This window comes from Brucella tritici (genome assembly GCF_902825325.1).
GTDB lineage: Bacteria > Pseudomonadota > Alphaproteobacteria > Rhizobiales > Rhizobiaceae > Brucella.
Map to the genome: position 1 here is coordinate 1 of NZ_CADEAR010000009.1, position 57,671 is coordinate 57,671.

The window sequence follows — 57,671 nt, forward strand, 5'->3', positions numbered from 1 at the left end:
CATCGAATGCACCTTCTGCCGCCTCAAGGATTGGAGGCGCGTCGCGACACGATATGACAAGCTCATGATTAACTTCGTGGCGACCTGCTACATCGCCGCCATCGTCACATGGTGGATCAATTGAGTCTGGAGCCTAGGGCGCGCGCAAATCCACTCAGGTTGGGGGAATGTTTCCGAAAGCCGAATGGGCACTGTTGCGTGCTGTTTCAGGTGTTTTTTATCCTTGGTTGGATAATCCTGACTTACAGTATAATCATACTATTTTTCTGTAATTATGGTCATTTTTATTCCGAATTATACTAATTCGGATGATGTCGCAGCTGATTGCATATTTGTCGCAGCCCGTTCCTGTAATTGACTGGAACGGGACTACTATTGTCTTCAGGCTGGTCGATTGTCTCCTTCTTCAAGCAGTGTCGGACAGCTTTCCGAGTTTGTCGTGCAGCCCTTCAAAAAAATCATTCAGGGGGACGGTTGCTGGACGGACGATTGAGATGAATTCACGGCTGTGGGTGGACATGTCGGGAAATGACCTATATAGAATCAAGAAATCTATCGATAATCATTCCATGCGGACCGTTTGCGGAACGCAGATCGCGTGCGAGCACTTTGCGCTGGAATGAAGTTCTGTCAATGTTAAAAAGGAGATTAAGTCCGCCAGCACAGCGGGGTTAAACTTAATGCATGGTATTTTATACAAGGAAGAAAGTATGAAGTCGCCGGCTGAGACGAAAATAAGCTTGAAGAGCGTTTTTAAAGTCTTCGGCGATGATCCGGAGCGTGCAATGCAGGAATTGCGCGCAGGTAAATCAAAAACCCAGATTCACAGCGAACTCGGCGCAACAATCGGCGTCGATGATGCGACCTTCGACATCTATGAAGGCGAAGTATTCGTTATTATGGGCCTCTCCGGCTCAGGAAAATCTACGCTTCTGCGTCTGCTCAATCGCTTGATCGAACCAACTGCGGGTTCCATCGAAGTGGATGGCCGCGATATCGTCAAAATGACGAAGCGTGAGCTGATCGATCTTCGCCGTCGCGACATGAGCATGGTATTCCAATCTTTCGCGCTCCTGCCCAATCGTTCGGTCCTGAATAATGCATCCTTCGGTCTTGAAGTGGCCGGAATGGGTGAGGCGGAACGTCACCAGAAGGCGCTAAAAGCACTCGCTGCCGTCGGGCTCGAGCCTTATGCCAACAGCATGCCGGATCAGCTTTCGGGCGGCATGAAACAGCGTGTCGGACTGGCGCGTGCTCTAGCGAGCGAGCCGACCATTCTCTTGATGGACGAGGCTTTTTCCGCCCTTGATCCGCTGATCCGCACCGAAATGCAGGACGAATTGAAGCGGCTTCAGGCAGAACACAGCCGGACGATTATTTTCGTCAGCCATGATCTGGACGAAGCGATGCGGATCGGTGACCGTATCTGCATCATGCAGCACGGCAAGGTTGTGCAGGTGGGGACACCGAACGAAATCGTGTCCGCACCGGCCAATGATTATGTCCGTTCCTTCTTCCGCAATGTCGATGTGTCCCGCGTTTTCAAGGCCGCCGATGTGGCGCGCGAGGACGAGCTGATCGTCTTCGAACCCGAACAGCTGGCAACAGCGCTCGAACGTTTTGATGCGAGCGGGAAGACATTCGGTGTGTTGATCGATGCAGATCGCACATATCGCGGCATGGTCAGTCGTGACGCCCTGGCAAAGGGTATCGCAGTGCAGGGCGGCGAGAGACTGGATAATGTCTCTGCTATCGAAGCCGGAGCGCCGCTTTCCGGATTGCTGACGCAGGTGGCGGAAAGCCCCTGGCCGGTTCCGGTCACTGATCGCCAGAACCGTTATGTCGGTGCTATCAGCAAATCGGCCTTGCTTGAAACGCTTGGTCGCGCGGGTTGAGACCTGCGCGCCAACGGCCTTTTGCCTGATGAAGGCAGAATTGGTCCAATCCAGAAGAAATACGGAAATGGACGGTAAAACATGGATTTGAATTTCAGTGTCGGCGGATGGGCGGATGTTGTGGTCAACTACATTCTCGACCACTTTACGCCCGCGCTTGATATGATCGCGGCCGCTATCGGTTTTGTGACCGACGGTATTCAGAATGCTCTTCTCGCTGTCCCGCCGTTAGGCGGGGTTGCAATTCTCACGCTGCTCGCGCTTTGGCGTGTGGGGTGGAAGTTCGCGATATTCACGGCTCTCGCATTGGGACTCATCATCCACATGGAATTGTGGACGGGCACGATGGAAAGCCTCTCTCTGGTGCTTGCATCAACGGTTATTGCTGTTGTGATCGGTATTCCGCTCGGCATCGCCATGGCCCGTAGCGATACGGTGGCTTCGATCGTGCGTCCTGTGCTCGATCTCATGCAAACGATGCCTGCGTTCGTCTATCTTATTCCGGCAGCAATGTTTTTTGGCCTCGGTGCCGTGCCCGGAACGATTGCGACGGTGATTTTTGCGATGCCCCCAGTCGTGCGTCTGACCAATCTCGGTATCCGGCAGGTGCATGCGGAGTTCGTTGAAGCGGGGCTCGCCTTCGGCTGCACATCCCGGCAGCTTCTGTTCAAGGTGCAGCTTCCAAACGCCATGCCATCGATCATGGCCGGCATCAACCAGACGATCATGCTGTCGCTTTCTATGGTGGTGATCGCGTCGATGATCGGTGCAGGTGGCCTCGGCAATACTGTGTTGACCGGCATCCAGCGCCTCAATGTGGGCCTCGGCTTTGAGGGTGGTCTCGCAGTAGTCATTCTGGCGGTCATTCTCGACCGCATTACCCAGAGCTTCGGCAAAAGCGGGGCCGGATTTTTCAAGCGGCTCGCATCTCTAAGGAAGGCGGCGGACGCTCAGTCCGCCTCATCCTTTCGCAAGCAGGAAGCATGAAGAAAGCAGAAACAATAACCAAGAATAACAATGGGAACTGATACCAATCGAAAAGGAGAAGCTATGTTAGGCAAACTAACCAAATTCGGTCTGGCGGCAGTTGTGGCGGGAACGATGACCATGGGCGCAGCATTTGCGCAGGACGGCAAGCCGGTGAAAATCGGCTGGGCACCCTGGTCGGATGCCGAATTCGTCACCAAACTCGCCAAGAAGCTGATCGAAGACAATCTCGGCCAGAAGGTTGAGCTGGTTCAGACGGACGTGGCCCCACTTTATCAGGGCGTGAGCCGTGGCGATATCGACGCCATGATGATGGCCTGGCTGCCGGAAACGCATGCCGACTATTACAAGCGCATTGAAGGCAAAGTCGAGAACCTTGGCCCGCTCTATGAAGGGGCCAAGCTTGGCTGGATCGTTCCGGCTTACATTCCGGAGAGCGAAATCAGCTCTATCGAAGATCTGAAGAAGCCGGAAGTCCGCGAGAAGCTGAAGGGCGAAATTCAGGGGATCGATCCGGGCGCAGGCCTCACTCGTCTATCACAGGAAGCGATCAAGAAATATGGGCTGGACTACAAGCTCAACATTTCGAGTGAAGCGGCCATGTTGACGACGGTTGATCGTGCCACGCGTTCTGATGGCTGGTTCGTGGCAACGTCGTGGAGCCCACATTGGATGTTCGGCAAGTACAAGCTGCGTTACATTGCCGATCCTGAAGGCGCACTCGGCGGTGCCGAACATATCGACGCCATCGCGCGCAAGGGCTTCAAGGAAGACAATCCGAAGGTTGCTTCGCTGCTGACCAAGATGAGCATTCCGATCAGCGAGCTCGAAGCTGCGATGTTCGATGCGCAGGAAACGTCCTATGAGAAGGCCGTCGATAAATATATCGCGGACCACCCGGACCGCATAAAGGAATGGCTGGCTGAGTAATCAGCTCGGTAAGAAAGCCCCGGTTTTCCGGGGCTTTTTCATATCCTATCCTCTTCGAGCAATCAGAATCCCCGATATCACGATGATACCGCCCAGAGCCTGCAACATGCCGATGGGTTCCGACAGGATAGTCCAGGCAAGAAACGCCGCGACGACCGGTTGTAGAAGCAGGGTGAGTGACGAAAATGATGCCGGAAGATAGGCGAGGGCATAAGCGATCATGCTCTGGCCTGCGGCATGGGTTACCCATGCGAGGCCTGCGAGAATAAGCCAGCCATAGAGCGTAGCAGGCAGTATCTGACCTTCCGTGAAATACGCAACCGGCAGCGAAAAGACGGCGGCAATTGCGCTGCTCCACAGCATGATGCGCATGGTGGAAAAGCGGCTGCGCAAGCGGCCAACCGAAAGGATGTAACCGGCATAGAAGACTGCGGCCAGAAGCGCCATCGCATCGCCGGATGATTGGGACTGGAGAAGCTCGCCCGGTCCACCCTTTAGCACGACGACGCCAATGACAGCGACGGCAAGGCCGATCATGAAGGACGTGTTCACGCGCGATTTGAAAAGCAGCCATGCGCCGAGTGTCACGAAAATTGGTGCCATATTGGCAAGCAGCGTGGCATTGGCAACGGATGTCATGTGCAGCGACAAGTGCCAGGCACCCAGATCGAAAGCGATGAACAGACCGGGCAGGGCGAGGCGTAGGCAGTCTGACAAAGTGAGTGGCGCTGCATCCTTCTCGTCGCGCCGCTCGCGGCCATCCATGAGCACCAGCGGTAAAACTGCCAGTGCAAGACGCCAGAAGCCTGTTGCGAGCGGACCCACCTCGGAAAGCCGGACAAAGATCGGCGAACTGCCGATAGCGATTCCGCCAACGATCAGAGCGGTCATCGCCAGACGTTGCGCATTGGTAGGAGCGGGGCTTGTGGCAGTGGTATGCGACATTTTCAAACTCAAGGTTACGCCGAAAATGTTCCGCTGCCCGCGCAATGCACGCAGCTAAAAAACGACTGTCGGCTTTGGACTGAACTGGCCATGGAGAATGTCGAGCACACTTCTTCCACTATCCGCGTTCCGAATATTGTTCTTCATGTCGCAAAAGAATGGGAATAGAGAAAATTTTACCCGCGACATTGATATGACGCGGGCTTGCTTATTCCTCTTTGAGGGAGGCGTCCAGCATTGGGTTATGGCAGAAACCGGAAATTTCATCACGTTCTGTTCAATAGATCGCAAGTTCTATGAAAAAGCGCCCTGGAGGGGCGCTTTCCAATTATCAGCGAGAATAGGGCGAATAGCACTGTCTGCGCGGCCCATTATAGGGCTGGAATGTATTGTCGGACGAGCGATAGGACCGGTAGCGGTTATAGCACCATTGTACATGCGCATTTGACATCCGCGGTGCGCGATAAACAGGGCGAGGCTGGCTTATTGCGCCGCCAATGATCGCCCCTGCACCGAACGCGGCCAGTGGATACCACCACCCATCGCTATGGCGACGATAGCCGTGGCGATAATGCCGATAGCCACGATGTCCGTTCCAATGTCCCGGCCGGCTGGGCCTGTGGCCATCATAGTGACGCGGCGGGCGGCGATGGTCGCGCACCTGCTCGACATTCTGGTTGATGGCCGGGCGGTCCAGATTCATAGGGGCAGCCATCGTCGGCGCGATGGACGTTGCTCCAAAAATTACGGCGAACGCCCCGACACAGGTTTTTTTGAAGATATTCACGTGCAACCCTCCGTCTTAGATGATGAGGGTAAACGCTTGAAATATCGATTTGTTCCCGCTTTTCTATGAACCCAAAAGCCGGGCTTGCACAGTTCCGGGCGGGGTTAGACAATTCGCAAAATGAAAGGGAGCAGGCTCCTCCCCAAGAACCTGCTCCCCAATGCATCGCCCCCCGCCATAGGTGGTGCGATGCTTACCTCTCGTGGCTTTTGCCATGTCTGAATTCAGCGTGTCAGACCTTATCTTCGAGTGCAGCATTTAGCAACTTCAACGCGCGTTCTTTTGTCAATTCAATCGGATTGCCGCCAGCAGTTGGATCGACGATGGCCATCTCGGCAATCAGGTCCTTCCGGGCGTCGTCCATTTCGAGACCCTTGATGAATTCAGGGAGTGTGTTGGGGACCCCCAGATCGCTCCGTAATTTCATGATGGCGGCCAAAAACCCATCAAAACCGCCCTTGATGCCGAGATAATCGGCAAGCCGTTCTATACGCTTTTCGATGGCAGATCGGTTCTGAAGCAGGACATAGGGCATGAAAACCGCATTCGTCATGCCATGATGGGTATCGTAGAGGGCGCCGATGGGATGCGACAGCGAATGAATCGCGCCGAGCCCTTTTTGGAAGGCTGTTGCACCCATCGCGGCTGCCGCCATCATGTTTGCCCGCGCTTCAATATTCTTGCCATCGGCATAGGCGGTGGGAAGGTTTTCAAAAACCAGACGGATACCTTCCACCGCGATGCCATCAGCCATCGGATGAAATCCCGGAGCGCAATAGGCTTCAAGGCAGTGCGCCAGCGCATCCATGCCTGTACCTGCGGTGATGAAAGGCGGCATTCCGGTGGAAAGCTCGGGATCGGCAATGACTGTGACCGGTAGCATCTTCGGGTGGAAAATGACCTTCTTGGTATGGGTCGCTTCGTTGGTTAAAACGCCTGCGCGGCCAACTTCCGATCCGGTGCCAGCGGTGGTGGGTACGGCAATGATCGGCGCAATTGCTTTGCTGTCGGCGCGGGTCCACCAGTCACCAATGTCTTCGAAATCCCAGACCGGTCGCGTCTGTCCTGCCTGGAAGGCGATCAGCTTGCCAAGATCCAGCGCCGAGCCGCCGCCGAAGGCGATGACGCCGTCATGCTTGCCGCTTTTGAAGACCTCAACGCCCGCATAGAGATTGCTTTCGACCGGGTTCGGCTTCACGTCGGAGAAAACCCCATGTTTCACACCGGCTTCGTTCAGAATAGCAAGCGTGGACGCCACCACAGGAAGTTTCGCCAAGCCGGGGTCAGTCACAAAGAGCGGGTTCTGAATGCCGGCGGCCTTGAGGACAGCAGGCAATTCCTTGATGCGGCCTGGGCCAAAAAGCACGGTGGTGGGGAAATTCCATTTGGCAGTCAAAGTGGTCATGTCGATTGCTTTCCAGAAATTCAATTCAGATCAGATTTTCTCACGCAGGTGGAAGGATTTCGGCCGCGTGAGATTGCCGTAGCCGATGGATGACAGGGCAGCGCCCTTGCCAGTGTCTTTCACCCCGGTCCAAACAAGTGCGGGATCGAGATAATCACAACGGTTCATGAAAACCGTGCCCGTTTCGATACGGTCGCCGAGAGTAGCGGCGTGGTCCGTGTCTGCCGTCCAGAGCGAAGCTGTCAGGCCATAGATACTGTCGTTCATCAGCGCGAGGGCTTCCTCGTCGTTGCGCACTTTCATGATACCGACGATGGGGCCAAAGCTTTCTTCACGCATGACACTCATCTGGTGATCGACATTGGTGAGCACTTCCGGCGCGACATAGGGAGAACCTGCGCGATCATCCTCGACACTCATACTGACGTGAGCTTTCGCACCCTTGCGCAAGGCTTCCGCTTTCTGCTCGCGGATAAGATCGGCAAAGCGCGCCTGTGCCATTGGGCCGAGCGTCGTTGAACTATCCAGCGGATTGCCGACCACATATTGCTTCGTCAGGTCGATGAATCCGTCGACGAAGCGGTCATAGACTGCTTCATGAACATAGATGCGCTCGATCCCGCAGCAGCACTGGCCGGAATTGAAAAAAGCACCATCGACCAGATTGGCGACGGCATGGTCCAGATTGACATCAGGAAGCACATAGGCTGGGTCCTTGCCGCCGAGCTCCAGCCCGAGTGTCATGAAGGTGCCTGCAGCAGCCTTTTCGATGGCGCGGCCCCCGCCGACCGAGCCGGTGAAATTCACGTGGTCGATCGTGCCGGATGCGAGCAGCTTTTCCGTCGATGCGTGATCGAGAACGATGTTCTGGAAAACACCCCTTGGCAGCCCGGCCTTCTCGAACGCGTTTGCAAAGCGTTCACCGGCCAGAAGCGTCTGGGTTGCGTGCTTGAGGATCACGGTGTTCCCGGCCATAAGTGCGGGAATGATCGTGTTCACCGCCGTGAGATAAGGATAATTCCACGGCGCAATCACCAAAACAACGCCGAGCGGCACGTGCTTCACATACCGACGGAAACCATCCTTCTGTGTGGGCACATAAGGTTTCAGCGCCTCTTCGGCGATGTCGATCATATATTGACCGCGTTCCTGCACGCCGCCGTTCTCGCCGCCATAACGCGTTGGTCGTCCCATCTGCCATGCGATTTCGGGGATAATTTCGTCCTGCATTCCGGCGAGCGCATCCAGCGCGGCCCGGCAATAGCTTGCGCGCTCATTGATACTCAGCTGAGCCCAACCGATTTGCGCGTCGCGTGCAGCCGCCACCACTGAGGCGATTGCAGCCTCGCTTAAAAAAGGACGCTCGGCATAAACCGAGCCGTCTATCGGAGAGATGATCTTGGCCGTGCCGCTCATCTGCAATTTCCTTTGAAGTCTGGCATTGCGTTATTCATTTCGGGATCGGTCGCGCGGGTCAATAGCGCTCGAACCCGCGATGCAGCTCCCAGTCGGTTACGCGCCGATCATATTCGATCTGTTCCCAATGGGCGGTATGGACGTAGTGGTTGACGACCGCTTCCCCGAGAGCCTCCTTGAGGAACGCGGAGTTTTTGAGCGCCTGTGCGGCTTCGCGCAGCGTGTACGGAATTTCCTTCAGTTTTACCGCACTATAGGCATCGCCGACGAAGGGCTCGTCGAGTTCCAGTTGTTCATCGATTCCCTGCAGGCCCGATGCGATGAGCGCTGCAAAAGCCAGATATGGATTGAGGTCAGCGCCGCCGATGCGGCATTCGATGCGAATGCCTTTCGTGCCTTCTCCACAAAGGCGAAAGCCCGCTGTGCGATTATCCTGACTCCACATGATTTTCGTCGGTGCAAAGGTGCCTGCCTGAAAGCGCTTGTAGGAATTGATATAGGGCGCCAGGAAATAGGTATAGTCGGTGGCGTATTTGAGCTGTCCGGCCACCCAGGAACGCATAAGCGGCGTCATGGTATAGGGCGCTTTCGGATCGAAAAAGAGCGGCTCCTTGCCGTCGGCGCTCCAGATGGAATTGTGCACATGGCTGGAGCTTCCAGCCTTGCCGTAATCATACTTGGCCATGAAGGTGATGCATTTCCCGTGCGCTTCAGCGATTTCCTTCATTGCGTTCTTCATGATGACATGGCGATCCGCCATTTCGAGAGCTTCGGCATAGCGCACATTCAGCTCTTCCTGTCCCGGACCCCATTCGCCCTTGGAGTTTTCTACCGGAATGCCTGCTGCTGCGAGCTGGTTGCGCATTGCACGCAGGACCGGCTCCTCCTTGGTGGTCAGGTGGATGACATAATCCTGCACATAAGGCGAAGCCGTTTCCATATCCTGCCAGTGCTTGGCGCGGGCCGTCTTGTAAGTCTCGTCGAAGAGGTAGAATTCAAGCTCGGACGCGAAATAAGCGCGATAGCCGCGCTCGTGCAGGCGTGCGAGCTGCTTCTTGAGGATAGCACGCGGGGAATGCGCCAGATCCTGATGATCGTGGTGATCGAGCACGTCGCAAAGCACGATGGCGGTCTTTTCCAGCCATGTGGCGACGCGCAGGGTCGAAAGGTCTGGTTTGATGACAAAATCACCATAACCCTTGTCCCATCCGGCGGCCTCATAGCCCGGCACCGGCTCCATATCGATATCGTCGGCAAGGAGATAGTTGCAGCCATGGGTCTCGTCGTAACCAGATTCCACGAAGAACTGTCCGTAGAAGCGTTTGCCGATCAGGCGTCCCTGCATGTCCACAAAACATGCGAGCACCGTATCGATTTCATCGTTTGCAACGGCTCGTTTCAATGCATCGAAAGTCAACTGTTCGGCCATTTATGCTCGCTCCAGAACGGAAAAAAGTGATGGACGCGGCACAGTGTGCCGCGTCCAAAATTCTCATGCGTAGCGGTAAGGTGCGCCCGCACCTCGCATGGTTTCTTGATATTTTTTCAGGATCGCGACGACTTTGGCGTTGCGTTCGCTCTTCTGCGCGATGTCGTCCCAGAATTCCTGTGCAGCATCTTCGATCTGGTTCCATTCCGATTCCGGAATAGTCGTCAGTTCCAGCTTTCCGCCGGTGGTGCGATAATGAGCCTCGCCCCACCAGTACCAGTGCTGGCGGTAATAGTGCGACGAATCCATCGCCAGCTTGAACAGGGTCTTCAGGTGATCGGGCACGGCTTCCCATTTCTCGGTATTCGCGAAGTAGGAACCAGCCCATGCACCGTTGATGTTGTTGGTCAGATAGTACTTGTTGATGTCTGCCCAGCCGACCGTATAGGCCTCGGTCGCGCCACACCACGCAACGCCGTCGAGCTCGCCGGTCTGGATTGCGACTTCGATATCCTCCCATGGCAGCGTGACTGGCACGACGCCGAATTTGGTCAGGAAGCGCCCGCCGGTCGGGAAGGTGAAGACCCGAAGCCCCTGCAGGTCAGCGACGCTGCGGATCGGTTTGGTGGTCACGAAATTGCAGGGGTCCCAGGAACCGGCGCTGAGCCAGGTAACCCCCGGAATTTCCTTATAGGCTTCTTCCCAGATTTCATTGAGCCCATACCAGTTGAACAAGGCTGGTACATCGAGGCTGTAGCGTGATGCGAAGGGGAAGTAAGCCCCGAACACTGCGACATCGACGGGAGACGCCATGGAGTCGTCGTCGCTTTGCGCAGCGTCGATTGTGCCGGACTGAACGGCACGGAACAGCTCGCCCTGCGGCACGAGCTGGTCGGCAGTATAAAGTTCAATCACCATATCGCCATTGGCAGCCTTGTTGAAGGCGTCGATAGACGGCTTGATGACGTGCTCTGCAAGTGCCGGACCTGCATAGGTCTGGAGCCGCCATTTGATCGGGCTTTGTGCCCTGACATACGGCGTTGCAAGTGTGCTTGCACCCAGCGCGCCGACGGTCGTCAGCCCGGCCTTCTTGAGAAAATCGCGTTTGTTAAGCTTGCTATTCTCACTCATGCCCATTCTCCCACTCTTGTTTGAGTTCACCCTTTATTTGTCCCGGTCTGGCCCTTCGAGCTCTTGTCACCGGCGTATGCGCATTCTCCCGTAATTATCGTCATCGTCCTGTGTACCAGTTGGGCAACCACATCGCGATCTGTGGAAAGATCATCAAGATGATGATGGTCAGCACCATGAGGAAGAAGAACGGCACGATTGAACGATAGATATCTATCAATGTGACTTCCTTTGGTGCCAAGGCTCGCATCATGAACAGATTGTACCCGAAAGGCGGCGTGATATATGCGATCTGGCAGGTGATCGTGTAGAGCACGCCGAACCAGATGGCGTTAAAGCCAAGGCTCTTGACCAGCGGTATGTAAAGCGGCGCCACAATGACCAGCATTGCTGTGTCATCAAGGAACATGCCCAAGATGATAAACGAAAACAGCATCAACACGAGGATCGTCCATGGCGACAGATCGAAAGTATGGAGCAATATGCTTTCGATGGCTTTCACCGCCCCGAGACCGTCATAGACCGACGAGAAGCAAAGCGCGGCCAGAATGATCCAGAGGAACATGCAAGTGACCGTGAGGCTGTTCCGTGTCGTGGTTTCCCAGACAGTCTTGTTGAGGCGCCCGGTGAAAAGTGCGGCAAGTGTCGCGAGCAACGCGCCGACGGCGGAGCTTTCCACAAGGCTGGTAACGCCCGAGAGGAACAAGCCCATCATTGCGCCAAACACGACGAGCGGCAGAATGCCTGCGCGCAGCGTGACAAAACGATCGTGCCAAGTGATTTTGTCCAGTTCTTCTTTCGGCAGTGTCGGCCCGAGTTCAGGCTGGAAACGGCAGCGTATATAGATATAAATCGCAAAGAGTGCGGCCATGAGAAGACCGGGGCCTATGCCCGCGAGCCAGAGCTGCAAGACCGGCTGCCGGGCAATCATCGCATAGAGAACGAGCACCACGCTTGGCGGAATGAGAATGCCGAGCGAGCTGCCAGCCTGAATGACGCCCGTTACCATAACCTTGTTGTAGCCACGCTTGAGAAGCTCCGGCAGGGCTACGGTCGCGCCGATGGCCATGCCCGCAACACTCAGGCCGTTCATGCAGGAAATGATGACCATCAGGCCGATCGTACCCAGTGCCAGACCGCCGCGAATGCCGCCGAACCACACGTGGAACATGCGATAGAGATTGCTGGCAATGCCCGATTCCGAGAGCATGTAACCCATGAAGACGAAGAAGGGTACCGTGATAAGCGGATACCAGTTCAATACCGCAAAAGTGGCATTATACGGCATCTCGAACGAGCCTTTGCCCCAAAGCAGGAGAGCGGCGAGCGAGCCGACAAAACCGATCACGCCAAATACGCGCTGCCCGGTCATGAGCAGCACCATCATGGTTGCAAACATGAAGAGCGTTATGAATTCCGAACTCATATGTGATGCCCTTCCTCAATGGCAGGACCCGCGATGGTGCTGATCGGCTTTCCACGCAGGGAGGCCCAGTCCTTGAAGAAATTGGAGACGCATTGCAGCAACAGCAGGAAAATACCGACAGTCATGATGAGCTTGATCGGCCATAGAAGCGGAGCCCAAGCGGTATAGTTTTTCTGGTTGTAAACGATGGCGTAGTTGGTCGATGAAATGCCACCAGCGACCATCACGCCGAGATAGAAGATGATGAACAGGATGGTGATCATGTCGGTGATCATTTTCCTGCGCGGTGAAAGACGGTCGAAGAACAAGTCCATACGTACATGCGCGCCTTGCTGCATGGCGTAGGCGCCGCCGAGCAGATAATAGGCGGAGAGCAGAAACTGGGACATTTCCAAGACCCAGTTGACCGGCACGCCGAGAACCACGCGTGAAAAAGTCGAATATAGAAGGCAGGCGCCGAGTACGAAGAAGAGATACATCGCAAAGCGCCCGACATAGTAATTCACTGCATCAACATATTTGACGAACAGTCTGATCGGCTTCGGCATTTCCGGCTCCTTCAGGCTTTCTGTTCCGTGTTGTGGGGGCCAATTGCTTTCGCAATGTCCTTCAATATCGTTGCAAGTTTTTCGGCCCAGCCTGCCTGCGCCGGACCATCGGCAATCTCATTGTTGCGAAGTTCGATCATCACGCACGGCGCATTGCGCGGGCGGGCGTGCCGCTCCAGTGTGTAATAGACGCGGTCGGCTGGCGAGTAGGGTTCGTTCACGCCGACATTGAGGTTCAGGTCTTTCTGCAGCGCGGCAACAAGCGGTTTGCCAATCCGGTCATCTTCATCGTGAATGATACCGATCTGCCAGGGGCGGGGGACGTCGCGATAAATGGGCGTAAATGAATGGATCGTCACGATCCACGATGGCAATCCACTTCGCGCGCGCTCTGCAATTACGTGTTCGACAGCAGTGTGGAATGGACGATGTGAAAGATCGATGCGCGCCAGACGTTCCATGGAATCGAGAGCGTGGTTTCCGGGAACCACGGTTGTCTCGCTGATTTCCGGAATGAGATCGTGAGCGTCGAGAGGACGATTGCAATCGATCAACAGTCGCGAAAGCTGGCTTTCGACGAGAGGCGCGTTAAGAGACGTAGCGAGATGCCTTGCGACTTCCACCGCGCCGGGGTCCCAGGCGATATGTGCCCGCAATGCATCGGCGTTCAGTCCGAGCCCGTCGAAAGTCTCGGGAATGAAATTGGATGCGTGTTCGCAGACAAAGAGATAGGGACTTTCCCCATCCTTGTTAAAGACAGAAACAGGCTCGCACGAAGCCGTGCGATGTTCTCGCTCGTCCGTCATTCTGTTTGTTCCCCGCGCTGTAACTTATGTTACGTTTTTCCAATTATGCGCTATTGCGGATTATTTGATACGTCCTATGATTATTTGTCAAACACAATTTCGCCCAAATTCAAAAAGGGCGTTCGGGAACGGAAAGTGCTGTGCCGGTGCATGCAAGCGTTGCGGAACTGATCAATGAACGGATCGATACGATGCCAGCGGGCGAGCGCAGTGCCGCCCAGACGCTGATCGCCAATTACCCGATGCTGGGACTAAAAACTGTCGCGGAGTTTTCCGGCTTGGCCGGTGTCAGCTCCCCAACAATATTGCGCTTTGTGAACAGGCTCGGGTTTCAGAGCTATCCTGATTTTCAAGCGCGCTTGCAGGATGAACTCGCGGCTCAACTGCAATCACCGCACCACCGCAACGAACAGCCGGGAACCGGGCGAGACACAGCCTATCCGGCGGTGGAACATACGCTTGAGAATATTCGTGAAAGTTTCCGGCATTTGGGTGCAAAGCAGTTGCGGCAGGCCGTGTCGGCTTTGAGTGACGCCAAGGGCAATGTCTATCTGATTGGCGGGCGCTTCACTGACCCCATTGCGCAATATATGGCGGCGCATATGACGGTCATTCGCCCGCATGTCTTTCACTTGGGCGGACAGGAGAGCGTGTGGCGTGACCGTCTTCTCGATATGGGAAAGCGTGATGTTCTGGTGGTTTTCGATATTCGTCGTTATCAGGACAGTCTTTTGAAACTGGCTGAGACGGCAAGGTCACGAGGCGTGGAAGTCATCCTCGTGACCGACCAGTGGCTTTCACCGATTGCACGCGTGGCGCGCCATGTTCTGGCGGGACGTACGGCCGTACCGTCAGCCTGGGATTCTTCGGCAGCGCTCTTTGTGCTGGCGGAAACGGTCATTCGCGAAATGACCAGAATGCTTGAAAAAGACAGTGCCGCCCGCATCGCGGAACTTGAAGGATTACGCTGAAAGGGTTGTCGGTACGCGTTTTATTCCAACCCACAGGCCCGCAGAAATAGCGCCGAAACCTCTTTCTCGATTCGTTCAAGGTCGAGCGGTTCGTCCTTGTTGAGTTCCATCATGCTGCGAACCTGCGTTTCAAAGTCGGCATAATGCTGGGTGACGGCCCAGATATGCATCTGAAACAGTAGGGGATCGACAGGTTTGATCCGACCATCATCCACCCACGACTGGATGAGTTTCACTGCATTATGGGTCGCTGCGACGTGCTTTTTCCAATGGCGGCTCAGATATGGAGCACCATTGGCAATTTCGGTGGTGAAAAGGCGCGAGGCTTTGGGGTTTTTCTGGCTATATTCGAGCTTGGCGCGGATATATTGGCGGATCACCTTGGCAGGGTCGTCTTCGGTACTGGCCCCGAGGAATATGTCTTCCCATTCTTCGAGGATGTAGACGATGATATCCTCGTAAAGCTCTTCCTTGCTCGAAATATAGTAGTGCAGTTGCGGCTTGGTGAGACCGGCGCGGTGCGCAATGCCTTGCGTGGATGCCCCCGCAAGGCCTTTTTCGGCAAATTCATCGATCGCGGCAGCCCGTATTGCACCGAGAATGCGCCGCCTGCGTCCGAGAACCTTGTCCCGTCCGGTCAGTTCGGTGTCGTCATTCTCGTCGCCGTTGTTCATTCATGCCTGCCGCGATTGAGGAGGGGTTATTGCCCCAGCTTTTTCTTGATGTCGAGCCCCACGCCCTTGTTTACGAAGGCATCGGTCGCGACCTTGCTCATGTCGAGTTCGTCGCCGCTGACAATCCCTGCCTTGCGGGCGAGTTCGTAGAACGCCTTGACGCGATCCATCGAGATTGCCCCAATTCCCTTTTCGAGCGTATCGCCACTGTCGATAAGCTGAAGGTTCTTGATCCGCTCCAGTTCCGCATCGAGCGTTTCCTTGCTCATATCCGGATTGTCTTTCAGGATCAGTTCATAGGCTTTACTGCGGTCGCCGTAGAGGAAATTGGTCCAGCCTTCCACGGAAGCGCTGACGAAGCGCTGTACCAGATCAGGGTTCTTTTCGATCAGATCCTGACGGGTTTCGATTGTATTGCCGTAAGTGCTGTAACCGTAGTCGGCGAGGAGATAGGTCGTAACCTTAGCGCCTTCCTTTTCTGCATAGATCGGCTCGGCGGTCGCATAGGCCTGCTGGACAACTTTCTTGTCGTTGAGGAACTGGGCGAGGCTATAGCCATAAGGGCGCAGCTGTTCGTCCTTGAAGCCAAAGTCCTTGACGAGCCATGGCCAGAACGAGAACTGGCCATCCTTCGAAATCAGGATCGTTTCGGCATTGGTCAGATCCTTGAAATCCTTGTACGCACCTTCGTGTGCCATCAATGCCTGCGGGTCTTTCTGGTAGAACGCGGCAACAACCGTCGTCGGCACACCGTTGGCGACGTTGTTGAACGACAGAAGCAGGTTTCCGGTCAGCAGGAAGTCGAGGCGGCCTGCCGCAAGCATTGGGCGATTGTTGACCTGGGGTCCGCCCATTTCGATTTGCACGTCGAGGCCGTATTTCTCATAGGTGCCGTCGGCAAGGGCTTGATAGAATCCGCCGTGACCTGCTTGAGCGAGCCAGTTGGTGCCGAGCGTCACCTTGTCGAGTGCATAGGCCATCTGTGCGGAAAGGCCCATGGAAAGTGCGGCTAGCGCCGCAACCAGTGTCTTTTTCATTTGGTTCCCCTTGTTTTAATCAGTCAAAGCCATGTCAGCGGTCCAGCCGCGCGTTTTGCCCGGATTGAGCAAGCCGTACGGGTCGGCTTGCTTCTTGAATTCGATCTGCACACTATCGATCTCCTTCATCCCGCCGTCCTCAATGGTGTAGGCATGCGGATCGTAGATATCGCAACCGTCAACCTGCTCCAGTTGCTTGATCAGGCGGTACATCTCGTCACGGCCCTCAAAGCGAACAAGCGGAAGCGCGAAAATCTGCACTTCGCCTTCAAGACGGGCCATTTCGTGATGCATATATTGTGTTTCGCCGTAGCGCTCGATCTGGCGTGTCACGACATCGACGTCGAAAGGACGCGGATAGGCGACCTGAAGATAGGTCCAGCCTTCCTCGGCTTTCAACGCCTGCAAGGTTGTATGGTTCCAGCCACATTCATAGGCGGGTTGCAGCCCGTTTTTGTGTAACTCATCCAGCGTCATGGCGAAGGAAACCTTGCCGCCAAATTTGGTGGCGAGCGCTTCGAAACGGGCGATTTCTTCCGGGGCGATCATGGCAAAAACCGCATCCTTGTCAGATGGGAACAGATCGCCGAACTTGGTGTAAAAGCGCGAGAAACGGCGATCAACCGTGGTCAGAAGATAGCAGTCGAGATTGTCTTCCAATGCCTTGAGACAAAAGTTGAGCGTGGCCTCGTAACTATCGAAAAGCGCTGCGGTATGTATCCAGTCGGTCGCCTTGGTAAGACCGATTTCCAGCTCCAGAATGATGCCGTTGGTGCCATAGGCATGCTGGACTTTATGAATGTCGCGTCCGGTTAGTTCGATAATTTTCGGCTCTGGTTCGACAGTCAGAACCTTGACCGAATAGACATTGCCATCGTCGCGCAACATGCCGTGACGCAGCGAGCCGATGCCGCCTGAACCGCCTGAGAAAAAGCCACCAATCGTGGCGATGCGGCGGGTCGACGGATACATCAACAATTCCTGACCGGTTTCGCGCACGGCATCGTCAAGGCGTGAAATGCGAGCACCGCCTTCGACACGAACCTTGCCGGGTTCAATGGAAATGATGCGATCAATCTTGGTCATGTCGAGAATGACGCCGCCTTCAAGCGGAACGCATTGGCCGTAATTGCCGGTACCTCCACCGCGAACAGTGATCGGAATACGCAATTTTGCGGCGGCTGCCGCCACGCGACGCACCTCATCCTGATCTTTCGGGATGACGACGAGGTCGCCGACATAATGGCCGATATCTTCGGTCAGGATCGGGCTGTACCAGAAATAATCGCGGGACCGCAGCTCGACCTGCTTTGGGTCGTCATAGATGCGGATACCTTCAATTTCGGCGCGAAACGCGGCCCAGTCATAGATGCGCTGTGGTGCGGCAGAATTCATGGGGTTCTCCGATTAACTTTTTTTGCCATCGCGCCAGACGACGCGACGCGCCTGCGGGCGGCTGATGAGATCGTTCAGGTCTATTGCGTCGTGCCAGACAAAGCTGGCCACGCCACCTGTCTGTGGTTGCTGTACGCATTCACTGCCAATAAGGCGGGCGGGCAGGGTGGTGATGCTGTCGAGCCAGTCCTGCGGCTCGATATGGCAGACTGGCGCTGCGAGACGAAGAATGGCGAGCGGGTCGTAATCGCCATAGGGATAGAATGCATCGCGGACATTGTCGGAACCGAGCATCACATCCATGCCTGCTGCGCGCGCTTCCTTCAATGGTGCAACACCGCGCAGGCGCGGAGACTTTCCGCCGATCCGGTCTTGCAGATAGAGGTTTGTCGAGGGTAGCGAAACGAGTGCCGTGCCTGCTTCTGCGGCAGCGTCCAGGATGCGCTGCAGTTCGTCCGGCTTGCGCAGTGACAACGAGCAGGCATGACCGCACAGCACCCGACCAGCCATGCCGTGGCGTTTGGTTGCCGATACTATCATCGAAAACCCGTCTGCTTCGACATCCAGACCTTCATCGACATGGAAGTCGAGATTGAGATCATGCTGCACGGCGAGGCGGAACATCTCTTCGATTTTGGCTTCAAGATCGGCGTTGCGATAGAAGAACGCGCCGAAGACGCCGCCGTCTTTTGCAACGCGGACCACTATTTGCCTGCCTGCTTCGAGCACAAGATCACCGTGGACAAGCGCTGCAAGCTGAAGGTCGATCCGGCCTTTCCATTCCTCGCGCAATTCATTGAGAACGGGCCAGGCAGTCGGCACTTCCGGCGCTGTCCAGTCGACATGGCTGCGCATAGCGCCGACGCCCTGTTCGAATGCAGCCTCAAGCCCGTTGCTTGCGCGGGTGCGGATATCTTCCGCACCCCAGTTCTTCCGGTCCGTGCCCATCAGGTCTATGGCGTCGAACAAGCAATCCACTCTGGCGCTGCCATTTTCTGCAATGCGCTGGATCGTGAACGTCTTGTCGAGGTGGACGTGGACATCCGCGAAAAGCGGGGTGACCAGCCCGCCGCCCACTGTCTGCGACGGCACAAGCGAGACGATGCGGTCGCTTTCGATCTTGATGTCGTAGTGTCCGGAAAGTCCGGCTATGGCCACGCCAGTCAGCATCTTAGCGCTCGCGACGGATTTCGCTTTCGTGCCAACGCCCGAGGACGAGGCGCGACAGCCAGCTCGTGATGAGGAAGATCACAATGCCGAGCAGCGAGACGAGGAAAAGTGCCGCAAACATGCGCGGAATTTCGTTGCGGAAGCTCGATTCCAGAATACGCGAGGCAAGACCTGTGCTCTGGCCTGCTGTACCGGCAACGAACTCAGCCACGACTGCACCGATCAGCGATAGGCCACCGGCGATTTTCAGCGCGGCCATGAAATAGGGTAGTGCGCTCGGTGCCAGCAGATAGCGCAGGCGCTGCCATGGAGAAGCGCGGTAGAGCTTGAACAGATCGCGCAGATTGTGGTCGGCGCTGCGCAATCCAATTACCGTGTTGGAGAGGATCGGGAAGAACGCCACGATCCATGCGCAGATCAACAGGGCTGAAAATGTATCGCGCACATAGATCAGGATGAGCGGTGCAATAGCGATGACCGGCGTGACCTGAAGAATAACGGCGAAGGGAAAGAACGCCATTTCTATCGGGCGTGACAAGGCGAAGATCATGCCGAGCAGAACGCCGCCAATAATGGCACAGGCGAGCGAGATCAGGGTCAGCTTTACGGTAAACCACATGGACGCCATCAGGGACGGGCCATCTTTGAAAAGCGTTTCGGCAATGAGCGATGGCGCGGGGATCAGGTAGTGCGGCACCTGATAGTAACGGACGAAACCTTCCCATATGCCGAGCGCGATGATGATTGCCAGTGTCGGCATGACGATGCGCAAGGTGCGCTCGCGCCGGGCGAGGCGGTCCTGTTCGGAATTGAGAACGGGCAGTTCGTTTTGCATCTGGTTCATTTGCATGTCCTCAGTGATCTATATCTTCAGAGGAAAGCGTCGCGGTCAGTGCATCGGAAACCTTGGCGCAATATTTTGCGTAAGCATCCGTCGTGCGATAGTTTTCAGCACGGGGATATGAGCCGATGATCGGTATATCGGCAACGACGCGCCCCGGTCTTGCCGCCATGACGATGACACGGTTCGATAGATAGACCGACTCGTACACGCTGTGGGTGACGAAGATCACCGTCAGGCCATGTTCCTGCCAAAGACGCAGCACATCGTTGTTAAGCTTGAAGCGCGTCATCTCGTCGAGCGCTGCAAAAGGTTCATCCATCAAGAGAAGACGTGGACGTGTAACCAGCGCGCGAGCGATGGAAACGCGCATTTTCATCCCGCCAGACAGCTCGCGTGGAAATGCCTGGGCAAAACGTGACAGGCCGACCTGTGCCAGAGCTTCTTCAACACGCGGGGTTGCTTCCTTGCGGGAAATTCCAGAAAGCCGCAGCGGCAAATAGACATTGTCGAAAACGCTGGCCCACGGCATCAGCGTCGGTTCCTGAAAAACGAAACCGATATCCTGTGCGCCGACCGGACCCTTGCCAGGAGCATGGCCGTTGACGCGGATATCACCGGCGGAAATCGATTCCAGACCGGCGATCATGCGTAGCGCCGTACTCTTGCCGCAGCCCGAAGGGCCGAGAAAACTGACGAACTGGCCTTGTTCGATCTTGAGCGACATGTCGCTCACAGCCATCACACCAGTGCCATATTGCTTGTAGACGCCGTCGATCGCGATCAGAGAGGACGGAACTTGCGAGTTGGGGGCCACGCTCATTGTCCTTATCAGGCGGGTTGCCAAGCGGGTTGATTGTCGAGCCAGGAAAGCGGGGCTCGTTCGATCTCCGCCAGCACTTCGACCAAGCGCTCGGCGGCAAAATCGATGGTCGCTCGACCTTTTTCGGCCGTCGCGAGCGTGGCGTCGCCAGCGGCGCCATAAGGATTGATATCCTGAATCTGCCAGGCAGGCTTTGCGCCGCCGCTCAGTGAAAGATGCTTGAAATCACTTGCAAAAGTTTCCGTAAGGGTACGGAAATCCTGTGCTTTCGACATGTCGACAAGATCGGGATGCATTTCCAGCATCACCGAGGTTTCCATGTCACCGGCATGAATGCCGTGCTTGGCGTCGTGGTCGCTGTAGACGCCCTCCGGCATTCCAAGGCCGAACCAGTTGATACTCACCACCATCATATCGTGACGAATGCGAAGTTCGCGTGCCACGATATCCATGACGCTGATCTGGCCGCCATGGCTGTTGAGAAGCGCCATCTTGCGAACGCCGCTTGCTGCCACGCAACCACCGATTTCGCACCACATGCGTATGATCGTCTCTGCCGAGAACGTCAATGTGCCGGGGTAAAGACTGTGCTCATTGCTCTTGCCGATGGCCTGCGTCGGCAGGAAAAGCGCGTGGCTTGTTTCAGGCAGGCGGGCGATTGTTTCCTTCACCATGCCGTCGACAATGGCGGCATCGACCGCCAGCGGCAGGTGAGGTCCGTGCTGTTCAATTGCGCCGACGGGCAGAACCGCCACAAGCTTCTCGCGATCGAGGCGTGAGAATGCCTCGCTCGTATAATCGGACCAATATCGTTTCAAGATTGCAACTCCTACACGCTCGGGCCAAGGGCGTTAGAGCGCATCCCGAAAAGTGTGAAACGGTTTTCGGAACAAGATGCGCGTCAAACCAGATTTGATGCATCCTACTAAACAATCTGACCGATCGGTCAAACTAAATGTTTTAAATATTCGAATTGCGTGCAATTAAGGTGTGAATCCGTGGCTATTTGGCCACGTGGCGGGCCGCGACAGGTTTATGATGTGCGGAAATTTCCGGAGGTCCTATGGACGACAGATGCATTATCATTGGGGCTGGCCATGCCGGTTCGCAGGCCGCTATCAGTCTTCGGCAGGAAGGCTATGCAGGCGAAATCGTTCTCATCAACGATGAAGCCGACATTCCCTATCATAAGCCGCCGCTCTCCAAATCTTATCTGAAAGCTCCGGAAGGCGGCGGTCTGGTGCTGCGCCCGGAAGCCACCTATCGCGATAACAATATCGAGATGCTGTTTGGCCCTCATGTTGATGCCGTATCGATTGCCGACAAGACAGTCAGGCTTGATGACGGGCGCATCTTGAACTGGTCTGAACTGATTTTCGCGACCGGCGCACGTGCCCGCATTCCCAATGTGCCGGGTGTCGAGCTTGACGGTGTCTTTACGCTGCGCCGGATGGAAGATGCACGCCGCATCGCAGCAGCAATGCCGAATGTCGAGAACGTCGTCATTATCGGCGGCGGTTTCATTGGCCTTGAGATGGCCCATAGCGCAATCGCACTCGGCAAAAAGACGGTTCTGATCGAAGCCGCGCCGCGTGTGCTGGGTCGTTCGGTTGCAACGCATATCTCCGCGCATGTAGAAGCGCGGAGCCGTGCCGCCAATATCACACTTTTAACCGGTCTCGGTGTAGCGGCAATCGAGGGTGAGAATGGCCGTGTGACGAGCGTGAAAGCAGCGGACGGAACGATATTCCCGGCGGATATGGTCGTGATCGGCACTGGTGCGGCGCCAAACGTGGAGCTTGCAGTCGCAGCGGGGCTTGCGATCGACAACGGGATTGTTGTGAACGAGCATCTGCGCACGTCTGCCAGCCATGTCTACGCCATTGGCGATTGCGTGAGCTATGATCATTTTCACGCCGGTCGCCGGGTGCGGCTGGAATCGGTGCAAAACGCGACCGATCAGGCAAAGCATGTGGCGCGCACCATTGTCGGCCGCGAAGCACCGTTTCGGGAGGTCGCCTGGTTCTGGTCCGATCAGGGCGATATGAAGTTGCAGACGGCAGGCCTTTCCTTCGATGCCGACCGGCACATCCTTTCGGGAAATCCAGAAGAAAACGCATTCTCCATCTTCCACTTTGCCGGTGACAGGCTTTTGGCTGTCGATTCCATCAATCGTCCAGCGGATCATATGATCGCGCGCCGTCTGCTGGCCGCAGGTATTAATCCGACCGAGGCCGATATTGCAGCCGGAGCCACACGACTGAAAGAAATGCTGGCTGCAGCGCCGAAATCTTGAGGAATCATTATGAACAGTTTGAAATATCTGCTGCCCGCTGACATGGCGGCGCCCTTTGCCGCCTACAGTCATGGCGTCAAGATAGAAGCCGGTGCTGAAATGATTTTCTGCTCCGGTCAGCTTGGCATCGCGTCCGATGCCAGCGTGCCGGAAGATGCAGGCGCTCAGGCCGAACTCTGCTTCGAGAATATTCGCCGTATCCTGCGCGATGGCGGTATGGAGCTTTCCGATGTCGTGCGTATCAATGCCTACGTCACGGACCGGGCGTATATGCGTCCTTATATGGACGTCCGCGACAGGCTGTTTCCGCAGCCTGCGCCAGCCTCGACGCTGATGATCGTTTCGGGTTTCACGCGTGAGGAATTCAAGGTCGAGATCGAGGTGGTTGCGGCCAAGTAATTTGTTATCGCCGCGCCGTCAAAGCGCCGCAACATTGCGTATCGCCATTGCCTGAAAGGAATGGTAGGGTTGTCCGACATCCTCCATTCCCTTCAGGCCCATTCATGTCCAAAATTCAACCTTCGGCTTCATCGCCGGAAACTTCGCCGCGTTCGTCTGCACGATTGGCGGAACTGGCGCTTGCCATCGGCGGCTTCGGTATAGGCACCGGTGAATTCGCGATTATGGCGCTGTTGCCCGATATCGCTCGCGATCTTAATGTGACCATTCCGCAAGGCGGCCATCTCATCAGTTCTTATGCGCTTGGTGTTCTGATCGGCGCGCCGGTGCTGGCCGTGATTGGCGCAAGGCTCGACCGCCGCAAACTCCTCTTCCTGCTTATGGGTCTGTTCGCTTTCGGTAATCTCGCAAGCGCATTCATGCAGGACTATGGCGGTCTTTACATGATGCGCTTCGTTGCGGGTTTTCCCCACGGAGCCTATTTCGGCGTGGCTTCGCTTGTCGCTGCATCATTGGCGGAACCGGGCAAACGTGCTCAGGCTGTAGGGCGGGTCATGATGGGGCTGACTATTGCCACATTGTGCGGGACGCCGCTTGCGACTTCTCTCGGTCAGATCGCCGGATGGCGTGCAATGTTCGGGTCGGTTGGCTTGATTGCAATCCTGACTATGGTGCTGGTCGCGATCTATGTGCCCAAACAACCTGCGGACGCGGGAGCGTCACCCTTGCGCGAACTGGGAGCATTTCGCCGCAAGCAGGTCTGGCTGACGCTCGGAATCGGTGCCATTGGCACTGGTGGCCTATTTTCGGTCTTTACCTATGTTGCGGCGACAGTCACCGAGGTTTCGCATGTCGATGTGAAATGGATGCCTTTCGTCTTCGCGATGTTCGGCCTCGGCATGGTGCTTGGCAATATAGTGGGGTCGCGACTGACGGATCGCTCTGTCATGGGAACGGTTGGCTTGGTGCTGCTCTATGATATGGCAGTCATGCTGGTATTCCCCATCCTCATGCAGCATCCGGTGACAGCATTTTTGAACGTGCTTCTGGTCGGAGGTGGATTTGCGCTCGTCCCTGCCTTGCAGACGCGCCTGATGGATGTGGCGGCGGACGCACAGACGTTGGCCGCAGCCCTCAACCATTCCGCCCTTAATCTTGCCAATGCGTTGGGAGCATGGCTCGGCGGGCTGGCGGTTGCATGGGGTTATGGCTGGACATCGACGGGTACGGTCGGTGCGTTGCTCGCATTGTCCGGCCTGGTCGTCTTCGCAATCTCGGCTGCGTTCGACAGGCGCGGTGCGGCGAGGCTCGCCTCGCAAGAAGTTTAAACACTCCACAAACGAAAACACCCGTCGCGGGAGGAGGCGACGGGTGTTTTATGGGGAAGACCGGACTTGGGAGGAGGATATCCGGTCTTGAATCACCGAGGGAATGGGAGGAGGAGAAAACACCCCGGTGATATTGGGAAAACTGTAGGACCGCGCGGTTATAGAGATTCGCGATCCTTGAAGAAGGCCGATGCCTTCCGAAGGTGCTATTAGCGAGCAGCGGCCTTGCGTGCGACGAACGGGATTTCCGAAGGCAGGATGCCAAGGTCGTTCAGTTCACGTGGGCTCAGGCGGCTCAGTTCGTTTACGGTGTTACGGTAACGGCGCCAGTTGTTGTACGAGCGGATCAGGTTCATTTCTCTCACCTAGTAAAATCTTATCTCTTTGTTGCAAACAGCATATAGGCTCGAAGCATTTCGAATTGGAGAGACAGATTTGCATAGCTGCAATGCGTTAAAGCTTGTCAGTTGCACGGCTTCTGCGCAGCTTGGTCATCATGCGATCACAATCATCTGTCCAAGTGGGGAAATCGCCAGAATTCAGTTGCTTGGGCGGCTAACTGGTTAAAACTTCTTTAAAAATTTGCCGGTCGGAAAAATCCTCCACAAAATGTGGTGGAGAGCGGTACGGCCAACGGTTTTGGTTACCGGTTAAATGTACGGTCTCGTCTATGCTGCAATATGCTTGTATAATAGAGTATAAATCTGAACCTCCTGTCAGCTTTAGATTTTGTCGCAAAAGTCCGGGATATAGTCGGTTAGAGACAACAATTCCACATGACTTGCGCGCCGGATTGGGTTAAGGGAGTTTCGTCGGGTGTCGGGACGCCATATCATGTGACGTTCTTACACTGTCTGTCTGCGGGAGAGCGCCAACTGGTCGCCGAAGGGGAAATCGCCCGAAATCTCTCAGGTACAAGGAACCGCAGACGGGTAAGACAACTCTGGAAAGTCGGGGGAAACCCTGCGCCGAAGGTGTAAGTGTAGCTTTCAGCTATGCGAGTCTCTCAGGCCTGAGACAGAGGGGCACGAAGCAACCGCATTTTGCGGAGGCACACGTGCGACTCTGGAGTTGTTATGGGCGATACCGCACACTTGAATACCCTGCCATTGCAGGATTTGCATGAAGAAGCTGGCGCGCGCTTCGGCGGCTTTGCTGGCTGGAACATGCCGATCACCTATCCGCTGGGCGTGATGAAGGAACATCTTCACACGCGCCAGCATGTTGGCCTCTTCGATATTTCACATATGAAGCTGATCGACGTTTCGGGCGCAGATGCTATCGCACTTCTGGCCGAAACCTGTCCGCTTGATCCATCGTCTCTGAAAACCGGCCAGTCGAAATACACTTTCTTCCTCAATGACAAGGGCGGCGTTCTTGACGATCTTATCGTCACGCGTCTTGGCGAAGACCGTTTCATGGTTGTTGCCAACGCGGGCAACGCCGATGCCGATATTGAGCATCTCAATGAAGCAGCATCTGGCAAGGATGTAACGGTCAATCCACTGGATCGCGTTTTTCTGGCTATTCAGGGTCCGGAAGCCGAAAGCGTCATTAATGATGCAGGTTTGGCTGGCGCAGAACTCAGTTTTATGAGCGGCTTTGAGCCCAAAGCTGGTTGGTTCATGACCCGTTCGGGCTATACCGGCGAAGACGGTTTTGAAATCGGCCTGCCTGCTGATGAAGCTCGTGTACTTGCAACGAAACTGCTTGCCGACGAGCGCGTCGAATGGATTGGTCTTGCCGCTCGCGACAGTCTGCGCCTTGAAGCCGGTCTCTGCCTGCACGGTCAGGACATAACGCCGGAAACCGATCCTGTTTCGGCGGGTCTCACTTGGGCAATTGCCAAGCCTGTGCGCGAAAAGGCTGCGTTCAACGGCGCAAAGGCTGTGCTGGACGCGATCGCCAAGGGCGCATCTGCCAAGCGCGTCGGCCTGAAGCCTGAAGGCCGCCAGCCGGTCCGCGGTGGAGCTGACCTCTTTGATGAATCCGGTCGCCAGATCGGCACTGTTACTTCCGGTGGGTTCGGTCCATCGGCAGGATTCCCGGTTGCCATGGGCTATGTCGAGGCAAGTCTCGCTACCCCCGGCACACGTGTTTTCGCTGACGTTCGCGGCAACAAGGTTCCCGTTGACGTTTCGGCGCTTCCCTTCACTCCGCATCGCTATCGCAAAGGATGATTTCCATGGCCAATATCCTGTTCACCGAAGATCACGAGTGGATCAGCGTCGAAAACGGCGTTGCCACTGTTGGCATTACGATCCACGCACAGGAACAACTGGGTGACCTCGTTTTCGTCGAGCTGCCGGACGTCGGCCGCACGGCCACGAAAGGCGAAGGCATCGTGGTTGTGGAATCGGTCAAGGCCGCTTCCGACGTTTACGCGCCGGTTGATGGCGAAGTGGTCGAAGTCAACGAAGCCGTTGCAAGCGATCCGGCTCTTATCAATCAGGCCGCAGAAGGCGAAGGCTGGCTTTTCAAGCTGAAGCTTTCCGACGAAGGCCAGCTCTCCGGCCTGCTCGACAAGGCCGGTTACGACAAACTGGTAGGGTAAACAAATGACGCAGCAGGTTCTTCCCTTTGTTGCCCGTCATATCGGGCCAAGATTGGAAGACGAGCGCGCAATGCTTGCAGCGCTCGGCCTTCCTTCCATGGAAACCCTTATCACCCAGGCGGTTCCCGCATCTATTCGTTTGAATCTCGCGCTCGATTTGCCCGCTGCTTTGAGCGAACATGCAGCGCTTGCGGAGCTCAATGAAATCATGGGCCGCAATGTGGTGAAGAAGAGCTTCATCGGTGCGGGCTATCATGGTGTGGAAACACCGCCTGTCATTCAGCGCAACCTGTTTGAAAATCCGGCCTGGTACACGGCCTACACGCCGTACCAGTCGGAAATCAGCCAGGGCCGCCTCGAGCTTCTTTTCCACTTCCAGACGCTGGTTGCTGAACTGACCGGCCTGCCGGTTGCTTGCGCCTCGCTTCTCGATGAAGCGACCGCAGTTGCCGAAGCTATAGGCGTTGCCTGCCGTCATCACCGCGACAAGCGCAGCCGTATCTTGCTTGCTGGCGAACTGCATCCGCAGAGTGTTGACGTGATCAACACCCGCGCCGAACCGCTTGGCTGGGAGATCGAAACTGGCAGCACTGTCGATGACAATACCGCTGCCATCGTCGTGCCGTGGCCGGATACGCGTGGCGTCTATGGCGATTTCGGCAAGGTCATCGCCGATGCGAAGGCTAAAGGCACACTGGTTATCGCAGTTGCTGATCCGTTGGCACTGACCATCATGGAAGCGCCAGCCAGTTGGGGCGCCGACATGGCTGTAGGCTCCATGCAGCGTTACGGCGTGCCGATGGGCTTCGGTGGTCCACATGCCGCATATCTGGCGGTGTCGGAACCTCTGACCCGCATCATTCCGGGCCGCATCGTCGGTCAGTCGGTCGATGCGCATGGCCGTGCAGCCTATCGTCTGGCGCTCCAGACCCGCGAACAGCATATCCGTCGCGACAAGGCGACCTCGAACATCTGTACCGCGCAGGCACTGCTCGCCAATATGGCCGCATCCTTCGCGATCTGGCACGGTCCTGCTGGTTTGCAGGCTATTGCAACGCGTGTTGCTGGTCTTGCTGCACGCTTTGCGGCTGGCCTCAAGGCTGCTGGTGTCGAGATCGCAGGCGATAGCCTGTTCGATACGGTGACGATTAAAGTTGCCGGTAAGGCTGCGAAGATTGCCGATGAAGCCGACAAGGGCGGTCGTCTGCTCCGCATCATCGATGCGGACACGGTTGGCGTGACTTTCGATGAAACCTCGACCGAAGACGATCTGGCCGCACTGGCTGTTCTTTTCGGCGCGAAGGCTGTCGAAGGCGACGCGGTTCTCGTTCCGGGCGACGCGCGCGGTGAGGGCTTCCTGACGCAGGATGTATTCCACTCGCATCGTTCCGAAACCGAGATGATGCGCTTCCTGCGTCGTCTGGCAGACAAGGATCTGGCGCTTGACCGCGCGATGATCCCGCTCGGCTCCTGCACCATGAAGCTCAATGCGGCGGCAGAAATGATGCCGGTGAGCTGGAATACGGTTGCAAACCTGCATCCGTTCGCGCCTGCGGCACAAACCGAAGGCTATGCGAAGATGACATCTGACGTCGAAGCATGGCTTTGCGAAGTCACCGGCTTTGCAGGTGTATCGTTGCAGCCAAATGCTGGCAGTCAGGGCGAATATGCTGGTCTCTTGGCCATCCGTCATTATCACCAGTCGCGTGGCGAAGGTCATCGCAACATCTGCCTGATCCCATCGTCTGCGCATGGCACCAATCCGGCCAGCGCCTCGATGGCAGGCATGAGCGTTGTCGTGGTCAATTGCCGTCCGGATGGCGATATCGATATCGACGATCTCAAGGCCAAGGCCGAGAAGCATCGCGATAATCTCGCCGCCTTCATGATCACCTATCCGTCGACCTATGGCGTGTTCGAAGAAGGCATCAAGGCTTTCTGTGAAATCGTCCATGACAATGGCGGTCAGGTCTATTTCGACGGAGCAAACCTCAATGCACTCGTCGGCCTTGCTCGCCCTTGCGACATTGGCGCCGATGTTTGCCACATGAACCTGCACAAGACCTTCTGCATCCCACATGGCGGCGGCGGTCCGGGTGTTGGTCCGATTGGCGTTGCAAAGCATCTGGTGCCTTATCTGCCGGGGCATGTCGACCTCGGTTCCAAGCACGCTGTTTCGGCTGCACCGTTCGGCAGCGCGTCCATTCTGGTCATTACGTGGATGTATATCCGCATGATGGGCGGCGCGGGTCTCAAGAAGGCAACCGAGGCTGCAATCCTCAACGCCAACTATATCGCGTATCGTCTGAAGGACGCATATCCGATCCTTTATACCGGCGCGCATGATCGGGTGGCGCATGAGTGCATCGTGGATACGCGTGTTCTGAAGGATAGCGCGGGCGTAACCGTGGAAGATGTGGCCAAGCGCCTGATCGACTATGGTTTCCATGCGCCGACCATGTCCTGGCCGGTTGCGGGTACGCTGATGATCGAGCCGACGGAATCCGAGCCGAAGTCGGAAATCGACCGTCTTTGCGACGCGATGATTGCCATTGCTGGTGAGGCGAAGAAGATTGCCGATGGTGTCTGGCCGCAGGATGACAATCCTCTTGCCAACGCACCGCACACGGCAGGCGATACGCTGGCCAGTGAATGGACGCATCCTTACACGCGTGAGGAAGCGGTTTTCCCGGCGATTAGCCTCGGCGGTGAATTCGACACGACGGCAAAATATTGGCCGCCGGTCAGTCGTGTTGACAATGTCGGCGGTGACAGAAACCTCATCTGCTCTTGCCCACCAGTAGCAGCCTACGGCTGAAATAAAATGTAGGTCAGTCGATGGAAAGCGCCGCGGAAACGCGGCGCTTTTTTGTGTCGTACCCAAGTGTATTTTGCTGATTAACTGAAAATAAGTTAATACGCAGAAGTGCGATTTTGAAAAAGCTGAGTTTTTTGAATTAGTGTTTTTAAAACAGCGATTTGTACAAGTTGCGCATTTTTGGTGAAAAGAGGAGGGAGCCAGAAATGTGGGCAAAAAAAGAGCCGGACTGGGAAGTCCGGCTAAGTTATGAAGGTGCCACATTGGGCAAACCTCCAGAGGGGAACACTTACCGCGCGCAATGGGAGGAGGCACAGCGGTAAGTGACTGTGATATGTATCACCTTGCTCCAATCTTCAACCCCTGAAACACGAAATTTTTGACCATTTCGGAAAATTCTGAAACTTTTCGGGTTCCGGCTGCGTTCTCCGGCTTATTGGTCAGCATTTGTATCCTGTGGTGCCTGTGGCGTGCTCCAAATCGAAACAATCTCCCGTTGCAAATGGCAAGTCGGTGCGACTCGCAAATCAGCCTGCAAAGTTTTGGGATGTATTCGCACTGGCTGATGGCTAGGATGTCTTCGGGAACTACTGGCATCGCTGCGAATGGGAGATTTCATGGATTTGCGGCTGCTTCTGCTTATGGTTGTCGCCGGCATAGGCCTCGGCGTTCTGTTAATTCATTTTCTGGGTGGGGGGCTGAAACGCAGCATTCTTCCCGACGACGAAAGTGTCAGAACGCGCTTTCATCTTGACTATCCCGAGATCGAAATCAGTGAGATTTGTTATACGGATGATCGTCGCACCGCATTTTTCCCGTTGTGTGGCGCATCTGCAGGGCTCGTCCATAGTGTCGGGGACCGCTTTCTGACGCGATGCATGACCGCCGCAGATATCCTTGCTCTTGAGGATAAGGGCGATACCGAACTGATATTGCATATGAAGGATTTTACCTGGCCCAAAGCACGATTCCTTTTCAGAAACGCTGCGGATCGGGAAAGAGTGATATTCTGGCTTTCAGGTTCGTCTAGGGAGGTGAGCCCGCATGGATAGCAATCCGGTATTTTTCGATGTGACGCGTGTTGCGATCCCGCTTTATGTGCTGGGAATTCTGATTGAGCTCGTGGCTATCCGCTATTGGCAGCGCAAGGGCGAATTTGAAACGAAAGACGCCTTTACAAGCCTGCTCATGGGGGCGGGCAATGTTGCGGCAGGCTTGTTGCTCGGCTTCGTGTCCGTAACAGCTTTGTTGTGGGTCTGGCAGTTCCGCTTTTTTGATCTCGGCCTGTATTGGTGGGTGTTCGTGATCGCCTTCATCTTCGATGATTTGCGCTATTACTGCTATCACCGGATTGCGCATCGTGTGCGCTGGGTCTGGGCGGAACACGTCAACCACCACTCCAGTCAGCACTATAATCTGACGACGGCGCTGCGTCAGTCGTGGACCGGACAGATGACGGGCATGTTCGTGTTGCAGGTGCCGATGGTATTGCTCGGATTTCACCCTGCAGTGATCGCTTTTGTCTATGGGTTCAATCTTATCTATCAATTCTGGATTCACACGGAAGCCGTCGGCAAACTGCCGAAGCCTATCGAGTTCATCTTCAACACCCCGTCGCATCACCGCGTACACCATGCGACCAATCCGCGTTATCTTGACGCGAATTACGCAGGTACGCTGATTGTCTGGGATCGTATGTTCGGCACCTTCGTGGAGGAGTTGCCGGAAGATATGCCGCGCTATGGTATCGTGAAAAATGTTGGCACATTCAATCCGGTGCGTGTCGCATTTCACGAATGGGTCGGTATGTTCAAGGACGTATTCTCGTCAGGTCTCACCTTGCGGCAGCGCCTGATGTATATGATCGCGCCTCCCGGCTGGAGCCATGATGGCAGTCGTAAGACATCTGAAGATTTGAAGGCTGATTATGTCAGGCTGAATCCGTTGCAAGCCGGGAAAGCAGGTTTGCCCGAGGGATTTGAAACCTAGACCGGTTTGATTTCAGCATGCAGTCAACCGATGTTTAATCGTGTTATGACCATGTCTTCAGTGTATTTTCAATGACTTATGCAATCACCTCTGAACTTGGCAGACTATCATTCCTTACTAACTAACGGACCCATAAGCTCCTGAAATAGTTAGAATAATTCTAAAACATTCCCGTGCTGGTCAACTTCATTTAACTTGCAGCGCCGGCTCCGCAGATATAAAAGATGACCAAATGGCGAAGGCTTCGTGCCGGGTTTGAAGAGAAGCGACCAAGGGACAGGCCGATTTCTCTGTCTTTTGGATAGTCGGAATGCTCGTACCTTTTCTCATCATGTTCCGCGAAGGCGTTGAAGCAGCGCTGATCGTCGGTATTATAGCCAGTTATCTTCACCAGACCGGGCGTAGCGCATGGATGCCCGTAGTCTGGATCGGCATTTTGCTTGCTCTGGCTATGTCGCTTACCGTTGGCGCTATCCTGCAGCTTCTGAGTGCGGAATTCCCGCAGAAAGCGCAGGAGCTTTTCGAAGCCATTATTGGTCTTATTGCCGTTGTTGTACTGACCTCAATGGTGTTCTGGATGCGCAAGGCCGCACGCTCCATCAAGTCGGAACTGCATCACTCCATCGATGCAGCCTTTCAGACATCAACGCACAAAGGCTTCGGTCTCATTCTGATGGTGTTCTTCGCCGTCGCACGTGAGGGACTGGAATCGGTCTTCTTTCTGTTAGCGGCTTTTCAGCAGAGCGAAGGGCCCGCAGCACCGCTTGGCGCGCTTCTCGGTGTTTTGCTGGCGGTCGCTGTTGGCTACGGCATCTTTAAAGGTGGCTTGAAGCTGAACCTTCGTCGCTTCTTCCGCTGGACCGGTGTTTTCATTTTGATCATCGCGGCGGGCATTCTCGCCAATTCTGTCATGGCGCTGCACGAAGCTGGTATCTGGAACCATTTCCAGACGGTTGTTTTCGATATGAGCGATGTTCTGCCACTCGACAGCACGCTTGGCTCGGTTCTGGCGGGTGTGTTCGGTTACATCGCAACGCCGACCGTCAGTGAAGTGGTCGCCTATGTCGCTTTCCTCGTTCCGGCGCTCATCCTGTTCCTGATGCCAGCCAGTGCACCGGCAACCGCAAGCCAGGCCAAAACAAGCGCACAGTAAAAGAGATTTCAATGACGAATCCGAAACCCGCTGAACCCATGTCGCGCAATCTGGTCCGCATAGGACTTGCCCTCGCCGTGCTGTTGCTGCTCGCCGCTGGTGCTGCGTTTTATTATGCATCCCGAGTGTCGGACAAAGCCCGCCATGCAGAAGCCGGTGACAAAATACAGGTCGCGATCAACGCAAAAAGCTGCGAGCCGAACGAACTGACGGTTCCGGCCGGGCGGTCGGTATTTGAAATCGTCAATAAGTCGGACCGGACGGTCGAGTGGGAAATCCTTGACGGTGTGATGGTTCTGGAAGAGCGCGAAAATATTGCGCCTGGCTTCAAGCAGACCATAACCGCCAAGCTGACACCCGGCGAATACCAGATTACCTGTGGGCTCCTTTCCAATCCGCGCGGCAAGCTGACCGTAACTGCGACTGCTGCCAGCGAGGCGGAAAAGGGCAAGCTTCCGCTTACCGCTTTCATTGGTGCGCTAGCCGAATATCAGATTTATCTGACCACAGAGGTCGCTGAATTCCAAAAAGCTGTTGCGGCACTTTCCACGGCAATAGCGAGTGGTAACCTTGAGGCCGCACAAGCGGCTTACGGTCCGGCGCGTGAAGCCTATGCGCGCATTGCTCCTGTCTCGGAGGCGTTCTCCGATCTTGATACAGCTATCAATGCTCGCGCCGATTATTTTGAAAAGCGTGAGCAGGACCCTGCGTTCGGTGGTTTGCACCGTATCGAATACGGTTTGTTCGAACAGAAATCCGTCGATGGACTGGCGCTTGTTGCTGGCAAGCTCGAGCAGGATACTACTGCATTGAAAGAGCGCATTCGCGGGCTTCGCATTTCACCGGATCGCATGATGGCGGGCACTGCTTCCGCGTTGAACCGTTTTGCTTCGACCGCGTCTGATGCCGGTGAAGACCGTTATGCGCACACCGATCTGCAGGCTTTGTCTGGCCTCCTGGAAGGTTCCGGAAAGACTGCCGATGTCCTGCGCCCCATCGTTTCAAAGGCTGATCCGAAAGCCTTTGAAGGCATCGACAAGGATGCGGCTTCGATCAAGGCGCTGCTTGATACAGGGGCCGAAGGCAACAGCTACAAAGCGTACGATGCTCTGTCGTCTGATGAAAAGGCGAAAATGAAGGAAGGTGCGGCTCAACTCGCTGCACAGTTTACGAAACTCCGCGATCAGCTTGGGGTAGATTGATGACCAGAAAATTTTTCAAAACTGATAAGATTACCACTGAAGAACCTGTTTCAGCTGGCCGCCGTGCACTGCTCCTCGGGGCTGGTGCAACCGGGGTTGCCGGAGCCGTCGCAGGTGTGCTTGCCCCGCAGGCGGCCCATGCTCTTTCTTCGGAAAGCGTGACCAATGCGCCGGAAAGCGAAAAGCTTCACGAAAACCAGCCTTTTTACGGAAAGCACCAGCCGGGTATTGTTACGCCGCGACCCGCCGCCGGTCTGGTCGCTTCCTTCGATGTGCTGGCGCGTGACCGCGCTGAACTCGAGCGCATGTTCAAGCTGCTGACCGAGCGGACCGAATTCTTGATGAAGGGTGGGGAGCCGCCGGAACTCGATGCGAAGTTTCCGCCATCGGATTCTGGCATTCTCGGACCTGTCGTCACGCCGGACAATCTCACGGTTACGATCGCGCTTGGCTCATCCCTGTTCGATGATCGTTTCGGTTTGAAGCCGTTGAAGCCGAAACTTCTGCAACGCATGACCGGCTTCCCCAACGACGCCTTGCAGAAGGACATCTGCCACGGGGATATCGTTATTCAGTTTTGTTCCAATACGCCGGACACGAACATCCATGCGCTGCGCGACATCATGAAGAATATGCCTGATCTTCTGATGGTTCGGTGGAAACAGGAAGGCACAGTTCCGGTGCAGCCGCCACATTCGCCTCGAGCTAAGGAAAGCGCCCGAAACTTCCTCGGCTTCCGCGACGGGTCCGCCAATCCGGATTCCGCCGACGATGCATTAATGAATCGCATCGTCTGGGTGCAGAAGCAAAATGAAGAGCCGGACTGGGCGATGAATGGCAGCTATATGGCTGTACGCATTATTCGCAATTTCGTCGAACGCTGGGATCGCACGCCACTTCAGGAGCAGGAAGCCATTTTCGGACGTCGCAAAGATAGCGGCGCGCCGTTCGACGGCAAGACCGAAGCCGATGTTCCCGATTATGCGAAGGATGCGGATGGCAAGGTGACGCCGCTCGACTCGCATATTCGTTTGGCGAATCCGCGCGATGCCAATGCCGAGCAGCACCTCATTCTGCGTCGGCCATTCAACTATTCCAACGGCGTCAGCAAGTCTGGCCAGCTTGATATGGGTCTCCTCTTCATCGCCTATCAGGCTGATTTGGAAAAGGGCTTCATCACGGTTCAGAACCGGCTCAACGGCGAGCCATTGGAAGAATACCTGAAACCGATTGGAGGCGGGTATTTCTTCGCGTTGCCGGGTGTTCAGGATAACAAGGACTATTACGCGCGCGCACTTTTGGAGGCAAGCGGTCCGCAAAATGCACGCGGGTGAGGATCGCATCTCAAGTTTTTGATTTAACGCGCATTTCCCGCGATGCGCTTTATCTGGAGAGGCTAAATATGAAGTATCGTCTGCCATTGTATGTATCTGGGCTCGCATCGGCATGTGCCGTTGCCCTCACGCTCAGCTTCGGCGCAGCCAAGGCCGAAGTTTCACCGCTGGACCTCGTTCAGCCGATCGCTGACTACAAAGTCTATGTGCAGGAAAACCTCGACGTTCTGGTAAAGGACACCAAGGCTTTCACCGACGCGGTCAAGGCAGGTGATCTCGAAAAGGCCAAAGGGCTTTATCCTTCTACGCGCGTTTCGTATGAAAAGATCGAGCCTATTGCCGAGCTTTTCGCTGATCTTGACGCTTCGATCGACAGCCGTGCCGATGACCATGAAAATGGTGAGAAGTCGGAAGATTTCACCGGGTTTCACCGCATCGAATATGGCCTGTTTGCGCAGAATTCGACTGAAGGACTCGCTCCGATTGCTGACAAGCTCTATGCAGATGTGCTGGAACTCCAGAAGCGCGTAAAAGACCTGACTGTTCCGCCGGAAAAGGTCGTCGGTGGTGCCGCTGCCTTGCTGGAAGAAGTAGCTGCAACCAAGATTTCCGGCGAGGAAGACCGTTACAGTCACACCGATCTTTGGGATTTCAAGGCCAATGTCGATGGTGCCCAGAAGATTGTTGAGCTCTTCAAGCCTTTGCTGGAAAAGGAAAATCCAGACCTCGTGAAGAAGGTGGAAGCCAATTTCAAGACTGTCGATGATATTCTCGCAAAGTACAAGAAGGGTGACGGTTACGAATCCTACGACAAGCTGTCGGATGATGATCGCAAGGCACTTGCTGGTCCTGTGACCACGCTTGCCGAAGATCTTTCTACCCTGCGCGGCACGCTCGGCCTGAACTAAATTACGGAAATAAAATGGCGGGTTAACCCGCCATTTTTATGCGCTCATACGCAGCTTGATTTCGGCATTAAGCAAAATGCGCTGTGTTTCCGGCAGTTCCAGTCGGTCATCCGTTGTTTCGCTCAATGTTCGAAACAAGAGCTCAATCGCCAGCCGCCCGATTTCATTATAATCCTGCGCCACTGTGGTGAGTGGCGGGCACGTATATTCCGATAGCGGATTATTGTCGTGACCGGCGACACGAACGTCGCAATCCTTGAGTCTGCCGATTTTCAGACCAGCCTGCCAGAGTGCGCTGGTTACGCCAAAGGCGATGCGATCATTGGAGCATAGAACAGTGCTTGTCGGAAGACGTCCCTTTTCGCGCAGAATTCGCGCGGTCTGCTCGAAGGCATAACGTTCGAAATCCCAGCTTCGGCTTTGTTCGAGGTCAATGATGCGCGGCTCATAACCCAGCTTTTCCATGGCCTGTCGATAGGCATCTTGTCGTTTGATAGCGTTGTTATTGACCATCGGCATGGAAAAATAGCAGGGCTCGCTGCCCGAGCGGCACAGATAGTCGACGATCAGATGAAAGGACTTGAGATTGTCGGTGCCGACAAAGGGCGAGGTGTTGTCGAGCGGAGAGTCGACATAGACAATTGGAACGTCATCGGCGAGGCGCGCCAGTGTCGAATGTTGCGACTCTTCCCCAAGCGGCGCGATGATGGCGCCTGCGACATTGAGCGAACGCAGAGTTTCAATTGCCTGCTTTTCCAGCTCAGGCTTGCCATCGGATGACAGAACAATCGCAAGATAGCCGCGTTGCTCTGCGAGCGACTGCAATCGCTTCGTCATCGCCATGTAGAAATGATCGAGCTGATTGGGAATAATTATACCCAAAATTGTCGTGCGACGTCGATTGAGGTTCACCGCGAAAAGATTAGGCCTAAAGCCGGATTGCTTGATCGCTGCTTCGATCAGTTCGCGAGTCTTGGGGCGGACGGATGATGGATCGCTGAAATATTTCGAAACCGTCGGACGTGAAAGCCCAACAAACTCCGAAAAATCCTCCATGGTGCGTATTGTCTTGCGCACGTCTTTACGTCCTGTTCGTCAGTTGTCGCGAGTTGAATGCACACGACGATGCTGTTTTTTGCGAAGCCGCCGCATAAACTGGAATGTGCTGATTTCTCAGGACAAAATCTGGCCCCGGTTGCCGCTTCTTCAACGATTTCAGGATGTTCCTCCAGCTTCGCTCGCCTTTGTTCTCCTCTAGGCGAAGTCCGGTCAAACTGTCAAAGGCGGGGCAAAACGTCAAGCAGACAAATGTGTTCGCAGAGAATGATGCGGTGAATATCCATATGTGCTAAAACATCGGTTCGTGAATTTGGCAGGTGGAAATGTCCGCGATTTCAGCCTTCAGAACTGTTCACAATGGCGGTCGTTTCTCCTCGCAACGCAAAATTGAAAACCGTCCTTGACAAGCTACGGACGCTCGCGCCATAAATTTTACATATGTAAGAATTTTGCTATGCATTCGTAAAGGAGGAGACGAAATGCGGACCAAGTCTTATGTTGCAGGGCTTATTGCGTCTGCTGCAGGTGTTGCAGTTATGGCCGGGGCTGCGTGGGCGGAAGAGCTCACTATCGCGACGGTCAATAATGGTGACATGATCATCATGCAGAAACTGTCGCCGGAATGGGAAAAAGCCACCGGCAATAAAATCAACTGGGTTGTACTTGAAGAAAACGTGTTGCGTCAGCGCGTCACGACCGATATTGCCACCAAGAGCGGCCAGTTCGATATCCTGACCATTGGCGGTTACGAGACGCCAATCTGGGGCAAGGCCGGCTGGCTTCTGTCGGTCGATGATCTCGGTGATGATTACGGTTATGACGATCTCATCAAGCCGGTTCGCGCCGGTCTGACGGTCGATGGCAAGCTCTACGCTGTGCCATTCTATGCCGAAAGCTCGTTTACACTTTATCGCAAGGACTTGTTTGACGCGGCGGGCCTCAAAATGCCCGATGCGCCAACCTATGCGGAAATCAAGGATTTCGCGACCAAGCTGACCGACAAGTCCAAAGAACAATATGGTCTCTGCCTGCGCGGAAAGCCGGGCTGGGGCGAGAACATGGCTTATCTCGGTACGCTGATCAATACGTTCGGTGGCAGGTGGTTCGATGAAAACTGGAAGCCTCAGATCAATTCGGACGAATGGAAGAAGGCGATCAACTTCTACGTCGATCTAATGAAGGAAGCAGGCCCTCCCGGAATTACCTCGAACGGCTTCAACGAAAATCAGGCCCTGTTCTCGACCGGCCATTGCGCCATGTGGATCGACGCTACGTCTGCTGCCGGACGCATCTATGATCCAAAGCAGAGCCAGGTTGCCGACAAGGTTGCCTTTACCAAGGCTCCGGTCGAGGTGACGCCAAACGGTTCCTCATGGGCGTGGTCATGGAATCTCGCAATTCCGGCATCGAGCAAGAAGGCGGAAGCCGCGAAGTCTTTCCTGAAATGGGCAACCTCGAAGGAATATGTCGAGCTCGTCGGCAAGTCGGAAGGTTGGGTTGCTGTTCCTCCGGGTACACGCCAGTCCACCTATGCCAATGAGGAATATAAGAAGGCAGCCCCCTTCGCGGATACGGTACTGAAAGCCATCGAATCTGCCGATCCAACAAAGCCGACCAAGGACCCGGTCCCTTATACTGGCATCCAGTTTGTGGCCATTCCTGAATTCCAGGCCATAGGCACGCTGGTTGGACAGGCAATCTCATCGGCTGTCGCAGGTCAGCAGAGTGTAGATGCGGCGCTCGACGGCGCGCAGCGTCAGGTCGAGCAGATCATGACGCAGGCCGGTTACATCAAGTAGCCGTAAAATAAAGGTCTGCCGCCTTCGGTAGGAGGAAGGCGGCAGACCTGATTTTCGTAGAGGTTCGCCGCAGCGAATCCGAAACGGGAAGGGGAGGATAAGTCCGAATGCCAGCAAACCATGCGTTGGCCGCAGGCACAAAATCACGCTTTGCAGCAAAGTCGCGTCGTAGTGTCCGCACTGGACCGCTGCTCGCTCCAGCCGTCATTCTGCTTCTGCTATGGATGATCGTTCCGCTGGCGATGACCCTGTGGTTCTCGTTTCAGTATTACAATCTCATCAATCCGTTCATTACTGGTTTTGCCGGTTTCTCTAACTACTCCTTCCTTTTATCTGATCCCACCTTATGGTCAGCAATCGCCAAAACGCTGATCCTTGTCGTGTCGGTTCTTGTAATATCAGTTGTCTTTGGCGTGCTTTTCGCAGTCATCTTTGATCAGGATTTCTGGGGTAAGAACATAGCGCGGCTTCTGGTCATTGCGCCGTTCTTCGTCATGCCGACCGTTTCCGCGCTGATCTGGAAAAACCTGCTGATGCATCCGGTGAACGGGCTGTTCGCCTTCATTTCACGCAGTTTCGGCCTGCCGGTAATCGACTGGTTCTCGCAGTTTCCAATGGCTTCCGTCATCATAATTGTATCCTGGCAATGGGTGCCGTTTGCGACACTGATCCTGATGACGGCGATGCAGTCACTGGATCGGGAACAGATGGAGGCGGCGCGCCTGGACGGGGCCAAAGGCCCGGTAATGTTCTATTATATCGTGCTGCCGCATCTGCTGCGCCCGATCTCGGTCGTCATCATGATCGAGACGATCTTCCTTCTGTCGGTATTTGCTGAAATCCTTGTCACCACTTCGGGTGGACCGGGTATCGCCACGACAACGCTTACCTATTTCATCTATCTGAAAGCGCTCCTGCAATGGGATATAGGCGGCGCTTCCGCAGCTGGTGTTATCGCCATCATCCTCGCCAACATCGTTGCCGCGTTCCTGATCCGGACTGTCGCACGAAATCTGGATAATTAGGAGGGCTGACCGATGGCTGCAAAACGCAAGATCAACAAGGCTGCCGTCTCGGCTGGGATCATTGGCTGGATCGTGGCACTGCTAATGTTCTTCCCGATCCTCTGGATGCTGCTCGCCGCATTCAAGACCGAAATCGACGCCGTGGCGCCCCCAAAACTGTTCTTTGAGCCAACGCTGGAGAATTTTGTCGCGGTCAATCAGCGTGCTGATTATTTCCGCTATGCCATGAACAGCATCGTCGAAAGTCTGGGCGCGACTATTCTCTCACTCATTATCGCGGTGCCCGCGGCTTATGCAGCGGCGTTCTTCCCTGGCAAGCGCACCAAAGACCTGCTTCTATGGATGCTGTCCACCAAGATGCTACCTGCAGTCGGTGTGCTGGTGCCGATCTATCTTCTGGCACGTGACACCGGACTTCTTGATACACGCACCGGCCTCATCATCATCTTCACCCTGTCCAACCTGCCGATTGTGGTCTGGATGCTCTACTCCTTCTTCAAGGAAGTCCCTGGTGAAATCCTCGAAGCAAGCCGTATGGACGGTGCGAAAGTTGGCCAGCAGATACGCTACCTACTGTTACCGTTGAGTCTTCCGGGTATCGCATCGACGGCGCTACTGTCCATCATCCTGTGCTGGAACGAAGCGTTCTGGAGCCTGAACCTGACGGCTTCGCAGGCCGGTCCGCTCACTGCATTCATAGCATCCTTCTCGTCACCGGAAGGGCTGTTTTGGGCAAAACTTTCGGCAGCCTCGACGCTCGCAATCGCGCCAATTCTTGTCTTTGGATGGATCACGCAGCGCCAGTTGGTGCGCGGGCTTACCTTTGGCGCAGTGAAATAAAGGGAACGAAATGGCTACACTATCACTGAAAAACGCCACCAAGTCCTTCGGCAATATTGATGTTATCAAGGGCGTCGATCTCGACATTGCAGACCGCGAATTCGTGGTTTTCGTCGGGCCATCCGGTTCAGGCAAGTCAACGCTTCTGCGCATGATTGCCGGGCTTGAGGAAATTACCGGCGGTGACCTCACGATTGATGGCGAACGTATCAATGATACGCCGCCGGACGAGCGTGGTCTTGCCATGGTTTTCCAGACCTATGCGCTCTATCCGCATATGAATGTGCGCGATAATATGGGCTTTGCGCTGAAACTAGCAGGCGTTGCCAAAGCCGAACGCGATCGCAAGGTGGAAGAGGTTGCAAAAACGCTGCAGCTTGACCAATTGCTTGACCGCAAGCCGAAACAGCTTTCTGGCGGTCAGCGTCAACGTGTTGCCATTGGGCGCGCCATGGTGCGCGAACCGAAGATTTTCCTGTTCGATGAGCCGCTTTCCAATCTCGATGCTGCTCTGCGTGTGCAGATGCGTATCGAACTGGCGCGTCTGCACGACCGGCTCAATGCGACAATGATTTATGTCACGCATGATCAGGTGGAAGCGATGACGCTTGCACACAAGATCGTGGTTCTCCGCGACGGGAAGGTGGAGCAGGTGGGATCGCCGCTGGAGCTTTATCACCATCCGGTCAACCGTTTTGTGGCTGGGTTTATCGGTTCACCGACCATGAACTTCATCGAGGTCAAAGCCAGTGCTGTCGATGCCGATGGGGTGACGGTTCAGCTTGCAAATGGACGTTTCGTCAAAGCGCTTGTCAAAAGCGAGGGCGTAAGCGCTGGGGCACCGCTGGTTCTCGGCATTCGTCCGGAACATCTTCATCCGGCAGCCGATGGTATCCTCGAAGGCGAGATCATGGTCGTCGAGCGTCTTGGCGGTGAGACCTATCTCTATGTGCAAAATGAAAGTGCAACCGGACTGATCGTGGCAGAGGCAGGCGGCGGAAGCGCGGCGCGTGCACACGAAGCGGCTAAGCTAGGTTTTGATCCGACTGACGCGCATTTGTTTACTCCCGATGGCAAGGCTTTGGAGCGCTTTGAACGGCATCCATTATTGCTGACGGAGAAGAAAACGCAACTGTGAGAGCAGGCTGCAATATCCCGGAGTATCCCCATGAGACTGAAAGACAAGGTGGCCCTCATCACTGGTGCTGCGCGCGGTATCGGACTTGGCTTCGCCGAGGCCTATGTGCGCGAGGGCGCGAAGGTTATTATTGCCGACATTAATATCGAGCGGGCAGAAGAGGCCGCAAGTAGCATCGGTCCATCGGCCAAGGCGGTAAAGCTTGACGTGACCGACCTCAATCAGATCGACAAGGTAGTCGCGGAGATTGATGCGGAATATGGCGGCATCGATATTCTGGTCAATAATGCCGCGATCTTCGATATGGCCCCTATCAACGAATTGACCGAGGACAGCTATGAGCGTGTGCTTGGCATCAACTTGAAGGGGCCGCTTTTCATGATGAAGGCGGTTTCGAACGTGATGATTAAGCGTGGACGCGGCGGCAAGATCATCAATATGGCGAGCCAGGCGGGCCGTCGCGGCGAGGCGCTGGTGACCCTCTATTGCGCGTCCAAGGCTGCCATCATTTCTGCTACACAGTCGGCAGCTCTCGCGCTCGTCAAGCACGGGATTAATGTCAATGCGATTGCGCCGGGTGTGGTCGATGGCGAACATTGGGACGTCGTGGATGCGAATTTCGCCAAATGGGAAGGCTTGAAGCCGGGAGAGAAAAAAGCGGCGGTGGCTAAGTCCGTGCCGATTGGTCGCTTTGCGACACCAGAAGATATCACCGGCATGGCTGTTTTTCTTGCCTCATCTGATAGTGACTACATCCTCGCTCAGACTTTCGGCGTTGACGGTGGCAACTGGATGGCTTGAGTAGAGGCCGGGACATTTGCAATGAAAGCGATTTATTTTACCGGCCATGGGGAAGCAGGTCTGGCTGACTTGCCGGAACCGGCATTGCAGCCGGGACACGCGCTGATCGACGTCAAGGCATCAGGTCTCTGTCACACCGACATTGATGTCCTGCATGGCCGCTACGGTTCCAGTGCGTTTCCGCTGGTGCCTGGGCATGAATATGCGGGCATTGTGGTCGCCTTGGCGGAAGATGTGACCAATATGAAGGTGGGGGACCGCGTTGCGGTCGATCCGAATATTCCCTGCGGTCATTGTCGTGCCTGCCTCAAGGGACTGACCAATCTCTGCTCCGATCTGAAAGCCTATGGTGTGACCCATAATGGTGGCTTTGCAGGCATGAGCCTTGTCAATGCCAGTCATCTCCACCCCATCGGCGATCTGCCTTTTGATGTAGCAGCACTCGCGGAACCGCTTGCCTGTGTGTTGAACGGGCTTGGTGCGGCGGAGTTGAAGACCGGCCCGCGCGGCACCGAGAACGCGCTTGTCTTCGGTGCGGGGCCGATTGGCTTGTTGCTGGCTTTGTCTTTAAAGGCGCAAGGTGTGCGGCTGGTTTCTGTGGCGGATATCAACGAACATCGTCTGGCCTTTGTCGAGAGTCTCGGCCTCGAGCCTGTCGTATCGGGCTCCGAAATGCTGGATAAGCGCAAGCGCAGTTTCGATTTTGTTGCTGATGCGACCGGCATTGCCAAGGTTGTTGAAAGCATGGTTGGCTTTGCGGCTGACGGCGGTGCGGTTCTGGTGTTTGGCGTTTGCGCACCGGAGGCACGGATTTCGGTCACGCCTTTCGAAATTTTCCGCCGTCAAATTCGAATTGCAGGGTCACATTCGCTGAACCGCAACATTCCGCAGGCCCTGGAAATACTCAAACAGGACAAGGGCGAAATGGCACGCCTCGTTTCGCACCGGTTGCCGCTCAGCGAAATGCTGCCGTTCTTCACCAAGCACGGTGGCGATCCAGCCACGATGAAAGTCCAGTTCGTACCCGATTGAATTGAAGGAAATCGTCATGACCAAGCTGTCGCGTGCAACGCTCCAGAGCTTCGACAAGGTACACAAACCCGGCTACGATCCAACCGGTTTGAAACCGGGCATCGTGCATTTCGGTGTCGGCAATTTTCATCGTGCCCATCAGGCTGTCTATCTGGACGATTTGTTCGGAATGGGTGAGGGGCACGACTGGGCGCTGGTTGGCGCCGGTGTGCGTGGCAGCGACGATGTCATGCGCGACACGCTCAAGGCGCAAGACTGGCTCACCACAGTTGTGGAACAAGAGGCTGGTTATACGGGAGCGAGGATCACCGCTTCCATGGTCGATTATGTAACCATGTCGACAGAGGAAGGGCGAAAGGCTTTGATGGCCTATCTCGCATCGCCCGATACCCGCATTGTTTCCATGACGATTACCGAAGGCGGTTATTACATCGATCCGGCCAGCCAGACTTTCGATCCTGCTCATCCCGATATTGTGGCAGATGCCACCCATCCGGATCAGCCAAAGACTGTGTTCGGCCTGATCGTGCAGGCGCTGAAACTGCGCAAGGCGGCGAGCGTTCAGCCTTTTACCGTCATGTCCTGTGATAACATTCCGGGCAACGGGCATGTGACGGAAGATGCCGTGACGGGATTGGCCAAGTTGAGCGACCCGACCTTTGCCGACTGGATTTCCGCCAATGTTGCTTTTCCAAATTCCATGGTGGATCGCATCACGCCAGCCACCGGCGCGCGCGAGCGTCAAATCGCTGCGAAGGATTTCGGGGTCGATGATGGCTGGCCGGTGTTCTGCGAAGTTTTCAAGCAATGGGTGATGGAGGATAATTTCCCGACTGGACGCCCGGCTCTGGAAAAGGTCGGTGTCACATTCACCGATCAGGTTGCCGCTTATGAACTGATGAAAATCCGTATCTTGAACGGCGGTCATGCAGCCATTGCCTATCCTGGCGGATTGCTCGACATTCATTTCGTGCATGAAGCGATGGAGCATCCGCTGATCCGGCGCTATCTGGAAAAGCTCACCAAGGATGAAATCATCCCGGAAGTGCCGCCCGTTCCAGATACCAATCTCGAAGACTATCGCATCCTCATAGATGAACGCTTCGCAAATCCAAGCATAGGCGACACGATCCGCCGCCTGTGCCTCGATGGCTCCAATCGTCAGCCGAAATTCATTCTGCCAACTGCTTCTGATCGGGTGGCCGAAGGCAAGTCTGTGACAGGGCTGGCGCTCGTTTCCGCGTTCTGGTGCCGCTATTGCTACGGTACGACCGATAGCGGCTCGATTATTGAGCCGAACGATCCGTCATGGGGTCGCCTGACCAAGCAGGCGGCTCTTGCAAAAAACAATCCAGCGGCATGGCTTGCGATGGATGACATCTTCGGCTCGCTCGCGTCAAATCCAGCTTATGTGGCGGCTTTTTCATCCGCACTTCTGCGCATCTGGCAGGATGGGACTGTCAAAACGCTCGAGCGTTATCTGGCAGGTGAGCCGCTATAACTGAAAATTACAATGCGCCCGGATAGACCCTTACCGGGCGGTTGTCCTTGACTGACTCCATCACCACAAAAGTGGATGTGCTTGCCACATTGGGCAGGCTCGAAATCTTTTCGCCCAGCACCTCGCGGTAACGCCGGATGTTGGGCGTTCGCACTTTCAGAAGGTAGTCGAAAGAGCTTGCGATCATATGGCACTCCTCGACTTCACGTATCTTGCGCACGGCTGTGTTGAATGCCTCAAGCGCGGCTTCTCGTGTGTCAGATAGCTTGACCGTCGTAAAGGCGATATGGTCGAGGCCAAGTTTTTCAGGATCAATGGCGGCGCGAAAGCCGACAATATAACCTTCATCGACCAGCCTCTTCAGCCTCGCTTGACATGGAGTCTTGGAAAGGCCGACCTTTTTCGAGAGTTCCGTTACGGGAATGCGTCCGTCTTCGCTCAAGACTTCCAGAATGCGCCTGTCGAATTGATCCAGATCGTCTACAGAATCTATCTTTCGCATCCCCTTAGCCTTTTAATGAACATATAATAAGATCGATATTCCTTCATATGGAGCAAATGAAGGCAGAATGCAATTTGCACAAATGATAGTGTGCGCCCACTTAAAGCAGAGCTAAACTGGGCAGAGACGCTCGGGGCTGTTTTCATTTGCGAGCATTGCACCATGACCGACACCATACCCGCTCCTACCAATCCGGTTTTCCAGAATTTTGCGCCGCCGATCCGCGAGCAAAGCACACTGAGGCAAGCGATTACCGCCGCTTATCGCCGTCCTGAAGCCGAATGCGTTTCGGCGTTGGCTGCGCAGGCCGCCCTGCCGGAAGAAACGGCGAAGCAAGTCCGCTCCACTGCTCGCAAGCTGATTGAAGCGCTGCGTGCCAAGCATAAGGGTACGGGCGTCGAAGGCCTGGTGCATGAATATTCGCTGTCGAGCCAAGAGGGTGTGGCGCTTATGTGCCTTGCCGAGGCGCTGCTGCGCATTCCGGACATGGCGACGCGCGACGCGCTTATCCGGGACAAGATTTCGAATGGTGACTGGAAGTCTCACATCGGCGGCGGGCGCTCGCTCTTCGTCAATGCTGCGACCTGGGGGCTTGTCGTCACGGGCAAGCTGACAAATACGGTCAATGATCGCGGCCTGTCGGCTGCCCTGACACGCTTGATCGCCCGTTGTGGTGAACCTGTCATTCGTCGCGGCGTTGATATGGCCATGCGTATGATGGGCGAACAGTTTGTCACCGGCGAAACCATCGATGAAGCGCTGAAGCGCGCCAAGCCGCTGGAAGAACGTGGCTTCCGCTATTCCTACGATATGCTGGGTGAGGCTGCGACCACCGCTGCCGACGCCGAGCGTTACTACCAGGATTACGAAACCGCCATTCATGCCATTGGTCGCGCGTCCGCCGGTCGCGGCATCTACGACGGCCCCGGCATTTCCATCAAGTTGTCCGCTTTGCATCCGCGCTATGTCCGTGCGCAAAGCGAACGCGTCATGGGGGAATTGCTGCCGAAGGTAAAGGCGCTGGCCGCTATCGCGAAGTCCTACAATATCGGTCTCAACATTGATGCCGAGGAAGCCGATCGTCTGGAACTGTCGCTTGATCTGCTGCAAAGCCTGATCGAAGATCCGGATCTGGCAGATTGGGAAGGCATCGGCTTCGTGGTGCAGGCCTATGGCAAGCGTTGCCCGTTCGTACTTGATTTCATCATCGACCTGGCCCGTCAGAACAAGCGCCGCGTCATGGTTCGTCTGGTGAAGGGGGCTTATTGGGACGCCGAGATCAAGCGCGCACAGGTTGACGGTCTGGAAGACTTTCCGGTTTATACCCGCAAGGTACATACCGACGTTTCCTACATTGCATGTGCACGCAAGCTCCTTGCGGCAACAGATGCCGTTTTCCCGCAATTCGCAACGCACAATGCTCAGACGCTGGCCACCATCTATCATTTGGCTGGTCCGGATTTCAAAACCGGAAAGTTCGAGTTCCAGTGCCTGCATGGCATGGGTGAGCCGCTTTATGATGAAGTTGTCGGTGCTGAAAAGCTTGGCCGTCCAGCTCGTATTTATGCTCCGGTCGGCACACATGAAACGCTTCTCGCCTACCTTGTTCGCCGACTTCTCGAAAATGGCGCGAACTCGTCCTTCGTCAATCGCATCGGCGATGAAAGTGTTTCCGTCGATGAACTGATCGCCGATCCGGTAGAAGTCGTTCGCTCGATGGCTGTCGTTGGTGCGCGCCATGACCAGATTGCCCTTCCGGAAAATCTCTATGGCGCTCGCAAGAACTCTGACGGTTTTGACCTGTCAAACGAAGTCACGCTTGCTGAACTCAGCACGATTTTGAAGGACAGTGCTGGCCGCGTGTGGACGTCGGAACCTCAGGTTTCCGGAGCCAATGTCAAGGGAACCAGTCGCTCTGTTTTCAACCCTGGAGACCGGAACGATGTTGTCGGTACAGTGACGGAGATCGCCGAAGCAGACGTAGCGAAAGCCATGAAGGCGGCACAGAAGGCCACGGCAAGCTGGTCTGCGGTTGCGCCAGCCCAACGTGCGGCTTGTCTTGAGCGCGCAGCGGATATCATGCAGCGCGATATGCCGGTTCTGCTGGGCCTCATCATGCGCGAAGCTGGCAAATCCATGCCGAACGCAATTGCTGAAGTTCGCGAAGCCATCGATTTCCTGCGTTATTATGCAGAACAGACCCGTCGTACACTGGGCGTCGGTCACAAGGCGCTCGGACCCATCGTATGCATCAGTCCGTGGAACTTCCCGCTGGCGATCTTTACCGGCCAGATTGCAGCAGCACTTGTCGCAGGCAATCCGGTCTTGGCGAAGCCTGCCGAAGAGACCCCGCTTATTGCAGCACAGGGTGTTCGTATCCTGCACGAGGCTGGCATTCCAGCCGATGCGCTTCAGCTTCTGCCCGGCGACGGTCGTATCGGGGCCGCGCTTGTGGCTGCAGAAGAGACATGCGGTGTAATGTTCACCGGTTCCACCGAAGTAGCGCGCCTCATACAGGCTCAGCTTGCCTCACGTCTGCTGCCAAACGGAAAGCCGATCCCGCTGATTGCTGAAACCGGTGGTCAGAATGCAATGATTGTGGATTCATCAGCGCTGGCGGAGCAAGTCGTGTTCGACGTTATTGCATCGGCTTTTGACAGTGCCGGTCAGCGTTGTTCGGCGCTGCGCGTTCTTTGCCTGCAGGAAGATGTCGCGGACCGCATCCTGACAATGCTCAAGGGCGCGCTGAAGGAACTGTCCATCGGTCGAACCGACAAGCTGAAGGTCGATATTGGGCCGGTTATCACCGATGAAGCCAAGAACATCATTGAAAAGCACGTTCAGGGTATGCGCGATCTCGGTCGCAAGGTTGAGCAGCTTCCGCTCGGTCCTGAAACACAGAATGGAACTTTCGTTGCGCCGACCATCATCGAGATCAACTCGCTTCGCGATTTGAAGCGGGAAGTCTTCGGCCCGGTTCTGCATGTCGTGCGCTACAAGCGGGATGATATGGAGCGTCTGATCGATGATATCAACGCAACCGGTTACGGGCTTACTTTCGGCCTGCATACGCGCCTGGATGAGACCATCGCCAATGTTGCCGATCGTATCCGCGTCGGCAATATCTATATCAATCGCAACGTTATCGGCGCGGTTGTCGGCGTGCAACCTTTCGGTGGACGCGGCCTTTCCGGCACGGGTCCCAAGGCAGGCGGTCCGCTCTACCTTGGACGTCTCGTGGAGACAGCGCCGATCCCACCGCGTCACAGCTCGGTTCACACTGATCCGGCGCTCAAGGATTTTGCGAAATGGCTTGGCCAGCGCGGCATGAACGATCTGGCACAGGCTGCACGCGATACTGGCAGCGCTTCGGCCCTTGGTCTTGATCTTGAATTGCCGGGCCCGGTCGGCGAGCGCAATCTTTATGCGTTGCATCCACGTGGAAACATCCTGCTGGTTCCACAGACTGAAACGGGCCTTTATCGACAGATGACTGCGGCACTCGCTACGGGCAACACTGTGTATGTCGATGAGGCTTCGGGTTTGCGGAATGTGCTGAAAGATATTCCGGCTTCGGTTGTGGCACGCACCATTTGGACAAATGATTGGGAGTCCGACGCACCGTTTGCTGGAGCGTTGGTTGAGGGGAATGCTGAACGCATCGTCGAGATTAACAAGAAGCTTGCAACGCTTCCCGGACCGTTGGTTCTAACTCAGGCTGCTTCCACGGAAGAGCTGGCAATCAACCCGGATGTCTATTGCCTCAACTGGTTGCTGGAAGAGGTTTCGACGTCGATCAACACCACGGCAGCGGGTGGTAATGCGAGCTTGATGGCAATCGGCTGATCCCGTTCGGGACAGGAAAGGACAAAAAAGGCGGCTTCAGCCGCCTTTTTAATTTGTCGGTACAGATTTGCATGGCTGTGCAAATGACATTCGAAAACAGAATGATTGGATTATTTTTTTGAATTTCAGAATAAAATTTACAAAGGCATTGACAGACTTTCATAAAAGGCAAACACTATGCACACGCTTGCAAAAGCGTCGGCGTGGAGGCGCCGTATAAAGGGAGGAAAACAATGCGTTCGGCATTTCTGGTTGCGGCGCTGGCCGCGGGCGTATCTTCATTTGCTTTTTCTGCGCAAGCCGCAGGCAATCTCAATCTCATCTGTTCTGCGGACGTGGTTATCTGTGAGCAGATGAAGAACATGTTTGAGAAGGACACCGGCATCAAGGTCAACATGGTGCGGCTTTCTTCGGGGGAAACCTATGCCAAGGTGCGTGCCGAAGCGCGTAATCCGAAGACGGATATCTGGTGGGCAGGTACAGGTGATCCGCACCTGCAGGCCGCATCTGAGGGGCTGACGCTCGAATATAAATCGCCAATGCTTGATCAGTTGAATGATTGGGCCAAGAAGCAGGCCGAAAGCTCCGGATTCCGTACGGTTGGCGTTTATGCCGGTGCGCTGGGTTGGGGATACAATACCGATATTCTTGCCAAGAAGAACTTGAAAGAGCCGAAATGCTGGGCTGACCTGCTCGATGCGTCCTATAAGGGCGAAATCCAGATGGCCAATCCGAATTCTTCCGGTACTGCCTACACGGCACTAGCAACGCTGGTCCAGATCATGGGTGAAGACAAAGCCTATGATTATCTGAAGAAGCTCAACGAAAATGTATCGCAGTACACCAAGTCTGGCTCGGCTCCGGTCAAGTCGGCTGCGCGTGGCGAAACTGGAATCGGCATCGTTTTCATGCACGACGCCGTGGCGATGACGGCTGAAGGTTTTCCGGTCAAGTCGGTCGCGCCGTGTGAAGGCACTGGCTACGAGATCGGCTCTATGTCGATCATCAAGGGCGCTAAGAATCTCGATAGCGCCAAGAAGTGGTATGACTGGGCGCTGACCGCCGAAGTGCAGTCTCATATGAAGGATGCGAAATCCTTCCAATTGCCCTCGAACAAATCAGCTGAGATTCCAAAGGAGTCGCCGCGCTTCGAGGACATCAAGCTGATCGACTACGATTTCAAGACCTATGGCGAACCGGCCAAGCGCAAGGAGTTGCTCGAGCGCTGGGATAAAGAAATCGGTGCTCACGCCAACTGATTTTTCATTGGCTTGAAATCCGGGTGCGCCGCTCTTGTTGTGCGACGCACCTGTCCCGAATGACGGAGCAAGGTAGCGGTTTTCCTGAAATATGCAGGAACCGATTCCCCTCGTCATTCCTTGGAAATCCCCGATATGGAGGGATGCGGACATCCATGAAACAGCACAATCGCAGACTGGATATCATTCTGGCACTAGCGTTCGCGGCATTTGTTTTACTGCCGTGGTATCGCGTAGAAGACGGCTTTCTGAGTTTCGGCTGGCTGGCTGGAATGTTCGGGGATGGTGCAACTGCACCCGGCCTTTGGCAGATAGTCTTTTTCGGGCGGCCTTGGCTTGGCGCTGTTGCTGTATTCATGCTGCTTTGTGCTGGTGCCCGCTTCTTATTGCCTGTTGAACGTCGGAGCGGTGTTCTGATATGGGCGAGCCTTCTTGGTGTACTTTTCCTGGCGCTGCAAGGCTTGGCCGTCGGCTTTTCCGGCTGGAACTGGACGATCAGTGAAAACCTGTTCGGTGCACTTTCTGACGGTCAGCCGGCCTTCGGTGCCGGAGCTATCCTGACGGGCTTCTGCTTTCTGCTGATTTTCTCGTTTAGTCTCGCTGAACGCGGCGTAATGAAGGGGGACGCATTCGTCGTCTCTTCCATTACCCTGCTTGTCGCATTGGTTGCCGTATTCGTCTTCTATCCTGTTATCAGCATGTTTGCGGGATCGGTTCAGGACTTCGATGGTTCATTCAAACCTGAGGGTTTCATCAGCAACATCCAGGATTCCTCAATCTGGAGTCTAGCCTGCGTTATAGGTGAGGGGCGATGTGGTGTCGCGTGGCGCACATTGTGGCTGGCGCTGATGACGGCAACCGGATCCACAGTGCTGGGGCTGGCATTTGCACTGGTTGCGACCCGCACAGGTTTCCCTTTCAAGAAGGGCTTACGGCTTCTCACCATATTACCGATCATCACGCCGCCCTTCGTTGTCGGTCTTGCCTTGACACTGCTTTTTGGCCGCGCAGGCGTGGTGACGGAACAGATATCCAATATGTTCGGGGTGGAACCGGGCCGATGGCTTTATGGCCTCACTGGCATATGGATCGCGCAGGTCCTGTCTTTCACACCGATTTCTTTCCTCGTGCTTATCGGCGTTGTAGAAGGCGTGTCACCGTCGATGGAAGAGGCATCGCAAACTTTGCGCGCTGATCGCTGGCGCACATTCCGCAGGGTTTCTCTGCCTCTGATGGCGCCGGGCCTTGCCAATGCATTTCTCATAGCTTTCATCGAAAGCATGGCGGATTTCGGCAATCCGATGGTGCTTGGAGGCAGCAATGGTGTGCTTTCGACCGAAATATTCTTTGCCGTGGTGGGCGCGCAGAACGATCCATCACGTGCGGCCGTTCTCGCTATCGTCCTGCTCTGCTTTACACTGACCGCATTTCTTATCCAGCGTGTATGGCTCTCGGGCAAGAACTTCGCGACCGTGACCGGCAAGGGTGATTCCGGCATGCATGCCGGGTTGCCACGCGGGCTGAAGATCGGCGTTTATGCCCTTGTCATTCCGTGGATGATTTTCACCATTGTCGTTTATGCGATGATCCTTATCGGCGGCTTTGTGCGGCAGTGGGGGCTCGACAATACATTGACGGTTGAACACTACGCGCGCGCGTTTTCCATCAACTGGACCGAAAGCGGCATTGCGTGGACTGGTGTAGCCTGGAATTCGTTCTGGACGACCATGGAAATTTCGCTGCTCTCGGCACCGCTGACTGCGGCAGTCGGTTTGCTGACAGCCTACCTGATCGTTCGCCAGCGTTTTGTTGGACGGAATGTCTTCGAGTTTGCCCTGATGTTGAGTTTCGCTATTCCTGGAACCGTCATCGGTGTTAGCTACATCATGGCCTTCAATTTGCCACCGCTCGAAATGACGGGTACTGCGCTGATCCTGATCGCATGTTTCGTGTTCCGCAATATGCCAGTGGGTGTGCGGGGCGGGATTGCAGCCATGAGTCAGCTCGACAAGAGTCTCGACGAAGCTTCCCTGACGTTGCGGGCGAACAGTTTCCGCACGATCCGCAAGGTCATTCTACCGTTACTGCGTCCGGCAATCACGGCAGCGCTGGTCTATTCCTTCGTACGCGCCATCACTTCCATCAGCGCGGTCATTTTTCTCGTTTCGGCGCAATATAACATGGCGACATCCTACATCGTCGGTCTGGTCGAAAACGGTGAATTCGGCGTGGCCATTGCATATTCATCGATGCTGATTGTCGTGATGATCGTAGTGATTACAGGCTTCCAGCTTCTCGTGGGTGAACGCAAGCTCAGGCGCGAGAACCGCGTTGCCGCTGTCACCCCTGTCAAAACTATTCGTCAGGAGAAAACCGCATGACTGCGATCCGTCCCGGCTCCGTTACATTTGAAAATGTCACCAAGAAATTTGGTAACTTCACCGCCTTGCCCGATCTATCCCTGACTGTCGAGCCGGGAACTCTGGTGACGCTCCTTGGACCGTCCGGTTGCGGTAAGACGACGACATTGCGGTTGCTAGCGGGGCTTGAACACCCGACGGCGGGCCGCATCCTGATTGGCGGCAAGGATGTGACCAATCTGCCAGCCAATGAGCGTGATGTGTCGATGGTTTTCCAGTCCTATGCGCTCTTTCCGCATATGAACTCGCTCGACAATGTGGCTTATGGGTTGGAATCCTCGGGCTTGAAAAAGGCGGAAGCGCGGGAACGTGCTGAAGAGGGTTTGAAGCTTGTCGGTCTTGCCGGAATGGGGCATCGCCTTCCGGCTGAACTTTCAGGTGGCCAGCAACAACGCGTGGCAGTGGCCCGTGCTCTAGTACTGGAGCCCCAGGTTTTACTTCTGGATGAACCGCTTTCGAACCTCGACGCTCGTTTGCGCCGTCGGGTGCGCACTGAAATTCGCGAGCTTCAGCAGCGGCTCGGTTTTACCGCCGTCTATGTCACGCACGACCAGGACGAGGCGCTCGCTGTCTCCGACACAATCATCGTCATGAAGGAGGGTAATATCGCACAGAAGGGAAGCCCTCGTGATCTCTATGAAACACCGGCCTCAGCCTTTATAGCGGATTTCATGGGAGAGGCGAATGTTGTGCCGTGTGAGGTGATGACGGCAGAGGGGGGCGAAGCTGTCATTCGTGTGGGCAGCCTAACCCACCGGGTTACCGCACGCAACGCCCGACCGGGACCGGCACAACTTGCGATTCGTCCGAATGCAGTGACGTTGCAGCCAAAGGCAGATGGCGGTTTTCCTGGACGTATCGCGCATTCAGCCTATCTAGGCGATCATATCGAGTATGAAATCGAGACCGAACACGGCAAACTTTTCATTGTTGACCCGGCGGTCGAAGAGGCGCTGCCACCACAAACCGATGTCTCTATCGAGTTCAAAACGCGCGGACTTGCCATCATCAATCAATAGGCGCAGAAAAGTCGTGCCTTTATTTACCTCTCATCGGAAAATCATCATGACTTCCCATCCCCGACAGGAACTAGAAGCGCGGCTTGCGCTTGCTGAAAAGATCGCGCGTGAAGCGGGCGCCAAAGCTCTCGACTATTTCAAGCGGCGTGAAACGCTGATTATCGAAACCAAGCGTGATCCGCAGGATGTGGTTTCCATTGCCGACCGCGATGTTGAGCAACTTATTCGATCCCGTGTGTCGGAAACCTTTTCTCAAGACGGATTTCTGGGAGAGGAGTACGGGCTGAATGAAGGCACTTCAGGCTACACTTGGGTTGTAGATCCGATCGATGGTACCAGTCCTTTCGTCAATGGCATGCCGAACTGGTGTGTTTCCATCGCGGTTCTGAAAGACGATGAGCCTGTCATCGGCGTAATTCAGGCCCCGTGCTTCGATGAACTCTATGCCTCGGCAAAAGGCCTGGGCGCAACGCTTGATGGCAAGACGCTGGTGCTCGATTCGAGCCGCACGATCCGTAATTCTGTGACGGGCATTGGTGCCAACAACTACGTTACGCCGCAGGTCGTGGCGAAAATCGTGGAAGATCTGCTTGAAGCAGGCGGAACGTTTATTCGCAATGGTTCCGGTGCGCTCATGATTGCTTATGTAGCCGCTGGCAGGCTGGTCGGCTATTATGAGCCTTATATGCATGCCTGGGATTGCATGGCGGGCTTTTGCCTCGTGCGTGAGGCGGGCGGTTATGCGCATCCTTTCCCTGTCGATGGAGAGAAGCTGACCAAAGGCAACAAGGTTTTCGTGGCGGCGCCCGGTGCGATCGATGATCTCAAGAAGGTTGCTCGCCTATAGAATTGGATATGATCTTTCCGGGATTTCAGTTCCAGCCATATTCTGAATAGGGTTCGTTGCCAGCCGCGCAGAGGAGTGCCTGCCGGACGTAGGGAATTGTATGATCCGGCAGATTGTCCAGCCTTCTCCATTGCAGATCGGCATGCTTGTCTGGCTCACATAGGGCAGGTGTGCCGGTCCATTCATCGGCGCGGAAGAAATGACCCAGCCATTGATTGCCAGCCGTCAAGCTGTGCAAGGTGTGGACTGGCTTTAATGCTTCCGGCGCTATGACTACGCCGGTCTCTTCAAACGCTTCACGCGCCGCTGCGGCACGGATTGTTTCGCCCGCCTCCAGCCCTCCGGCTGGAATGCTGAACCAGCCGTCCATCCATCCGGTTGCCTTCCGCTGCAACATGCAGATTTCTGGCCCGCGTGCCAGCATGACAAAGACTGCGGACGAAAGCTGGAAGCGTACACGCTCGTTCAATTGACTCTCCCAAAAAGCAAATAGGCCAGTCTTTCACAGACTTGCCGGTAGTTTACACGAGTCGATTTTGCTCCGAAGTGAGATCAGAGACGGGTCAGGGATTATCGCGCTTGAAAATCCAGTCGTGATCGGGATGGTTCTTGAACCGCCATTTGCGCAAGGGGCCAGCCATTACATTGAGATAGTACATCTCGTATCCATAGGGTGCGCCACATGGATGATGCCCCTTTGGTACCAGCACGACATCTCCGTCAGAGACCGCCATGGTTTCATCAAGGCTTCCATCTTCGGTGAAAACACGCTGGAAGCCGAAGCCCTGCGCCGGATTGAGGCGGTGATAATATGTCTCTTCCAGATAGGTCATGCCCGGAAAATTGTCTTCGTCGTGCCTATGGGGTGGATAGGACGACCAGTTTCCCTGCGGTGTAAATACTTCGGTAACAAGAAGGCTATCGGCCACATCGCGGCCTTCCATTGCGATATTATGGATGAAGCGGGTGTTGGCACCTTTTCCACGTTGTTCCAGCGTCAGGCTTTCTGGCCCAAGCTTCTGTGCCTTGCGGCCCGGCTTGCCAGGTGCGGTACAAACAGCCAGAACACAATCTGTCGTGGCAGTCGCGCGCCAGTCGCTTTCAGCTGGCACATAGAGACAGTGCGGCGGCAGTTTCTCGAACACGTTCATGCGTTCGCCCATCTCGCCAAAATTCTCGCCAGAGGCAGAAATGTTTGCCTTACCTTCCACGAGAACGAGGATCACTTCGGTCGATCCGGTTCTTTCGGAAACACTCTCGCCGGACTTGAGACGATAGAGCCCGAACCCGACATAGCCCCAATCAGCACTTTCCGGGGTGATGTCGTGTACCTTGCCATGCGGGCCGTCGGGCTTGCGCAACAAATTGGCCATGTCTCAGTCTCCTTTGTCGAGTCCTGCTTCGCGTGCGAATGATTTCAGCGATTTCAGTCCAAGCGACTGATACTCATAGGGATTACGAATATCCGGGTCCTGTTCGGCTTCGATCACCAACCAGCCTTGATAGGCTTTGTCAACGGCAACTTTTAGCACAGGTACGAAGTCGACACCGCCATCTGTATCGCCCGGAACAGTGAATACACCGCGGCGGACACCCTCCAGAAACGACAGGCTCTGGTCACGTACTTCAGTGGCTATCGCCGGGCGAACGTTCTTGGCGTGGATATGCCCGACTCGGCCCATATGCTTTTTCGCAACCCGTTCTGGATCGCCGCCACCAAACAGGCAGTGACCTGTATCAAGAAGAAGTTTCGTATGCGGCCCAGTATGCTGCATCAGAAGATCTATCTCGTCTTCGCTCTGCACTACCGTTCCCATGTGATGATGGTAGACAAGCGCAATACCCTGGGCCGCCGCATATTCTGCGAGTGCTTCTACGCCCGCGCCGAATTCTTCCCAGCGCGCTTCTTCCATCACCGGACGCTCGGATAGTGACTTGTCGTTGTCGCCGTGAATGGCGTTCGAGGTTTCGCAAACAATGATGACC

Annotated in this window: 50 protein-coding genes, 1 pseudogene and 1 riboswitch (1 of these 52 running past the window's edge); of the genes and pseudogenes, 29 read left to right on the forward strand and 22 right to left on the reverse strand. The window is 55.3% G+C overall.

Features of this window, described 5'->3' with window-relative positions; translation table 11 throughout:
• The 4 genes and pseudogenes from HWX93_RS14165 to HWX93_RS14180 all read left to right on the forward strand — a co-directional run.
• Positions 1-124 (forward strand): annotated as a pseudogene (locus HWX93_RS14165) (IS5/IS1182 family transposase); the annotation flags it as partial.
• A 586-nt stretch (positions 125-710) separates the two neighbouring features.
• Entirely contained in the window at positions 711-1,895 is a 1,185-nt protein-coding gene (gene proV / locus HWX93_RS14170; protein WP_176037681.1) for a glycine betaine/L-proline ABC transporter ATP-binding protein ProV, read from the forward strand.
• Positions 1,896-1,976: 81 nt separating this feature from the next.
• On the forward strand, positions 1,977-2,882 hold the full coding sequence (locus HWX93_RS14175; protein ID WP_109986398.1) for an ABC transporter permease: 906 nt from the start codon (positions 1,977-1,979) through the stop codon (positions 2,880-2,882).
• A gap of 63 nt (positions 2,883-2,945) precedes the next feature.
• The gene (locus tag HWX93_RS14180) at positions 2,946-3,812 is read left to right on the forward strand and encodes a glycine betaine ABC transporter substrate-binding protein (protein ID WP_109986399.1); all 867 of its coding nucleotides are present in this window, start codon (positions 2,946-2,948) and stop codon (positions 3,810-3,812) included.
• A 45-nt stretch (positions 3,813-3,857) separates the two neighbouring features.
• Here the strand turns inward: HWX93_RS14180 and HWX93_RS14185 are convergent, their stop codons facing one another.
• The 9 genes from HWX93_RS14185 to HWX93_RS14225 all read right to left on the reverse strand — a co-directional run bounded on the left by HWX93_RS14185 (position 3,858) and on the right by HWX93_RS14225 (position 13,705).
• Entirely contained in the window at positions 3,858-4,757 is a 900-nt protein-coding gene (locus HWX93_RS14185; RefSeq protein WP_176037682.1) for a DMT family transporter, read from the reverse strand.
• Between the two features lie 331 nt (positions 4,758-5,088).
• Positions 5,089-5,544, reverse strand: coding sequence for a BA14K family protein (locus HWX93_RS14190; protein WP_176037683.1), 456 nt, complete (start codon positions 5,542-5,544; stop codon positions 5,089-5,091).
• 232 nt (positions 5,545-5,776) lie between these two features.
• On the reverse strand, positions 5,777-6,949 hold the full coding sequence (locus HWX93_RS14195; RefSeq protein ID WP_176037684.1) for an iron-containing alcohol dehydrogenase: 1,173 nt from the start codon (positions 6,947-6,949) through the stop codon (positions 5,777-5,779).
• Positions 6,950-6,979: 30 nt separating this feature from the next.
• Positions 6,980-8,365, reverse strand: a complete 1,386-nt coding sequence (locus HWX93_RS14200) for an aldehyde dehydrogenase family protein (RefSeq protein ID WP_176037685.1) — start codon at positions 8,363-8,365, stop codon at positions 6,980-6,982.
• 58 nt (positions 8,366-8,423) lie between these two features.
• Positions 8,424-9,794, reverse strand: a complete 1,371-nt coding sequence (locus tag HWX93_RS14205; protein WP_109986404.1) for a glutamine synthetase family protein — start codon at positions 9,792-9,794, stop codon at positions 8,424-8,426.
• Positions 9,795-9,857: 63 nt separating this feature from the next.
• Positions 9,858-10,925 carry a TRAP transporter substrate-binding protein gene (locus HWX93_RS14210; protein ID WP_176037686.1) on the reverse strand — a complete coding sequence of 356 codons (1,068 nt, stop codon included), beginning with the start codon at positions 10,923-10,925 and terminating at the stop codon, positions 9,858-9,860.
• Between the two features lie 100 nt (positions 10,926-11,025).
• Complete coding sequence (locus HWX93_RS14215) at positions 11,026-12,351, reverse strand: TRAP transporter large permease (RefSeq protein WP_109986406.1); 1,326 nt, start codon at positions 12,349-12,351, stop codon at positions 11,026-11,028.
• The gene (locus HWX93_RS14220) at positions 12,348-12,899 is read right to left on the reverse strand and encodes a TRAP transporter small permease subunit (RefSeq protein ID WP_109986407.1); all 552 of its coding nucleotides are present in this window, start codon (positions 12,897-12,899) and stop codon (positions 12,348-12,350) included. Before HWX93_RS14220 ends, HWX93_RS14215 begins: the two co-directional genes overlap by 4 nt.
• Positions 12,900-12,910: 11 nt before the next feature.
• The gene (locus tag HWX93_RS14225; protein ID WP_176037687.1) at positions 12,911-13,705 is read right to left on the reverse strand and encodes an N-formylglutamate amidohydrolase; all 795 of its coding nucleotides are present in this window, start codon (positions 13,703-13,705) and stop codon (positions 12,911-12,913) included.
• Positions 13,706-13,896: 191 nt separating this feature from the next.
• Here HWX93_RS14225 and HWX93_RS14230 point away from each other — a divergent pair, with 191 nt between their 5' ends.
• Positions 13,897-14,676, forward strand: coding sequence for a MurR/RpiR family transcriptional regulator (locus tag HWX93_RS14230; protein ID WP_231771610.1), 780 nt, complete (start codon positions 13,897-13,899; stop codon positions 14,674-14,676).
• A 20-nt stretch (positions 14,677-14,696) separates the two neighbouring features.
• Here HWX93_RS14230 and HWX93_RS14235 read toward each other — a convergent pair whose 3' ends face one another.
• The 7 genes from HWX93_RS14235 to HWX93_RS14265 are packed head-to-tail and all read right to left on the reverse strand — an operon-like array spanning position 14,697 to position 21,434.
• Complete coding sequence (locus tag HWX93_RS14235; RefSeq protein WP_176037688.1) at positions 14,697-15,350, reverse strand: TetR family transcriptional regulator C-terminal domain-containing protein; 654 nt, start codon at positions 15,348-15,350, stop codon at positions 14,697-14,699.
• Positions 15,351-15,376: 26 nt separating this feature from the next.
• A complete protein-coding gene (locus HWX93_RS14240) occupies positions 15,377-16,387 on the reverse strand; it encodes an ABC transporter substrate-binding protein (RefSeq protein WP_176037689.1) in 1,011 nt (336 codons plus the stop codon).
• A gap of 15 nt (positions 16,388-16,402) precedes the next feature.
• Entirely contained in the window at positions 16,403-17,782 is a 1,380-nt protein-coding gene (locus HWX93_RS14245; RefSeq protein ID WP_176037690.1) for an FAD-binding oxidoreductase, read from the reverse strand.
• A 12-nt stretch (positions 17,783-17,794) separates the two neighbouring features.
• Positions 17,795-18,952: an amidohydrolase family protein gene (locus HWX93_RS14250; protein WP_176037691.1), complete on the reverse strand. Its 1,158-nt coding sequence runs from the start codon at positions 18,950-18,952 to the stop codon at positions 17,795-17,797.
• 1 nt (position 18,953) lies between these two features.
• Complete coding sequence (locus HWX93_RS14255; protein WP_176037692.1) at positions 18,954-19,796, reverse strand: ABC transporter permease; 843 nt, start codon at positions 19,794-19,796, stop codon at positions 18,954-18,956.
• A gap of 10 nt (positions 19,797-19,806) precedes the next feature.
• Positions 19,807-20,616 (reverse strand): ABC transporter ATP-binding protein, encoded by an 810-nt coding sequence (locus HWX93_RS14260; RefSeq protein WP_176037693.1) that lies wholly within the window; start codon positions 20,614-20,616, stop codon positions 19,807-19,809.
• 8 nt (positions 20,617-20,624) lie between these two features.
• The gene (locus tag HWX93_RS14265) at positions 20,625-21,434 is read right to left on the reverse strand and encodes a creatininase family protein (RefSeq protein WP_176037694.1); all 810 of its coding nucleotides are present in this window, start codon (positions 21,432-21,434) and stop codon (positions 20,625-20,627) included.
• 245 nt (positions 21,435-21,679) lie between these two features.
• Here HWX93_RS14265 and HWX93_RS14270 point away from each other — a divergent pair, with 245 nt between their 5' ends.
• The 3 genes from HWX93_RS14270 to HWX93_RS14280 all read left to right on the forward strand — a co-directional run bounded on the left by HWX93_RS14270 (position 21,680) and on the right by HWX93_RS14280 (position 24,639).
• Positions 21,680-22,912: an NAD(P)/FAD-dependent oxidoreductase gene (locus HWX93_RS14270; RefSeq protein ID WP_176037695.1), complete on the forward strand. Its 1,233-nt coding sequence runs from the start codon at positions 21,680-21,682 to the stop codon at positions 22,910-22,912.
• 9 nt (positions 22,913-22,921) lie between these two features.
• A complete protein-coding gene (locus HWX93_RS14275; protein WP_176037696.1) occupies positions 22,922-23,311 on the forward strand; it encodes a RidA family protein in 390 nt (129 codons plus the stop codon).
• Between the two features lie 104 nt (positions 23,312-23,415).
• On the forward strand, positions 23,416-24,639 hold the full coding sequence (locus HWX93_RS14280) for an MFS transporter (protein WP_176037697.1): 1,224 nt from the start codon (positions 23,416-23,418) through the stop codon (positions 24,637-24,639).
• Between the two features lie 209 nt (positions 24,640-24,848).
• Here the strand turns inward: HWX93_RS14280 and HWX93_RS14285 are convergent, their stop codons facing one another.
• Positions 24,849-24,995: a DUF1127 domain-containing protein gene (locus HWX93_RS14285; RefSeq protein ID WP_002965914.1), complete on the reverse strand. Its 147-nt coding sequence runs from the start codon at positions 24,993-24,995 to the stop codon at positions 24,849-24,851.
• A 495-nt stretch (positions 24,996-25,490) separates the two neighbouring features.
• Positions 25,491-25,574, forward strand: a riboswitch (glycine riboswitch).
• Positions 25,575-25,715: 141 nt separating this feature from the next.
• Between HWX93_RS14285 and gcvT the strand changes: the two genes are divergently transcribed.
• The 9 genes from gcvT (at position 25,716) to efeO (HWX93_RS14330) (ending at position 36,597) form a co-directional block, all read left to right on the forward strand.
• On the forward strand, positions 25,716-26,819 hold the full coding sequence (gcvT, locus tag HWX93_RS14290) for a glycine cleavage system aminomethyltransferase GcvT (protein ID WP_176037698.1): 1,104 nt from the start codon (positions 25,716-25,718) through the stop codon (positions 26,817-26,819).
• 5 nt (positions 26,820-26,824) lie between these two features.
• Positions 26,825-27,193 carry a glycine cleavage system protein GcvH gene (gene gcvH / locus HWX93_RS14295; protein WP_010659049.1) on the forward strand — a complete coding sequence of 123 codons (369 nt, stop codon included), beginning with the start codon at positions 26,825-26,827 and terminating at the stop codon, positions 27,191-27,193.
• A 4-nt stretch (positions 27,194-27,197) separates the two neighbouring features.
• On the forward strand, positions 27,198-30,011 hold the full coding sequence (gene gcvP / locus HWX93_RS14300) for an aminomethyl-transferring glycine dehydrogenase (RefSeq protein ID WP_176037699.1): 2,814 nt from the start codon (positions 27,198-27,200) through the stop codon (positions 30,009-30,011).
• A 617-nt stretch (positions 30,012-30,628) separates the two neighbouring features.
• Positions 30,629-31,063 carry a hypothetical protein gene (locus HWX93_RS14305; RefSeq protein WP_235969111.1) on the forward strand — a complete coding sequence of 145 codons (435 nt, stop codon included), beginning with the start codon at positions 30,629-30,631 and terminating at the stop codon, positions 31,061-31,063.
• Entirely contained in the window at positions 31,056-32,000 is a 945-nt protein-coding gene (locus HWX93_RS14310) for a sterol desaturase family protein (protein WP_176037701.1), read from the forward strand. The genes HWX93_RS14305 and HWX93_RS14310 overlap by 8 nt, the downstream gene beginning before the upstream one ends.
• Before the next feature lie 310 nt (positions 32,001-32,310).
• The gene (gene efeU, locus HWX93_RS14315) at positions 32,311-33,153 is read left to right on the forward strand and encodes an iron uptake transporter permease EfeU (RefSeq protein WP_176037702.1); all 843 of its coding nucleotides are present in this window, start codon (positions 32,311-32,313) and stop codon (positions 33,151-33,153) included.
• 11 nt (positions 33,154-33,164) lie between these two features.
• Positions 33,165-34,355: an iron uptake system protein EfeO gene (gene efeO / locus HWX93_RS14320; RefSeq protein WP_176037703.1), complete on the forward strand. Its 1,191-nt coding sequence runs from the start codon at positions 33,165-33,167 to the stop codon at positions 34,353-34,355.
• Complete coding sequence (gene efeB / locus HWX93_RS14325) at positions 34,355-35,689, forward strand: iron uptake transporter deferrochelatase/peroxidase subunit (RefSeq protein ID WP_176037704.1); 1,335 nt, start codon at positions 34,355-34,357, stop codon at positions 35,687-35,689. Before efeO (HWX93_RS14320) ends, efeB begins: the two co-directional genes overlap by 1 nt.
• 68 nt (positions 35,690-35,757) lie before the next feature.
• On the forward strand, positions 35,758-36,597 hold the full coding sequence (gene efeO, locus HWX93_RS14330) for an iron uptake system protein EfeO (RefSeq protein WP_176037705.1): 840 nt from the start codon (positions 35,758-35,760) through the stop codon (positions 36,595-36,597).
• 36 nt (positions 36,598-36,633) lie between these two features.
• Here the strand turns inward: efeO (HWX93_RS14330) and HWX93_RS14335 are convergent, their stop codons facing one another.
• On the reverse strand, positions 36,634-37,653 hold the full coding sequence (locus HWX93_RS14335; RefSeq protein ID WP_176037816.1) for a LacI family DNA-binding transcriptional regulator: 1,020 nt from the start codon (positions 37,651-37,653) through the stop codon (positions 36,634-36,636).
• Between the two features lie 482 nt (positions 37,654-38,135).
• Here HWX93_RS14335 and HWX93_RS14340 point away from each other — a divergent pair, with 482 nt between their 5' ends.
• From HWX93_RS14340 to HWX93_RS14370, 7 genes are all read left to right on the forward strand, one after another.
• Entirely contained in the window at positions 38,136-39,455 is a 1,320-nt protein-coding gene (locus tag HWX93_RS14340; protein WP_061347017.1) for an ABC transporter substrate-binding protein, read from the forward strand.
• A 107-nt stretch (positions 39,456-39,562) separates the two neighbouring features.
• Positions 39,563-40,480, forward strand: coding sequence for a carbohydrate ABC transporter permease (locus tag HWX93_RS14345; protein WP_061347018.1), 918 nt, complete (start codon positions 39,563-39,565; stop codon positions 40,478-40,480).
• A gap of 12 nt (positions 40,481-40,492) precedes the next feature.
• Positions 40,493-41,320, forward strand: coding sequence for a carbohydrate ABC transporter permease (locus tag HWX93_RS14350; protein ID WP_176037706.1), 828 nt, complete (start codon positions 40,493-40,495; stop codon positions 41,318-41,320).
• A 10-nt stretch (positions 41,321-41,330) separates the two neighbouring features.
• A complete protein-coding gene (locus tag HWX93_RS14355; protein WP_176037707.1) occupies positions 41,331-42,458 on the forward strand; it encodes an ABC transporter ATP-binding protein in 1,128 nt (375 codons plus the stop codon).
• A gap of 30 nt (positions 42,459-42,488) precedes the next feature.
• Complete coding sequence (locus HWX93_RS14360) at positions 42,489-43,259, forward strand: L-iditol 2-dehydrogenase (RefSeq protein ID WP_176037708.1); 771 nt, start codon at positions 42,489-42,491, stop codon at positions 43,257-43,259.
• 21 nt (positions 43,260-43,280) lie between these two features.
• Complete coding sequence (locus tag HWX93_RS14365) at positions 43,281-44,291, forward strand: zinc-dependent alcohol dehydrogenase family protein (RefSeq protein ID WP_176037709.1); 1,011 nt, start codon at positions 43,281-43,283, stop codon at positions 44,289-44,291.
• Between the two features lie 16 nt (positions 44,292-44,307).
• Positions 44,308-45,792: a mannitol dehydrogenase family protein gene (locus HWX93_RS14370; protein ID WP_176037710.1), complete on the forward strand. Its 1,485-nt coding sequence runs from the start codon at positions 44,308-44,310 to the stop codon at positions 45,790-45,792.
• Between the two features lie 7 nt (positions 45,793-45,799).
• Here the strand turns inward: HWX93_RS14370 and HWX93_RS14375 are convergent, their stop codons facing one another.
• Complete coding sequence (locus HWX93_RS14375; protein ID WP_010659033.1) at positions 45,800-46,294, reverse strand: Lrp/AsnC family transcriptional regulator; 495 nt, start codon at positions 46,292-46,294, stop codon at positions 45,800-45,802.
• Positions 46,295-46,456: 162 nt separating this feature from the next.
• On the opposite strand from HWX93_RS14375, the gene putA reads away from it, so the two are divergent.
• The 5 genes from putA (at position 46,457) to HWX93_RS14400 (ending at position 55,685) form a co-directional block, all read left to right on the forward strand.
• Positions 46,457-50,140, forward strand: coding sequence for a trifunctional transcriptional regulator/proline dehydrogenase/L-glutamate gamma-semialdehyde dehydrogenase (gene putA / locus HWX93_RS14380; protein ID WP_176037711.1), 3,684 nt, complete (start codon positions 46,457-46,459; stop codon positions 50,138-50,140).
• 233 nt (positions 50,141-50,373) lie between these two features.
• Positions 50,374-51,399, forward strand: coding sequence for an ABC transporter substrate-binding protein (locus tag HWX93_RS14385; protein ID WP_176037712.1), 1,026 nt, complete (start codon positions 50,374-50,376; stop codon positions 51,397-51,399).
• 155 nt (positions 51,400-51,554) lie between these two features.
• Positions 51,555-53,780, forward strand: a complete 2,226-nt coding sequence (locus HWX93_RS14390; RefSeq protein ID WP_176037713.1) for an ABC transporter permease — start codon at positions 51,555-51,557, stop codon at positions 53,778-53,780.
• Positions 53,777-54,838 carry an ABC transporter ATP-binding protein gene (locus HWX93_RS14395; protein ID WP_176037714.1) on the forward strand — a complete coding sequence of 354 codons (1,062 nt, stop codon included), beginning with the start codon at positions 53,777-53,779 and terminating at the stop codon, positions 54,836-54,838. The genes HWX93_RS14390 and HWX93_RS14395 overlap by 4 nt, the downstream gene beginning before the upstream one ends.
• A 46-nt stretch (positions 54,839-54,884) precedes the next feature.
• On the forward strand, positions 54,885-55,685 hold the full coding sequence (locus HWX93_RS14400) for an inositol monophosphatase family protein (RefSeq protein ID WP_176037715.1): 801 nt from the start codon (positions 54,885-54,887) through the stop codon (positions 55,683-55,685).
• A gap of 25 nt (positions 55,686-55,710) precedes the next feature.
• Here the strand turns inward: HWX93_RS14400 and HWX93_RS14405 are convergent, their stop codons facing one another.
• The 3 genes from HWX93_RS14405 to iolE all read right to left on the reverse strand — a co-directional run.
• Complete coding sequence (locus HWX93_RS14405; protein WP_210267221.1) at positions 55,711-56,154, reverse strand: NUDIX hydrolase; 444 nt, start codon at positions 56,152-56,154, stop codon at positions 55,711-55,713.
• 94 nt (positions 56,155-56,248) lie between these two features.
• Positions 56,249-57,058 (reverse strand): 5-deoxy-glucuronate isomerase, encoded by an 810-nt coding sequence (gene iolB / locus HWX93_RS14410; RefSeq protein WP_176037716.1) that lies wholly within the window; start codon positions 57,056-57,058, stop codon positions 56,249-56,251.
• A gap of 3 nt (positions 57,059-57,061) precedes the next feature.
• On the reverse strand, positions 57,062-57,671 hold the 3' portion of the coding sequence (iolE, locus tag HWX93_RS14415; protein ID WP_176037717.1) for a myo-inosose-2 dehydratase. It continues 293 nt past the right edge of the window; the window shows 610 of its 903 coding nt (coding positions 294-903); the start codon falls outside the window, past its right edge — the gene reads right to left on this strand; its stop codon occupies positions 57,062-57,064.

Bases quoted from the DNA above. Each gene is read 5' to 3' on its own strand.
- proV (WP_176037681.1), top strand. From the start codon at position 711: ATGAAGTCGCCGGCTGAGACGAAAATAAGCTTGAAGAGCGTTTTTAAA.
- HWX93_RS14175 (WP_109986398.1), top strand. From the start codon at position 1,977: ATGGATTTGAATTTCAGTGTCGGCGGATGGGCGGATGTTGTGGTCAAC.
- HWX93_RS14180 (WP_109986399.1), top strand. From the start codon at position 2,946: ATGTTAGGCAAACTAACCAAATTCGGTCTGGCGGCAGTTGTGGCGGGA.
- HWX93_RS14185 (WP_176037682.1), bottom strand. From the start codon at position 4,757: ATGTCGCATACCACTGCCACAAGCCCCGCTCCTACCAATGCGCAACGT.
- HWX93_RS14195 (WP_176037684.1), bottom strand. From the start codon at position 6,949: ATGACCACTTTGACTGCCAAATGGAATTTCCCCACCACCGTGCTTTTT.
- HWX93_RS14200 (WP_176037685.1), bottom strand. From the start codon at position 8,365: ATGAGCGGCACGGCCAAGATCATCTCTCCGATAGACGGCTCGGTTTAT.
- HWX93_RS14205 (WP_109986404.1), bottom strand. From the start codon at position 9,794: ATGGCCGAACAGTTGACTTTCGATGCATTGAAACGAGCCGTTGCAAAC.
- HWX93_RS14210 (WP_176037686.1), bottom strand. From the start codon at position 10,925: ATGAGTGAGAATAGCAAGCTTAACAAACGCGATTTTCTCAAGAAGGCC.
- HWX93_RS14215 (WP_109986406.1), bottom strand. From the start codon at position 12,351: ATGAGTTCGGAATTCATAACGCTCTTCATGTTTGCAACCATGATGGTG.
- HWX93_RS14220 (WP_109986407.1), bottom strand. From the start codon at position 12,899: ATGCCGAAGCCGATCAGACTGTTCGTCAAATATGTTGATGCAGTGAAT.
- HWX93_RS14225 (WP_176037687.1), bottom strand. From the start codon at position 13,705: ATGACGGACGAGCGAGAACATCGCACGGCTTCGTGCGAGCCTGTTTCT.
- HWX93_RS14230 (WP_231771610.1), top strand. From the start codon at position 13,897: ATGCCAGCGGGCGAGCGCAGTGCCGCCCAGACGCTGATCGCCAATTAC.
- HWX93_RS14235 (WP_176037688.1), bottom strand. From the start codon at position 15,350: ATGAACAACGGCGACGAGAATGACGACACCGAACTGACCGGACGGGAC.
- HWX93_RS14240 (WP_176037689.1), bottom strand. From the start codon at position 16,387: ATGAAAAAGACACTGGTTGCGGCGCTAGCCGCACTTTCCATGGGCCTT.
- HWX93_RS14245 (WP_176037690.1), bottom strand. From the start codon at position 17,782: ATGAATTCTGCCGCACCACAGCGCATCTATGACTGGGCCGCGTTTCGC.
- HWX93_RS14250 (WP_176037691.1), bottom strand. From the start codon at position 18,952: ATGCTGACTGGCGTGGCCATAGCCGGACTTTCCGGACACTACGACATC.
- HWX93_RS14255 (WP_176037692.1), bottom strand. From the start codon at position 19,796: ATGAACCAGATGCAAAACGAACTGCCCGTTCTCAATTCCGAACAGGAC.
- HWX93_RS14260 (WP_176037693.1), bottom strand. From the start codon at position 20,616: ATGAGCGTGGCCCCCAACTCGCAAGTTCCGTCCTCTCTGATCGCGATC.
- HWX93_RS14270 (WP_176037695.1), top strand. From the start codon at position 21,680: ATGGACGACAGATGCATTATCATTGGGGCTGGCCATGCCGGTTCGCAG.
- HWX93_RS14275 (WP_176037696.1), top strand. From the start codon at position 22,922: ATGAACAGTTTGAAATATCTGCTGCCCGCTGACATGGCGGCGCCCTTT.
- HWX93_RS14280 (WP_176037697.1), top strand. From the start codon at position 23,416: ATGTCCAAAATTCAACCTTCGGCTTCATCGCCGGAAACTTCGCCGCGT.
- HWX93_RS14285 (WP_002965914.1), bottom strand. From the start codon at position 24,995: ATGAACCTGATCCGCTCGTACAACAACTGGCGCCGTTACCGTAACACC.
- gcvT (WP_176037698.1), top strand. From the start codon at position 25,716: ATGGGCGATACCGCACACTTGAATACCCTGCCATTGCAGGATTTGCAT.
- gcvH (WP_010659049.1), top strand. From the start codon at position 26,825: ATGGCCAATATCCTGTTCACCGAAGATCACGAGTGGATCAGCGTCGAA.
- gcvP (WP_176037699.1), top strand. From the start codon at position 27,198: ATGACGCAGCAGGTTCTTCCCTTTGTTGCCCGTCATATCGGGCCAAGA.
- HWX93_RS14305 (WP_235969111.1), top strand. From the start codon at position 30,629: ATGGATTTGCGGCTGCTTCTGCTTATGGTTGTCGCCGGCATAGGCCTC.
- HWX93_RS14310 (WP_176037701.1), top strand. From the start codon at position 31,056: ATGGATAGCAATCCGGTATTTTTCGATGTGACGCGTGTTGCGATCCCG.
- efeU (WP_176037702.1), top strand. From the start codon at position 32,311: ATGCTCGTACCTTTTCTCATCATGTTCCGCGAAGGCGTTGAAGCAGCG.
- efeO (WP_176037703.1), top strand. From the start codon at position 33,165: ATGACGAATCCGAAACCCGCTGAACCCATGTCGCGCAATCTGGTCCGC.
- efeB (WP_176037704.1), top strand. From the start codon at position 34,355: ATGACCAGAAAATTTTTCAAAACTGATAAGATTACCACTGAAGAACCT.
- efeO (WP_176037705.1), top strand. From the start codon at position 35,758: ATGAAGTATCGTCTGCCATTGTATGTATCTGGGCTCGCATCGGCATGT.
- HWX93_RS14335 (WP_176037816.1), bottom strand. From the start codon at position 37,653: ATGGAGGATTTTTCGGAGTTTGTTGGGCTTTCACGTCCGACGGTTTCG.
- HWX93_RS14340 (WP_061347017.1), top strand. From the start codon at position 38,136: ATGCGGACCAAGTCTTATGTTGCAGGGCTTATTGCGTCTGCTGCAGGT.
- HWX93_RS14345 (WP_061347018.1), top strand. From the start codon at position 39,563: ATGCCAGCAAACCATGCGTTGGCCGCAGGCACAAAATCACGCTTTGCA.
- HWX93_RS14350 (WP_176037706.1), top strand. From the start codon at position 40,493: ATGGCTGCAAAACGCAAGATCAACAAGGCTGCCGTCTCGGCTGGGATC.
- HWX93_RS14355 (WP_176037707.1), top strand. From the start codon at position 41,331: ATGGCTACACTATCACTGAAAAACGCCACCAAGTCCTTCGGCAATATT.
- HWX93_RS14360 (WP_176037708.1), top strand. From the start codon at position 42,489: ATGAGACTGAAAGACAAGGTGGCCCTCATCACTGGTGCTGCGCGCGGT.
- HWX93_RS14365 (WP_176037709.1), top strand. From the start codon at position 43,281: ATGAAAGCGATTTATTTTACCGGCCATGGGGAAGCAGGTCTGGCTGAC.
- HWX93_RS14370 (WP_176037710.1), top strand. From the start codon at position 44,308: ATGACCAAGCTGTCGCGTGCAACGCTCCAGAGCTTCGACAAGGTACAC.
- HWX93_RS14375 (WP_010659033.1), bottom strand. From the start codon at position 46,294: ATGCGAAAGATAGATTCTGTAGACGATCTGGATCAATTCGACAGGCGC.
- putA (WP_176037711.1), top strand. From the start codon at position 46,457: ATGACCGACACCATACCCGCTCCTACCAATCCGGTTTTCCAGAATTTT.
- HWX93_RS14385 (WP_176037712.1), top strand. From the start codon at position 50,374: ATGCGTTCGGCATTTCTGGTTGCGGCGCTGGCCGCGGGCGTATCTTCA.
- HWX93_RS14390 (WP_176037713.1), top strand. From the start codon at position 51,555: ATGAAACAGCACAATCGCAGACTGGATATCATTCTGGCACTAGCGTTC.
- HWX93_RS14395 (WP_176037714.1), top strand. From the start codon at position 53,777: ATGACTGCGATCCGTCCCGGCTCCGTTACATTTGAAAATGTCACCAAG.
- HWX93_RS14400 (WP_176037715.1), top strand. From the start codon at position 54,885: ATGACTTCCCATCCCCGACAGGAACTAGAAGCGCGGCTTGCGCTTGCT.
- iolB (WP_176037716.1), bottom strand. From the start codon at position 57,058: ATGGCCAATTTGTTGCGCAAGCCCGACGGCCCGCATGGCAAGGTACAC.